This is a genomic window from Pedobacter ginsengiterrae (assembly GCF_039537385.1).
GTDB classification, from domain to species: domain Bacteria; phylum Bacteroidota; class Bacteroidia; order Sphingobacteriales; family Sphingobacteriaceae; genus Pedobacter; species Pedobacter ginsengiterrae.
In genome coordinates this window covers 1-57,671 of record NZ_BAABAK010000020.1, presented here as the reverse complement: position 1 = coordinate 57,671, position 57,671 = coordinate 1, and the positions used below count along the sequence as shown (strand labels likewise).

The 57,671-nt window shown below is 35.7% G+C and carries 57 protein-coding genes (1 of these 57 running past the window's edge); 19 read left to right on the top strand and 38 right to left on the bottom strand.

Features of this window, described 5'->3' with window-relative positions; genetic code table 11:
- Positions 1-411, bottom strand: partial view of an alpha/beta hydrolase gene (locus ABD692_RS18880; RefSeq protein WP_316764330.1) — the 5' portion only. It extends 399 nt beyond the left edge of the window; only the first 411 of its 810 coding nucleotides appear in the window; it begins with the start codon at positions 409-411; its stop codon lies off the left edge, out of view.
- Between the two features lie 172 nt (positions 412-583).
- Here ABD692_RS18880 and ABD692_RS18875 point away from each other — a divergent pair, with 172 nt between their 5' ends.
- The 10 genes from ABD692_RS18875 to ABD692_RS18830 all read left to right on the top strand — a co-directional run bounded on the left by ABD692_RS18875 (position 584) and on the right by ABD692_RS18830 (position 11,882).
- Complete coding sequence (locus ABD692_RS18875; RefSeq protein WP_344769469.1) at positions 584-1,291, top strand: esterase family protein; 708 nt, start codon at positions 584-586, stop codon at positions 1,289-1,291.
- Positions 1,292-1,379: 88 nt separating this feature from the next.
- The gene (locus ABD692_RS18870; RefSeq protein WP_344769467.1) at positions 1,380-2,429 is read left to right on the top strand and encodes an ATP-grasp domain-containing protein; all 1,050 of its coding nucleotides are present in this window, start codon (positions 1,380-1,382) and stop codon (positions 2,427-2,429) included.
- Between the two features lie 25 nt (positions 2,430-2,454).
- Positions 2,455-3,555 (top strand): carboxylate-amine ligase, encoded by a 1,101-nt coding sequence (locus ABD692_RS18865; protein ID WP_316764338.1) that lies wholly within the window; start codon positions 2,455-2,457, stop codon positions 3,553-3,555.
- A gap of 7 nt (positions 3,556-3,562) precedes the next feature.
- A complete protein-coding gene (locus ABD692_RS18860; RefSeq protein WP_344769465.1) occupies positions 3,563-4,390 on the top strand; it encodes a type 1 glutamine amidotransferase in 828 nt (275 codons plus the stop codon).
- A 140-nt stretch (positions 4,391-4,530) separates the two neighbouring features.
- Entirely contained in the window at positions 4,531-5,718 is a 1,188-nt protein-coding gene (locus ABD692_RS18855) for a hypothetical protein (RefSeq protein ID WP_344769463.1), read from the top strand.
- 104 nt (positions 5,719-5,822) lie between these two features.
- Positions 5,823-5,981 (top strand): FeoB-associated Cys-rich membrane protein, encoded by a 159-nt coding sequence (locus ABD692_RS18850; RefSeq protein WP_230142220.1) that lies wholly within the window; start codon positions 5,823-5,825, stop codon positions 5,979-5,981.
- A gap of 11 nt (positions 5,982-5,992) precedes the next feature.
- Positions 5,993-6,580 carry a Crp/Fnr family transcriptional regulator gene (locus ABD692_RS18845; RefSeq protein WP_344769459.1) on the top strand — a complete coding sequence of 196 codons (588 nt, stop codon included), beginning with the start codon at positions 5,993-5,995 and terminating at the stop codon, positions 6,578-6,580.
- A gap of 200 nt (positions 6,581-6,780) precedes the next feature.
- On the top strand, positions 6,781-7,311 hold the full coding sequence (locus ABD692_RS18840) for a YceI family protein (RefSeq protein ID WP_316764354.1): 531 nt from the start codon (positions 6,781-6,783) through the stop codon (positions 7,309-7,311).
- Positions 7,312-7,382: 71 nt separating this feature from the next.
- Positions 7,383-8,258 carry a pirin family protein gene (locus tag ABD692_RS18835; RefSeq protein ID WP_344769456.1) on the top strand — a complete coding sequence of 292 codons (876 nt, stop codon included), beginning with the start codon at positions 7,383-7,385 and terminating at the stop codon, positions 8,256-8,258.
- Between the two features lie 219 nt (positions 8,259-8,477).
- Positions 8,478-11,882, top strand: coding sequence for a trifunctional glycoside hydrolase family 18/polysaccharide deacetylase/glycosyltransferase family 2 protein (locus ABD692_RS18830; protein WP_344769454.1), 3,405 nt, complete (start codon positions 8,478-8,480; stop codon positions 11,880-11,882).
- A gap of 274 nt (positions 11,883-12,156) precedes the next feature.
- On the opposite strand, the gene ispF is transcribed toward ABD692_RS18830, so the two are convergent.
- From ispF to ABD692_RS18815, 3 genes are all read right to left on the bottom strand, one after another.
- The gene (gene ispF / locus ABD692_RS18825; protein ID WP_344769452.1) at positions 12,157-12,636 is read right to left on the bottom strand and encodes a 2-C-methyl-D-erythritol 2,4-cyclodiphosphate synthase; all 480 of its coding nucleotides are present in this window, start codon (positions 12,634-12,636) and stop codon (positions 12,157-12,159) included.
- A gap of 60 nt (positions 12,637-12,696) precedes the next feature.
- The gene (gene porV, locus ABD692_RS18820) at positions 12,697-13,884 is read right to left on the bottom strand and encodes a type IX secretion system outer membrane channel protein PorV (RefSeq protein WP_316764363.1); all 1,188 of its coding nucleotides are present in this window, start codon (positions 13,882-13,884) and stop codon (positions 12,697-12,699) included.
- 177 nt (positions 13,885-14,061) lie between these two features.
- Positions 14,062-16,644, bottom strand: coding sequence for an AsmA-like C-terminal region-containing protein (locus ABD692_RS18815; protein WP_344769450.1), 2,583 nt, complete (start codon positions 16,642-16,644; stop codon positions 14,062-14,064).
- A 249-nt stretch (positions 16,645-16,893) separates the two neighbouring features.
- On the opposite strand from ABD692_RS18815, the gene ABD692_RS18810 reads away from it, so the two are divergent.
- Entirely contained in the window at positions 16,894-18,546 is a 1,653-nt protein-coding gene (locus ABD692_RS18810; RefSeq protein ID WP_316764368.1) for an SUMF1/EgtB/PvdO family nonheme iron enzyme, read from the top strand.
- Positions 18,547-18,605: 59 nt separating this feature from the next.
- Here ABD692_RS18810 and ABD692_RS18805 read toward each other — a convergent pair whose 3' ends face one another.
- From ABD692_RS18805 to ABD692_RS18665, 29 genes are all read right to left on the bottom strand, one after another.
- Positions 18,606-19,106 (bottom strand): acyl-CoA carboxylase biotin carboxyl carrier protein subunit, encoded by a 501-nt coding sequence (locus ABD692_RS18805; protein ID WP_344769448.1) that lies wholly within the window; start codon positions 19,104-19,106, stop codon positions 18,606-18,608.
- 2 nt (positions 19,107-19,108) lie between these two features.
- Positions 19,109-19,834 carry a DUF4159 domain-containing protein gene (locus tag ABD692_RS18800; RefSeq protein WP_344769446.1) on the bottom strand — a complete coding sequence of 242 codons (726 nt, stop codon included), beginning with the start codon at positions 19,832-19,834 and terminating at the stop codon, positions 19,109-19,111.
- On the bottom strand, positions 19,831-20,535 hold the full coding sequence (locus ABD692_RS18795; RefSeq protein ID WP_344769444.1) for a 16S rRNA (uracil(1498)-N(3))-methyltransferase: 705 nt from the start codon (positions 20,533-20,535) through the stop codon (positions 19,831-19,833). The genes ABD692_RS18800 and ABD692_RS18795 overlap by 4 nt, the downstream gene beginning before the upstream one ends.
- Before the next feature lie 8 nt (positions 20,536-20,543).
- Entirely contained in the window at positions 20,544-21,899 is a 1,356-nt protein-coding gene (locus tag ABD692_RS18790) for a hemolysin family protein (RefSeq protein WP_410478699.1), read from the bottom strand.
- 71 nt (positions 21,900-21,970) lie between these two features.
- Positions 21,971-22,522, bottom strand: a complete 552-nt coding sequence (locus ABD692_RS18785) for an inorganic diphosphatase (RefSeq protein WP_316764380.1) — start codon at positions 22,520-22,522, stop codon at positions 21,971-21,973.
- A gap of 1 nt (position 22,523) precedes the next feature.
- Entirely contained in the window at positions 22,524-23,180 is a 657-nt protein-coding gene (locus ABD692_RS18780; RefSeq protein ID WP_344769441.1) for a DedA family protein, read from the bottom strand.
- A 47-nt stretch (positions 23,181-23,227) separates the two neighbouring features.
- A complete protein-coding gene (locus ABD692_RS18775) occupies positions 23,228-24,601 on the bottom strand; it encodes an NADH-quinone oxidoreductase subunit N (RefSeq protein WP_344769439.1) in 1,374 nt (457 codons plus the stop codon).
- A gap of 3 nt (positions 24,602-24,604) precedes the next feature.
- Positions 24,605-26,071, bottom strand: coding sequence for a complex I subunit 4 family protein (locus ABD692_RS18770; RefSeq protein WP_344769437.1), 1,467 nt, complete (start codon positions 26,069-26,071; stop codon positions 24,605-24,607).
- A 22-nt stretch (positions 26,072-26,093) separates the two neighbouring features.
- Entirely contained in the window at positions 26,094-27,995 is a 1,902-nt protein-coding gene (gene nuoL, locus ABD692_RS18765) for an NADH-quinone oxidoreductase subunit L (protein ID WP_425567357.1), read from the bottom strand.
- A 13-nt stretch (positions 27,996-28,008) separates the two neighbouring features.
- On the bottom strand, positions 28,009-28,338 hold the full coding sequence (nuoK, locus tag ABD692_RS18760) for an NADH-quinone oxidoreductase subunit NuoK (protein WP_010601897.1): 330 nt from the start codon (positions 28,336-28,338) through the stop codon (positions 28,009-28,011).
- Positions 28,338-28,841, bottom strand: coding sequence for an NADH-quinone oxidoreductase subunit J family protein (locus tag ABD692_RS18755; protein ID WP_344769434.1), 504 nt, complete (start codon positions 28,839-28,841; stop codon positions 28,338-28,340). Before ABD692_RS18755 ends, nuoK begins: the two co-directional genes overlap by 1 nt.
- Before the next feature lie 189 nt (positions 28,842-29,030).
- Complete coding sequence (locus ABD692_RS18750) at positions 29,031-29,534, bottom strand: NuoI/complex I 23 kDa subunit family protein (protein ID WP_123205668.1); 504 nt, start codon at positions 29,532-29,534, stop codon at positions 29,031-29,033.
- 2 nt (positions 29,535-29,536) lie between these two features.
- A complete protein-coding gene (nuoH, locus tag ABD692_RS18745; RefSeq protein ID WP_316764398.1) occupies positions 29,537-30,574 on the bottom strand; it encodes an NADH-quinone oxidoreductase subunit NuoH in 1,038 nt (345 codons plus the stop codon).
- Positions 30,574-31,584: an NADH-quinone oxidoreductase subunit G gene (locus ABD692_RS18740; RefSeq protein ID WP_344769430.1), complete on the bottom strand. Its 1,011-nt coding sequence runs from the start codon at positions 31,582-31,584 to the stop codon at positions 30,574-30,576. Before ABD692_RS18740 ends, nuoH begins: the two co-directional genes overlap by 1 nt.
- Before the next feature lie 209 nt (positions 31,585-31,793).
- Complete coding sequence (gene nuoF, locus ABD692_RS18735) at positions 31,794-33,161, bottom strand: NADH-quinone oxidoreductase subunit NuoF (protein WP_344769428.1); 1,368 nt, start codon at positions 33,159-33,161, stop codon at positions 31,794-31,796.
- An 81-nt stretch (positions 33,162-33,242) separates the two neighbouring features.
- Positions 33,243-33,755: an NADH-quinone oxidoreductase subunit NuoE family protein gene (locus ABD692_RS18730; protein WP_344769426.1), complete on the bottom strand. Its 513-nt coding sequence runs from the start codon at positions 33,753-33,755 to the stop codon at positions 33,243-33,245.
- Entirely contained in the window at positions 33,748-34,962 is a 1,215-nt protein-coding gene (locus tag ABD692_RS18725) for an NADH-quinone oxidoreductase subunit D (RefSeq protein ID WP_316764411.1), read from the bottom strand. The genes ABD692_RS18730 and ABD692_RS18725 overlap by 8 nt, the downstream gene beginning before the upstream one ends.
- A gap of 91 nt (positions 34,963-35,053) precedes the next feature.
- A complete protein-coding gene (locus tag ABD692_RS18720; protein ID WP_316764413.1) occupies positions 35,054-35,554 on the bottom strand; it encodes an NADH-quinone oxidoreductase subunit C in 501 nt (166 codons plus the stop codon).
- Entirely contained in the window at positions 35,554-36,096 is a 543-nt protein-coding gene (locus ABD692_RS18715) for an NADH-quinone oxidoreductase subunit B (RefSeq protein ID WP_039472971.1), read from the bottom strand. Before ABD692_RS18715 ends, ABD692_RS18720 begins: the two co-directional genes overlap by 1 nt.
- A 208-nt stretch (positions 36,097-36,304) precedes the next feature.
- On the bottom strand, positions 36,305-36,676 hold the full coding sequence (locus ABD692_RS18710) for an NADH-quinone oxidoreductase subunit A (protein WP_316764416.1): 372 nt from the start codon (positions 36,674-36,676) through the stop codon (positions 36,305-36,307).
- Between the two features lie 84 nt (positions 36,677-36,760).
- Positions 36,761-38,476, bottom strand: coding sequence for a tetratricopeptide repeat protein (locus tag ABD692_RS18705; RefSeq protein WP_344769422.1), 1,716 nt, complete (start codon positions 38,474-38,476; stop codon positions 36,761-36,763).
- A 118-nt stretch (positions 38,477-38,594) separates the two neighbouring features.
- Entirely contained in the window at positions 38,595-39,488 is an 894-nt protein-coding gene (locus ABD692_RS18700; protein WP_316764422.1) for a PstS family phosphate ABC transporter substrate-binding protein, read from the bottom strand.
- A gap of 229 nt (positions 39,489-39,717) precedes the next feature.
- Positions 39,718-40,533: an energy transducer TonB gene (locus ABD692_RS18695; protein WP_316764425.1), complete on the bottom strand. Its 816-nt coding sequence runs from the start codon at positions 40,531-40,533 to the stop codon at positions 39,718-39,720.
- Positions 40,534-40,551: 18 nt separating this feature from the next.
- The gene (locus ABD692_RS18690) at positions 40,552-41,058 is read right to left on the bottom strand and encodes an ExbD/TolR family protein (RefSeq protein WP_316764428.1); all 507 of its coding nucleotides are present in this window, start codon (positions 41,056-41,058) and stop codon (positions 40,552-40,554) included.
- Positions 41,059-41,061: 3 nt separating this feature from the next.
- On the bottom strand, positions 41,062-41,679 hold the full coding sequence (locus tag ABD692_RS18685) for a biopolymer transporter ExbD (RefSeq protein ID WP_316764431.1): 618 nt from the start codon (positions 41,677-41,679) through the stop codon (positions 41,062-41,064).
- Positions 41,680-41,758: 79 nt separating this feature from the next.
- Positions 41,759-42,589: a MotA/TolQ/ExbB proton channel family protein gene (locus ABD692_RS18680; RefSeq protein WP_316764434.1), complete on the bottom strand. Its 831-nt coding sequence runs from the start codon at positions 42,587-42,589 to the stop codon at positions 41,759-41,761.
- Between the two features lie 310 nt (positions 42,590-42,899).
- Complete coding sequence (gene pckA / locus ABD692_RS18675; RefSeq protein WP_344769419.1) at positions 42,900-44,483, bottom strand: phosphoenolpyruvate carboxykinase (ATP); 1,584 nt, start codon at positions 44,481-44,483, stop codon at positions 42,900-42,902.
- 177 nt (positions 44,484-44,660) lie between these two features.
- Complete coding sequence (locus ABD692_RS18670) at positions 44,661-45,011, bottom strand: translation initiation factor (protein WP_344769417.1); 351 nt, start codon at positions 45,009-45,011, stop codon at positions 44,661-44,663.
- Positions 45,012-45,022: 11 nt separating this feature from the next.
- A complete protein-coding gene (locus ABD692_RS18665) occupies positions 45,023-45,925 on the bottom strand; it encodes a diacylglycerol/lipid kinase family protein (RefSeq protein ID WP_344769415.1) in 903 nt (300 codons plus the stop codon).
- Positions 45,926-46,129: 204 nt separating this feature from the next.
- Between ABD692_RS18665 and metK the strand changes: the two genes are divergently transcribed.
- The gene (metK, locus tag ABD692_RS18660; protein WP_316764446.1) at positions 46,130-47,380 is read left to right on the top strand and encodes a methionine adenosyltransferase; all 1,251 of its coding nucleotides are present in this window, start codon (positions 46,130-46,132) and stop codon (positions 47,378-47,380) included.
- Positions 47,381-47,574: 194 nt separating this feature from the next.
- On the opposite strand, the gene ABD692_RS18655 is transcribed toward metK, so the two are convergent.
- Together ABD692_RS18655 and ABD692_RS18650 are read right to left on the bottom strand one after the other, a co-directional pair.
- The gene (locus ABD692_RS18655; RefSeq protein WP_344769412.1) at positions 47,575-48,099 is read right to left on the bottom strand and encodes an ExbD/TolR family protein; all 525 of its coding nucleotides are present in this window, start codon (positions 48,097-48,099) and stop codon (positions 47,575-47,577) included.
- A gap of 99 nt (positions 48,100-48,198) precedes the next feature.
- Positions 48,199-48,729: a superoxide dismutase family protein gene (locus ABD692_RS18650; protein ID WP_344769411.1), complete on the bottom strand. Its 531-nt coding sequence runs from the start codon at positions 48,727-48,729 to the stop codon at positions 48,199-48,201.
- Between the two features lie 118 nt (positions 48,730-48,847).
- Here ABD692_RS18650 and ABD692_RS18645 point away from each other — a divergent pair, with 118 nt between their 5' ends.
- Entirely contained in the window at positions 48,848-49,192 is a 345-nt protein-coding gene (locus ABD692_RS18645) for a hypothetical protein (protein ID WP_316754545.1), read from the top strand.
- A 61-nt stretch (positions 49,193-49,253) separates the two neighbouring features.
- Here ABD692_RS18645 and ABD692_RS18640 read toward each other — a convergent pair whose 3' ends face one another.
- Complete coding sequence (locus tag ABD692_RS18640) at positions 49,254-50,453, bottom strand: redoxin domain-containing protein (RefSeq protein ID WP_316754547.1); 1,200 nt, start codon at positions 50,451-50,453, stop codon at positions 49,254-49,256.
- Positions 50,454-50,577: 124 nt separating this feature from the next.
- Between ABD692_RS18640 and ABD692_RS18635 the strand changes: the two genes are divergently transcribed.
- Genes ABD692_RS18635 through ABD692_RS18625 form a run of 3 tightly spaced genes read left to right on the top strand, consistent with a single transcriptional unit; the run spans position 50,578 to position 53,197 of the window.
- Positions 50,578-52,089 (top strand): sensor histidine kinase, encoded by a 1,512-nt coding sequence (locus ABD692_RS18635; protein WP_344769409.1) that lies wholly within the window; start codon positions 50,578-50,580, stop codon positions 52,087-52,089.
- Entirely contained in the window at positions 52,086-52,772 is a 687-nt protein-coding gene (locus ABD692_RS18630) for a response regulator transcription factor (RefSeq protein ID WP_344769407.1), read from the top strand. Before ABD692_RS18635 ends, ABD692_RS18630 begins: the two co-directional genes overlap by 4 nt.
- A gap of 41 nt (positions 52,773-52,813) precedes the next feature.
- Positions 52,814-53,197 carry a transmembrane 220 family protein gene (locus ABD692_RS18625; protein WP_344769405.1) on the top strand — a complete coding sequence of 128 codons (384 nt, stop codon included), beginning with the start codon at positions 52,814-52,816 and terminating at the stop codon, positions 53,195-53,197.
- A gap of 2 nt (positions 53,198-53,199) precedes the next feature.
- Here ABD692_RS18625 and ABD692_RS18620 read toward each other — a convergent pair whose 3' ends face one another.
- The gene (locus ABD692_RS18620) at positions 53,200-53,403 is read right to left on the bottom strand and encodes a hypothetical protein (protein ID WP_316754556.1); all 204 of its coding nucleotides are present in this window, start codon (positions 53,401-53,403) and stop codon (positions 53,200-53,202) included.
- A 209-nt stretch (positions 53,404-53,612) separates the two neighbouring features.
- Here ABD692_RS18620 and ABD692_RS18615 point away from each other — a divergent pair, with 209 nt between their 5' ends.
- From ABD692_RS18615 to ABD692_RS18605, 3 genes are all read left to right on the top strand, one after another.
- The gene (locus tag ABD692_RS18615; RefSeq protein WP_344769403.1) at positions 53,613-55,325 is read left to right on the top strand and encodes an FAD/NAD(P)-binding protein; all 1,713 of its coding nucleotides are present in this window, start codon (positions 53,613-53,615) and stop codon (positions 55,323-55,325) included.
- A 25-nt stretch (positions 55,326-55,350) separates the two neighbouring features.
- Positions 55,351-55,947 (top strand): DUF1543 domain-containing protein, encoded by a 597-nt coding sequence (locus ABD692_RS18610; protein ID WP_344769401.1) that lies wholly within the window; start codon positions 55,351-55,353, stop codon positions 55,945-55,947.
- A gap of 183 nt (positions 55,948-56,130) precedes the next feature.
- On the top strand, positions 56,131-56,358 hold the full coding sequence (locus ABD692_RS18605) for a hypothetical protein (protein ID WP_316754562.1): 228 nt from the start codon (positions 56,131-56,133) through the stop codon (positions 56,356-56,358).
- 91 nt (positions 56,359-56,449) lie between these two features.
- Here ABD692_RS18605 and efp read toward each other — a convergent pair whose 3' ends face one another.
- Complete coding sequence (efp, locus tag ABD692_RS18600) at positions 56,450-57,010, bottom strand: elongation factor P (RefSeq protein ID WP_344769398.1); 561 nt, start codon at positions 57,008-57,010, stop codon at positions 56,450-56,452.
- Positions 57,011-57,671: the final 661 nt, after the last annotated feature.

Sequence of the window (57,671 nt, the reverse complement as noted above, 5' to 3'; positions counted from 1 at the left end):
AGAAAAACCTGCAAAAGCAACCTTCCCTGTAATCGGCATCGCAATTTTCTTTTTAACAAAAGGCAAAAGTTCTTTTATAACAAAATCATTGTACAAACGGGCTTTAGCTCCACGCCCTTTAAAATCGGGCACGCCTGCTACTCCATATTCCATTAACCTTTCTGTCGAAGCTTTTATTGCCACAACAATTAATCTATGATTTCTTTTATTGTGATGAGCTTCTTCTAAAATTTTTGAAAAATCCATTTTGGCCACATCCTGACCATCATTTAATAAAAGAAGTTCTATTTTTTCGTTGCCTAAAATACCTTCAGGTACGTATATATCTATTTCAACCTCACGCTTTAAGTTAGCGGAAGGAATTTTAAAATTAATGGTATTAACTTTTACTGATAAAATTGTAGTGTACATATGCTTCAAATCCCCTAACACTTGGCAAATCGCCAGAATTCGGCACAAAGTTACAAATCTTGATAAACTATTAATTATCAAAGCTTAACTTTTACACTTTGTGTATCATTTCATCTACGAAATATTCTTTTTACAGATTTTAATTTATAACTTAAATCATTCAATTTTCTATATGGTTAAAGAAGAACATAAAAAGTGGTACAGTCCAAACTTGAGTGCTGAAATCGACATGCTCATCTTTGGTCACAGCGGCATCCCTATCCTGCTGTTCCCAACGAGTATGGGGCGATATTTCGAAAACAAAGACTTTAAATTAATAGACTCTGTAGAGGGTTTCATTAATGAAGGTAAGATTAAGGTTTATTGTCCTGATGGTATTGACAAGTTAAGTTGGTACAACAAAAGCATACATCCCGCAGACAGAGTAAAAAATCATATCTGGTATGATAAGTATCTTCTGGAGGAAGTAGTGCCTTTAGCCAGACATGAAACAGGCCAAAGCAAAATTATAACCGCTGGTTGTAGTTTTGGAGGCTATCATGCTGCAAATTTTGCATTTCGACATCCATGGCTCGTTAGTCATATGTTTAGCATGAGCGGTGCCTTTGATATCACTGGCCAATTGGATGGATTTTATAATGATGATGTTTACTTCAACAATCCAGTTGATAATCTTATGAACAACAGTAATCCAGAATTGCATTACATGAAAATTGTTTTAGGCACTACAGATCGAGATATGTGCAGACCTGACAACGAAAATTTATCGAAAATCTTAACTCAGAAAGGAATCAATCATTGGCTGGATATTAGACAAAATGCAGATCACGACTGGCCAATATGGAGAGAAATGTTTCCGAACTACATTGCTCAGCTTTAAAAAAAGAAAACACTAAATAAATTAACCGCTTTGGTTTTCAAACAATTAACCCGTTAAGCAGTTAAACAATTAAACTAAAATAGTACCAATGAAGAAAATAGGGATTTTATTTGGACAGGAACGCTCTTTTCCTGAAGCCGTAATCGAAAGAATCAATCAGAAAGCAGAAAAAGGCATTACTGCCGAAGCTGTTAAAATCGACAAAATATTTCAAAATGCTCCGCTTGGATATTCGGTAATTATCGACCGTATTTCTCAAGATGTACCTTTCTACAGAGCATCGCTAAAAAATGCTGCAATTACTGGAACTGCGGTAATCAACAATCCATTTTGGTGGAGTGCCGATGAAAAGTTTTTCAACAATGCTTTGGCAGAACAAATTGGAGTTCCGGTACCTAAAACTGCTTTAATTCCATCAAGACAACATCCAACAGGAACAACCGGAGAATCTTTCTCAAACTTGGCTATGCCTTTAGATTGGGATGCTATTTTTGAATACACAGGTTTTCCAGCTTATATGAAACCTTATGACGGAGGTGGATGGAGAGACGTTTATAAACTTCATGATAAAGAAGATTTCTTTGATAAACACAGCGGAACTGAACAATTGGTGATGCTTTTACAAGAAGAAATTATTTTTGACCAGTATTTTAGATGTTACTGCATTGGCGGCAAACATGTTCGTATTATGCAATACGATCCACGCAATCCGCATCATTTACGTTATGCAGTTGATGGCAAAAGTCCAGACCCAAAATTGCTAAAAACGGTTGAGGAATACACACTGAAATTGTGTAATTATTTAGGCTACGATTTTAATACTGTAGAATTTGCTGTTCGCGATGGAGTGCCTATCGCTATCGATTTCTGTAACCCTGCTCCCGATGCCGATATTAAAAGTGTAGGACAAGAGAATTTTGACTGGGTTGTTGAAACTACAGCAAACTATGCTATCGAAAGAGCTAAAGCGCAAAAAGATGGTCAGGATAATTTAACATGGGGCGAATACATAAAATCTTCGGTAGGCGGTAAACCATTAATTGCCAAAACCCAACCAAAAGCTGCAGCGCCAAAAACTGCAAAACCAGCTACAGAAAAAGCACCAGCAAAACCAAAGAAAACCGCAGCTAAAAAATAAGGGATTTTGATTAATGAGCACTAGGATGAATGAATTTACGCTTGGAATAGAGGAAGAGTACATGGTAGTTGATCCCGTTACCAGGGAACTTACCTCGCATGACCAAAAAATTGTTGAAGCTGCACAAAAAATACATAAAGACCAGGTAAAGGCAGAAATGCACCAAGCCGTTGTAGAAGTTGGAACTGGTATTTGCAGAACAACTGAAGAAGCACGAAAAGAAATTTCGCAGCTTCGATATACAGTATCGCAACTAGCTGGTGAACAAGGCTTACGTATTGGTGCCGCTGGCACGCACCCATTTTCGCATTGGGAAAAACAATTAATTACAGAACATCCCCGTTATAATGAAATTGTAAACGAACTGCAGGAAGCTGCACGTTCGAATTTAATTTTTGGCTTACACGTTCACGTTGGTTTTCAATCACGCGAATTAGCCATTCACATTGCAAACCAGGTAAGGTATTTCTTGCCACACGTATTTGCTTTATCAACCAATTCTCCTTTTTGGGAAGCGAGAAATACAGGTTACAAATCCTTCAGAACAAAAGTCTTTGATAAATTTCCACGGACTGGAATTCCTGACATTTTTAACAGTATTGAAGATTATGATAATTATGTAAAACTGCTGATCAAAACCAATTGCATGGATAATGCAAAGAAAATTTGGTGGGATATCAGAGTACATCCGTTTTTCGACACTGTTGAATTCCGCATTTGCGATTGTCCGATGTTAATCGACGAAACCATGGCGTTTACAGCTTTATTTCAGGCTTTATGTGCCAAACTGTACAAACTTCGTTTGCAAAATATGGAGTTTATCAGTTACTCGAGAGCATTAATTAATGAAAACAAATGGCGTGCTGCCCGTTACGGAATTGACGGCAACTTAATCGATTTCGGCAAAGAAATGGAAGTAAATTGTCGGAATTTAGTTTTAGAATTACTCGACTTTGTTGATGATGTTGTAGATGATTTAGGCTGCAGAAACGATTTGAATTATGTTCACAAAATACTTGAACATGGTACTGGTGCAGACAGACAGTTGGCCGTTTACGAACAAACTGGTAACTTTGAGTCGGTAGTAGATTATATTACTACTCAAACACTTATAGGCGCAAAGTAATTTTACAATGGATAAAAGAGACTTAAAGGTCGCCGTTATTGATATGAATAACGGCGCACCTAATCAGGGTATGCGGGGAATTAAGGAAATTTTATCCCGATTTAAAATTGAAAATGACATAAACCTTTCTTTCGATGTTTTCGATTTAAGGCAAAATGGAGAAATACCCGATATTAGCTACGATGCATATATTTCAAGCGGGGGGCCAGGAAGCCCGATTGAAAGCAAAGGCGAAAAATGGGAAAATGATTTTTTTAATCTTTTAGATCAAATAGAATCTTTTAATGCATCGAATGATGAACAGAAGAAATATGCTTTTCTAATCTGTCATTCTTTTCAGCTGGCTTGCCGTAAATATGAATTAGGAAATGTTACCGAAAGACGATCAAATGCCTTTGGTATTTTCCCAATAACCTTAACGGAAGATGGCGAAAAAGATGAGATTTTTAGCGGCATTACAAATCCATTTTTCTCGGTTGATAGTAGAGATTGGCAGGTTATAGAACCAGATTTTAATGCTTTCGATAAAAAAGGAGCAAAATTGCTCGCTATTGAGAAAGAAAGAAAACATGTTGATTTGGAACGCTGCATGATGTCAATCCGCTTTACTGACGAAATAATAGGTACTCAATTTCACCCAGAGGCAGATCCAGTTGGGATGAAAATGTACTTACTTCAAGACGAGAAAAAGAAAGCCATTACCGATTTACATGGGGAACAAAAATATTTAGATATGCTGAATAGTTTAGATGATCCAGCCAGAATTGTGTTAACGCAAAGTGTTATCCTTCCTAATTTTTTAAATAAAGCAATAGGAAATTTGCAAGAGGCCTAAAGCTGGAAAATCAATTTTATTTATTTTTCGGCGGTCGTAATTTCAAGGCACGAAGTAATCTTTAAACACTCGCTAATCAACTCAGAGCATTAAGATTACTTCGTGTCTTGCAATTACGCTATTACTAAAAGAATAACATTATGATACCTGCAAAACGTCAAAAATATAATCAACAATTTACTGAAGAGAAATATAAAAATTTCTTAGAAAAACTGCAAGATGGTTACTGTGAGATACCTTTCCGCGTAGCCGAAACACCTATATTTATTCCAAAAGCTTTAAAGGCAAAGCTAATTGCAGCAGGCGAAGAAATTATAAGCTTAATTAAGCAACCCGATTTCAAGGAATTAACAAAAAATTCAATCCCCAAAAACTGGAATGTTCCAAACGAAAACGAACAGCCACATTTCTTAACTTTCGATTTCGGTATATGTAAAAATGAAGCCGGAGAATTAACACCAATGTTAATTGAAATGCAGGGCTTCCCTTCACTATATGGCTTTCAGTCGCACTTAGCAAATTCCTTCAGGCAAGTTTTTGAAATCGATAATTCAGTTAATCACTTTCTAAATGATTTCGATGAAAAACAATATATCCAACTCCTTAAAGATGTAATACTTGGCAATCATCAACCAAGCGAAGTAGCCTTAATGGATGTTGATGCACCAAACCAAAAAACAGCTATCGATTTTTTTGTAACACAAAAAATGCTCGGCATTAAAATACTGGCATTGGAAGACATCAAGAAAATTGGTAATCAGTTATTTTATGAGGAAAATGGTAAACAAATTCAATTAAAACGAATTTATAACCGATTAATATTTGATGAGGTTGCCGATAATACAGAAATATTTAAAAACAGTTTCGACCCACGAGAAGAGCTCGATGTAGAATGGGTAACTCATCCGAATTGGTTCTACAGAATAAGTAAATATACTATGCCTTTTTTAAATAGTGAGTTTGTACCAGAAACCCGTTTTCTAAACCAAATAGAAAGTATTCCTGCTGATTTAGAAAATTATGTACTAAAGCCACTATTCTCTTTTGCTGGAATGGGCGTTATTATAGACGTAACTAAAAATGATATTATCAACATTAAAGACCCTGAAAACTGGATTCTACAAAGGAAAGTTACCTATGAACCTGTTGTAGAGGCACTCGATGGTGGTGTGAAAGCAGAGATCAGAATGATGTATTTATGGCCTGATAATGGAGAACCTCAGCTTTGCATTAATTTAGCACGACTAAGTAGAGGAAAAATGATTGGTGTACGTTACAACGCGGATTTTGATTGGGTTGGCGGAACTGTTGGCTTTATGGAAGATTAATATTATCATTATGCGCTTGTCGAACAATACATCCATTCTACAAGCTCATAACCTTTTTACATTTAACTGAAACCACAACCGCAAAAGCTGTTTATATTTGTATTATGAATATTCAAACGATATTAGTCTTTTTACTTTTTGCGGTAGCATTGGTATATGTTGGCCGTTTGGTTTTTAAATCTCTTCAGGTTAAAAAAGATGGGTGTGGCGGCAATTGCAAATGTGGTGTAGATTTTTCTGATATTAAACCTGTAAAAAAATAATTGCTGTTTTTATGATTGATCAGTTTAAAAGCTATCTCAAAGAAAAAATAGAAATAACTGATGAACAATTCGACAGCATTTCTTCTGTTTTAAAAGTTAAAAAATTCGATAAAAACGAAATTGTACAATATACTGGAGATCTTAATAAACATGGCTTTTTTGTTTGTAAAGGATTACTTCGGGCATATTCCATCGATTCGAAGGGTAAAGAGCATATTCTCCAATTTGCTCCCGAAAACTGGTTAGTTTCTGATAGAAATAACATGAATAATGAACCATCAATATTTTTTATTGATGCAATTGAAACTACGGAAGTAATCGTAATGCCAAATAATTTTATGGAACAAGCCGCCATTCAGGTTCCATGTTTACAACCTATGCATGCAAAATTACTAAATAATTCTATCCGCTTTATGCAGAAAAGAATTAATATGCTTTTAAGCGCAACAGCCGAAGAAAGATACCTAGACTTCATCAAGCTTTACCCTAACCTTACTTTACGCGTGCCTCAGTGGATGATTGCTTCTTACTTAGGCATAACGCCAGAGTCTTTAAGCCGAGTGAGAAAAGAACTGGCAAATAAACATTTCCGCCCCTAAACAGGATTTGTTGAATTAAAGATTTTCATAATTGCTTCTATTGTTTTAAAATGATTTAAAAGCTTCGAATTATGTCTTATAATCCTGAAAATCAAATTAATCTCGAAAATCCTGTGATTACTTATCATACATCAATTTTTCTAAAAACTTCTCGCCGTACTTTTGTTATGTAAATATTAAACATATCAAAAACAAAACATATGGCAACTACTAAATGGACATTAGATCCAACCCACAGCGAATTACAATTTAAAGTAAAACACTTGATGATTACTACTGTAACAGGTAGTTTAAAATCGTTTTCGGCTGAATTAACATCTGAAGGCGATGAATTTGAAAATTCAGACATTGCTTTCAAAGGAGATATTGCATCAATTGATACTGGAAATACAGATCGTGACAATCACTTAAAAAGTGGCGATTTCTTTGACGCTGAAAAATTTGCACACATCGAATTTAAATCTACATCGGTAGAAAAAGATGGCAGCGATTATATTGTTAAAGGTGATTTAACCATTAAAGGCGAAACTAAACCAGTAAAATTAACAGCTGAGTTTGGTGGTATTGCAACCGATCCATGGGGAAATACTAAGGCAGGTTTCACTTTAAGCGGAAAAATTAATCGCTCTGATTTTGGTTTAACCTGGAATGCAGCATTAGAAACTGGTGGTGTAATGGTTAGCGAAGAAGTTCGTTTATTGGGCGAGTTGCAGTTTGTAAAACAAGCTTAAATAATGGCGTTTTGCGGTAAGCATTTTATGGTTTATCGCAAAATGCTAAATTATAGGAAAGGGTTCCAATAATGGAAACAAAAACAAAAGAAGTAGCAAATGTATTAAAAGCACCAGCACCTCATATGGTCGGCGATGGCTTCAGAGTACATAATTTTTTCCCAAGCGGTTATGAAATCGATATGAATCCGTTCTTCCTCATGGATTATGGTTCAAAAATCGAATTTTCAGCACGGAAAGAGCCGCGTGGCGTTGGTGTTCATCCTCATCGTGGCTTTGAAACGGTAACAATTGCTTATCATGGCGCTGTAGCGCATCACGATAGTTCGGGCAACAGTGGCATTATATTCCCAGGCGACGTACAATGGATGACAGCTGCAAGTGGAATTTTGCATAAAGAATACCATGAAGAGGCATATAGTTTAACAGGTGGTCCGTTTCAAATGGTTCAGCTTTGGATTAATTTGCCTGCCAAAGATAAAATGAGCAAACCCAAATATCAAGCCGTTAAACAAGCTGATATGGCGAAATTTATTTTACCAGATAATGGTGGCAATATTGAAATAATTGCAGGTAGTTATCAAGGCATTACTGGCAATGCGAGTACATTTACACCAATAGAGTTATACAATGCAAGGATAAATAAAGGTGGGAAAGCCAGTTTTAATTTTGCTTCAAATTTTAACACGGGCTTTATGATCGTTGAAGGCTCTGTTAAAATAAATGGGACAGAACTTGCCCAGGTTGATAGCTTTATCCATTTCAAAAAAGAGGGTGAAGAAGTTAGCCTTGAAGCATTAGAAAACAGTGTGATTTTAATTTTAAGTGGTCAACCTATCGATGAACCTATTTTTCAATACGGCCCATTTTTAATGAATACAGAGGCCGAAATAGACCAAGCCATTTCAGATTATAACCAAGGTAAATTCGGGTATTTAGAAGAATAAAACAGGTTTATAGTTTATATTTTTAGCCGCTATGTTTTAATAAAATATAGCGGCTTTTTTCGTAATTTGGATTTAAACCCGCTCAAAAAAATTATACTCCCTTTTTCTATAGAGAGCAAACTTGCAATATTAAGGATATTAAGCTATTACCCCTAGATTTTTTCATACAATCTTCATATTCCTTCATCATATTTGTTACTTAAATCAGACCTGAAAAAAATGTCCGGAAAACAAATATTTCAAACTGAGAACAAACGCCGCTGGAATACCTTTACCTGGGTAAGCCGCTCATTTTTCTTAGTTTTTATTGGCGCCATAATTTGTGTTGCCTTTACCCTCTCTTCTGTTCAATACCCAAGTTTACCATTCATAAATACCAATGGGCCGCTAACAGAAAAACAATTAGAAAAATTAAAAAAATCTCAGCAATACAAAGATTTTAAGATCGAAAAATCTAAACTGCAAAAGATTAAAAAAGATCGTGAGCTTAGAATTTTAACCCGTCATGGTAATGAAAAACGAATTAACATGGCTTTCTATGTAAGCTGGGCTGGAACTGTTGGCAAATCATTACCCGATTTAAAAAGAAACATAGGCCATTTGGATATGGTTGCTACTGAATCCTTTTTCTTAAATGGAGATTCGATTGTAGATAAAGCGGACACGGCAGCACTTCGTGTAATTCACGAAGGAAGAAAATCGGCAATTGCAGTCGTTTCCAATTTCAACAAAGATCATTGGGACGGTCCCGCCGTTAAAAGATTATTAAATGATATGCCAGCTCAGCAAAAGCTGATTTACAATTTAATAGAAATTACCAAAAAATACCGCTACAAAGGTATAAACATAGATTTTGAAGAACTTAACCTGGAAAATCGTGATGGATTTAATGCCTTCATGAAAAATCTTTACACGCAGTTTCACGCAGAAAAACTAATTGTTTCGCAGGATATCTCTCCAGAGAACGACGATTATAGTCCAGAAGTTTTGCAGCATTATAACGATTACATCGTTTTAATGGCTTACGATCAGCATTCGGAAGATAGTAATGCAGGCGACATCTCGCATCAGGAGTGGGTGGAAGAAAAACTGGATGACATTTGCGGCAAAATGGATGCGAGTAAAGTAATTTTGGCATTAGCCTGCTATGGTTACGATTGGCCCGATAAAAGTGTTGGAACACCCGTTACTTACGAAACCGCAATGACCACTGCCGTAAATTACAAAAGCAAAATTAATTACGATCCAGCTTCTGCAAATTTAAATTTTAGCTATAAAGACGGCAGTGGTATCAATCACAAAGTTTACTTTACAGATGCTGCAACCAATTTTAATTTAATTCGCAAAGCCGATGATTGGGGAGTTGCTGGTATTGCTTTATGGCGATTAGGTGCTGAAGATAAACGCTTATGGCAATTCATCTCTCACGATTTAAGTTTAGATTCTTTAAAGAAACACCCAGTTGATTTGCGAAAAATATCGACCTTAACAATGGGTGGCATTGCGTACATCGGCGATGGTGAAATTCTTGATTTAATATCTACACCAAACCCTGGAGCAGTTCAGTTTACCCTGAATACGGATGATTTTACGATTAAAAACCAAGTTTATACCCGCTTACCAACGCAATATGTAATTAAGCGATTTGGAGAAGCCGATAAAAAAATAGTTTTAACTTTCGATGACGGCCCTGATCCAGTTTATACGCCCCAAGTTCTAAGTATTCTTAAAAAGGAAAATGTACCCGCCTGTTTCTTTGTTGTGGGTATCATGGCCGAAAAAAACATGGAATTGTTAAAGCAGGAGTATGATGACGGTTACGAGATTGGCAATCACACTTTCTTTCATCCAGATATGTCGGCTATTGGACCCCGCCGTGTTAAATTCGAATTAAATGCTACTCGTCGTTTAATTGAAGCCGTTACAGGCCATAGTACGATATTATTTCGTGCACCATTTAATGCCGATGCCGAGCCACAAAACACTTCAGAAATTTTACCTGTTGCGCAAAGTCGTAAAGAAAATTATATAAACATAGGTGAGTTAATCGATCCAGAAGATTGGGAACCAGGCAAAACAGCCGATCAGATTTTTAACGAAGTAGTAAAGCAACAAGACAACGGAAATATCTTGCTATTGCATGATGCAGGAGGGAATCGCGAAGCTACAGTTGCTGCATTGCCTAGAATTATCAAATACTTTAAGCAAAAAGGCTACACTTTTACTACAGTAGGCGACTTAATGGGCAAAAAAAGGTCAGAATTAATGCCCGCTGTAAAATCAAGTGCAAATAGCGGTTTCTTAGGTTCTGGAAATTATTTCTTTATTAATTTCTTCTATTATGGAAATATGATTTTGAATGTAATCTTTAGCGTTGCAATTGTTCTGGCCATATTAAGAACAATTTTTATTGCCTATTTAGCGATCAGACAGCGAAAAAGATCAAGAAAAAATGCTTATAAAAGATTAAAAAACCCTACAGAAAAGGTTAGTATAATTATTCCCGCTTATAATGAAGAAATAACTGCCGTTCATACAATAAATAGTTTATTAAAAACCACCTATCCAAATTTTGAATTAATTTTTGTAGATGATGGTTCGAAAGATAAAACCTTCGAAATTATTAACGAAGCCTTTGCAAACCATCCGCAGGTTAAGGTATTTAGAAAAGAAAACGGAGGGAAAGCATCTGCATTAAATTACGGTATAACAAAAGCCAGCGCCGATTACATCATTTGTATTGATGCAGATACTCAATTAAAAACAGATGCGGTTACCGAGCTGATGCGTTACTTCTACAGCCCCAAAATTGCTGCTGTAGCTGGCACAGTTAAGGTCGGAAATGCAAACAACATCATTACAAAATGGCAATCAATTGAATATATTACCGCCCAGAATATGGATCGGAGAGCATTTGACTTGCTTAACACCATCACTGTAGTTCCAGGCGCTATTGGCGCTTTCCGTAAAGATGTTGTGTTAGAAGTTGGGGCGTTTACAATCGATACGCTTGCCGAAGATTGCGACCTAACCATGCGCATTTTAAAAGCTGGTTACAAAGTAAAAAACTGCGATAGCGCCATTGCTTACACCGAAGCACCAGAAACCGTAAATATGTTATTAAAACAACGTTTCCGCTGGAGTTTTGGAGTTATGCAGAGTTTTTGGAAAAACCGCAAGACTTTATTAAACAGAAAGTATGGCTATTTCGGAATGGTTGGAATGCCTAACATTCTCATTTATCAAATCATACTTCCGCTATTTTCACCACTAGCCGATTTGTTTATGCTTATATCGTTAATTAGCGGTTTATTTTCGCTTAGCGCCATAAACAACCTAACACTTACTGGCTTTTCTGGAATTTTAAGTCTTCATAACGGTTTCGGACAAGTACTTTTCTATTACATCATATTCATTTTAGTCGACATGATTTTTGCCGCAATTGCATTTAAAATGGAGAATGAAAAATTTAAAAACCTGTTATACATATTTCCTCAGCGGTTTTTCTGGAGGCAACTTATGTATCTGGTTTTATTCCGTTCTTTCCGTAAGGCAATAAAAGGCGAATTGGAAACCTGGGGAACACTAAAAAGAACTGGAAACGTAAAAGAATCGGCTTCTTAAAGGATTTGGAAACGATTGTTGTTTACATTTGGCGGCCGATAGTCCTGCCATTCGCTGTAGCCACGATAAAAAAAATCGTGGCTGCCGCCGCTATTGTCAGGTTTATAAACAATGGTTTTGCGCCATGCAAACCGCCAAAATGAAATGCTGAAACAATTTTATAGCCCTCGTTGCAGCGTTACCCTGCAGCGAGGAAGCATGACGAAGCGAAGCGTATAAGCGAAAAAGAGGAAGAAATGTAAATTTATACGCAGGCCATGCGCTTCAAATATTATTAAGTCTTTTCTATTAAACAAACCGCATAAGCAACCACACCTTCTTCTCGGCCAATAAAGCCCATGGTTTCGTTAGTGGTAGCCTTTATCGAAATGTCTTCAGTAGAAATTCCTATTGCATTGGCAATATTTTCTTGCATGGCAGAAATATGAGGATTAATTTTTGGTGCCTCAAGGCAAAGCATCGCATCGATATTGCCAACCTGCCAGTTTTTTTCGGCTAAAAGTTTAACAGTTTCTTTAAGCAAAATCATACTGCTAATTCCTTTCCATCTATCATCTGTATTTTTAAAATGAAAACCAATATCCCTTAAATTAGCAGCACCCAAAAGCGCATCGCAAATTGCATGCAATAAAACATCTGCATCCGAATGCCCAAAAGCACCTTTATGATGATCGAGCGTTACACCGCCAACTACAAAAGGATGTTTATCTTTTAACTGGTGCACATCAAACCCAAAGCCTACCCTTATTTTCATATCAAAAAAATATTATTTAGAATTACTGGCACGAAATTGCCAAAATAATTTGAATCGGTTTTACTTAAATGTCTTTTTATCGCCGAAGTTAAATAAAAGGCTAAAACGTAAGGTATTTGCCAAAGGACTCGACTGAGCATTTGCAATCAAATAAGCAAAGTCGATATTAAAAACGTTGTATTTTAAGCCTGCACCTAAAGTGAAGTATCTGCTATCGCCTTTCTGTGGACTTTGGTAATTATACCCTCCACGAACAGCAAATTGCTGATTGTACCAATATTCAAATCCTGTAGATATACCAACTTCTTTTAATTCTTCACTAAAACCACCAGGAGCATCGGTAAACGAACCAAATATGCCTGCAGGAACTGAACGATTCGGATCTTTTCCACTTATAATATTGTTATTTGAATCGTAAATAGGTTGGGTTGGAACTAGGAGTTTATTTAAATCTAAAGCAAAAGTGAATGTACTAAAATCATCTATAACAATTGTAGATGCACCACCGAGTTTAAAATTGGTTGGAAGAAAATAACTTTGTCCTCCATCAGAATAACTCATTTTTGTACCGATATTCGAAATATTAGCACCTGCCGATAAGATTGCATCTTTACCAAACATGGTTGTAGAGGTTTTGTATAAACCTGCAATATCAATACTTACCGCATTACCTCCACGAACTATTCCGCTGGAAGAAAACTGACCAGATGCCAAATTAGAATAAATATACCTTAACGAACTTCCCAAAGAAAATTCTTTGCCAAAAGAACGTGCGAAAGTAACATCAAAAGCCAATTCATTAGGATTTGAAATACCTAAATCTTGCTGGTTAATATCGGTTAATTGAATTTGGCCTAAAGAAAAATACCTTAACGAAGCGCCAATTGTATTTCGATCATCAAGTTTATAAAAACCACTTAAATAAGCCAGGTTAATATCAGGAACAAGGCTTTTTAACCACGGACTGTAAGAAAGTGCAAAACCATAAGGCTTATCTAAAAAAGCAAGCTTAGCAGGATTTATACTAGCAGAGTTTACATCTCCAGCAATGGCTACGCCTGCATCGCCCATTGCTCCTGCTCTTGCATCGGGCGTAATTAGTAAAAACGGTACAGCTGTTACAATGTTATTAGATTCGCTTCCATTTGTTTGGGTACCTCCAATTGTAACCTGCGCATTTGCTTTACCAAATACCAAAGCTACAGATAGAGCAGAAAAAGCAAGCTTACTAATATACTTGAGATTCATTCTTAGGGATACGTATTTAAGATTTTTGGTAAGTTAATATTTTTGTAGAATATATTCATCAAACGTAAAAGCCATAATTATATTTTACAGTAAACTTACGCTTTTTGAAATTCTTACTAACTAAAACTACGACTTTTATTAGCAATTGTTTCAGATCGAAATCGTCTCTAAATTTAATTAATTCTTTTTCTTAAATAAACTATTTAATTTATCAGCAATGGCATCTTTAACCTTTTCTGTTGCCTTGGCCTTAACAGTATCGATCTTTGCTTGCGCCTTAGTTTCCAACTCTGCTCTTTTATCGGCAATCGCATTATTTACAACATCTTTTACAGCAGTTTTAGTATCACCAGCACCATATTTTAAATTAATTGTTGGTTTTAAAAACGTACCCCCTAAAACAGCATTTACCTTTATTGTTTCACTCATAGATACGTTAGTTCCAACCTTACCATTTAACTTTGCAATCATAGCATTGGCAGTTTCATTGGCTTTTACCCCTAACATAGCTCTTGGTAAATTTAACCCTAAATCGTAATCCATAGTTTGATCTAAACCATTCGAACCTTGAACATTCATCACAATTCCATCTTTTTTAATATCGAATGGAGCTACATTTAAGCGGCCATCATTGATTTTAAATTTGGTAATTAAATTATTAAGCTCAAGCTTTTTAAATTTATCAGAACTTAATGATGAAGCCAACTTATTCAACGGTTCAAAACCATCTACAACAGCTTGAATAATGTTTGTTAAGCCCTCTGCATTAATGCTCGAATAAACAGGCATCATGTGTTCGTCTAAATCGGAGTTGAATTTTAAATTTGTAGAAAAAATCCCTTTAGTGTATTTAGCAACTGGTGCAAGTAGTTTAACCGTATTAAATGCTGAGAATGCCTTTTGAATATCCATTTTTTCAATTCCAAAATCTACATCTACTTTTGGCTTCTTCGGATCTACTGTTGCGTATGAACCATTCATTTTTACCGTTCCATCAAGCATATTCATCGCCATATCTTTAAAGGTTACAGTTTTGTTTTTCACCAATAAAGTGCCATGGGCATTCGTAATATCGTAGGTATCGTATAAAACCCGACCAGCCTTTGCGGCTAAATTAAAATCTATATTACCAGGAACTTCAAAAACCGATAATTTTGAATCTGTTTTTTTTCCAGATTCTTCGGTTGTCGATTTCGGACCCATTAACTCATTTACATCAATTAAATTCGATGACATATTAAAATTACCCTGTAAAGCCTGATTCTTTTTAAAGAAGTAGCTCAGGTAATTATTTACTGAACCATTGGCGGCAAAATCGCTCTTACCAACTTTAGCAGATAAATTGCTTAATGTTATGTTTTTCGGACTAAAAACCATTTTAGCCGTTGAAACACTTACAGGCATTGGAACATTTTTCCCAGCATAATTAAAGTTGTTAGCTAATATTTGTCCTGATGCTTTAAAGGCCTCATATTGTCCTTTATCAATTGATGATTTTCTACCGGCAGCCTGCACATCGGCATCTAAAATCCCGCTTAAAGTCATATCCTTCATCGGAAATATGGCTGTTAATTGCTTCAAATCTAATTTTCCTTTTAATGCCATATCAACATATGGATCTGTAGTTGGATTTTTAAGTAGCAATCTACCATCAACAGGAACCTGACCAAATTCTAGGTGAAAAGCAGGAACGTTAACAACTGTATGATCAATAACTCCATCAGGATTAGTAATTTGAGATTTTACCTGAATGTTATTTATCGCCGAAGGCAAAAAAGGATATTTAACTTTACCATTTTCTATAGATAGATTTACATTGAAAGCAGGTAAAGATTTATCATTATAGGTGCCTTTTGCCACTCCATTCATAGCAAATTTGCCCCTTGCTTCCATATCTTTAAAGTTGGCAGCATAAATTGCAGGAATAAGCGACAGGAAATTTTTAAGCTCCGATTGTTTTGCATCGAACTTAAGGTCCATAACAATATCCTGATCGTTTGGCATTGCTAAATACCCAATTGCAGATAAAACTAATTCATTTAGTTTGATTTTATTTTCAGCGAAAGCAAATTTCATATGCTTCAAATCAATATCAATTGGTAGTTCTGCATCTAACTTCACTTTATTTAAATAAGGAATTCCGCCATACTTAACAGTCAGTTTTTCGATATCTGATTGCGTTTGAAGCGTAAATAAATCCTGAGTAAAATCTCCTTTTCCTGTATGGTTCAGGTTTTCCAAATTCATGAAAAATCCGAGCGAAGCATCATCGTAAATAATCTTGCCTTTCTCAATCGTATATTTTTGCAAAGCTATTTTGAAGGCTGTTTTAGCAGTATCACCAGAGGTAGAAGTAGAGTCGGACTTCATAATATCCCAGTTACTCTTTCCGCTTTTTAATACATGGGCAAAAATATTAGGTTCATTTAAATTTACTGATTTAATTTGATAGGTTTCGCCCTTAATAACGCTTAATAAATTAACATTTAGTTGCAATTGTTTAACATTCGCCAATGTATCTTTAGCAAAACTATCAATGCCTACTATGGTTAAATTGTTGATTTTTATCCCCAAATTGGGAAAAGAGCTAATTAAACTTAAATCCAAATCCTTAAAATCAACTTTTGCATTAACACTTTTATTTATGGCAGACTTGATTTTGGCATCAATTTCCTTTTTGAAAAATAAAGGAATAGCTATTGCAGCAGCAAAAAAGATTATGAATAAGGATAAAATTACAATCGAAACTTTTTTAAGCATAGTTTAATCTTTAATGATGAATGGTTTGAATTATGAAAATACACAATAAGCACTCCAAAATTAAACTTAAAATCTATTCTGTTAAAGCATTGCAAACTAATTCACCACCACCACAATACATTGAAGATTAATACGTTTAGCTTAAAAAAACATACACGAAACATTTATTAACACAAATTTTACGAAATCATATAAATTTCCGTAAATTTATCGGTTGAATAAGCCCTAATTCATGTTATAAAGCAACATATGAAAAAACTATTACTATATTCTTTTACTTGCATTACCCTTGTTACTGCTCTTTCTTCTTGTGGAGGCAACAAAGGCGGTGCTTCAAGTAAAACAGGAATTCCTTATGCAGACAAGAAAAACAAAACTTACAGTAGTTTTTCTGTAGCAAGCAAATACAAACGTGCACCTGGACCTGGCTTAATTCCTATTGAAGGTGGTGTTTTAGTTGTTGGCGGAAGTGCAATTGAGGTTGCAGGAGTTGAACCTAACATTTACAACTACAAAAGACAGGTTACTGTACCGTCGTTTTATATGGATGAAACCGAAGTTTCAAACACCGATTGGTTAGAATACTTACACTGGATTAGAACCAGTTATCCTGAAGACCGTGAATATTATTACAATGAATTGCCCGATACTTTAGTTTGGCGTCGTGCATTATCGTACAATGAACCTTACGTAGATAACTATTTAAGACACCCTGCATATAGAGATTACCCTGTTGTAGGTGTAAGCTGGGAACAAGCGTCACGCTTCTGCGAATGGAGAACTTCTCAGGCAAATGAATACATATTACGTCAGAAAGGTATTTTAACTGGTTATAAAGAATTAGCAGGAAATAAAACAGGTCGCGGAAACACAACCACGGCTGCTGCAACTGCAAGACCAGATAAACCATTTAATACCGAGGCTTACTTAAATGGCCAGTATGATGACAAAGGAAAGAACGCACCTAAAGATTACAATGCAAGTGCAGGTGCATCTGTTGGGGCAGCAGGTGGAAGAGGCGGCAATGCTACCCCAACTAGAAATGCAACTTTAGAAGATGGTGTAATTATGCAGCCTTATCGTTTACCAACAGAAGCGGAGTGGGAATATGCTGCTTTAGGCTTAATTGGTAATACAGAATACGAAAACGTAAGTCAAAACAAAATATATCCTTGGAACGGCTTAGGCGTGAGTTCTGCAAGTAAAAAAACAAGAGGTTTAGTGCAAGCCAACTTTAAAAGAGCACCTGGTGATTACATGGGTGTTGGTGGTTCATTAAATGATAAAGCAGATTTAACTGCTCCGGTACTTTCTTATAACCCTAACGATTTCGGACTCTATAACATGGCTGGCAACGTTAACGAATGGGTAAATGACGTTTATCGTACAGGAACATTTACTGATGCAGAAGCTTTTAATCCTTATCGTGGTAACCAATTCCAGGATAAGCAATTATCTGACGCGGCTAATGGAAAAATAGCTTTAGATAAATATGGCAAACCAATTAAAGGAAATGCTTATTCTGGTAAGAAATTAACTTGGGCAGAGAAACAAGCTTTAGCAAAAAGAGCAGATTCTATTGCTAAATCTCCAGATCCAACTGCAGCAGTAACCAATTACCAGGCTGATGAAAGAGGTTATCGCGACAAGCAAAACAAATTATTAAACGAAGAAGGTGTTTCTTTAGTTAATGATAAATCAAGAGTTTATAAAGGTGGTTCATGGAACGATATGGCTTACTGGTTAAATCCAGCTACACGTCGTTTCTTACAACAAGACGATGCTTCGGCTGAAGTTGGTTTCCGTTGTGCAATGACAATGCTTGGAGCTCCTGAAATCAGCACTGCAGGAAAAAGAAACTTCAAGCAGGCAAAACCTAAAGCTTTTAATCCTAAAAGATAACCTAACAAAAAATGCCCGATGAAAATCGGGCATTTTTTGTTATTATAGATTTGTGCAGACTATTTAAACTGAATTAATATCTGATTCTTTTCTACTTTATCACCTTGTTTAATTAAAACTTTCTTAACAATACCGTCTGTCGAAGACTTCAAAATATTTTCCATCTTCATAGCCTCAAGCACTAAAAGATTGTCGCCTTTTTTAATCTCAGCACCTTCTTTTACGATTACATTTAAAACCAATCCAGGCATAGGTGCTTTTATCTCTGCAACTTTATTTGTGGCAAGATTATCTAATCCTAGTTGTTTTAACAATTGATCAAACTGATCTTCAACCTGAATTTTATAGGTATTTCCATTTACCTTAATTATGCAAAGTTTTTCAGCTTTATTAAGTTCAACCAATTCAGTATTGTAAGATTTATGCTCATAAATTACATTGGTAGAATTTAATCCAACTTGGCTTGTATCTATAGCGATTGATTTACCGTTGATCAGTAAACCTGAATCCTGAGCATCTATATCAAAAAGGAATTTGTTGTTAACTTTTACTTTGTGCATATCTATTGAATTAAAGCATACTGAACTAAATTTGCGCCCATTTTTAGCGCTTTTGTACGAGTTTCCTGTGTATCTTCTGGATAAGTACCGAAATCTTCCCAACCGTTTCCTAAATCGCATTCAAACGTATAATAGCAAACTACTCTGCCTTTATATATTAAGGCGAAACCTTGTGGCCTTTTGTTATCATGTTCATGGATTTTTGGCAGGCCAGCTGGAAATTTAAATTTTTGATTGTATAGCTCGTGATTAGCAGGTAGCTCAACAAAACTCAATTCTGGAAACACCTTTTTCATTTGTGGTCTGATAAATTTATCTAAACCATAATTATCATCGATATGCAGAAAACCTCCGCCTATTAAATATTGCCTTAAATTTTTAACTTCCTGATCACCAAAAACCACATTTCCATGCCCAGTCATATACACAAAAGGATAGTTAAATAATTCTTTGCTGCCAACTTCAACAATACTCTCTTCAGGATAAAAATTTGTTTTAAGATTTGCGTTGCAAAAAGCAATCAAATTAGGCAAAGCCGTACGATCTGCATACCAGTCGCCACCGCCGCTATATTTTAATTTCGCCATTCGATAGGAAGGAACGGTAAACGAAGTTAAGAAAAGGATAAAAGAGCAAAGAGTAACGATGCCGAACGGTGGAAATAAGTGCTTTTTGGTTGCGTTGCTTTTACTTATAACTTTTAACTTATAACTTTCAACTCTTCTCATCGGTTTAGGTAATTGATCTCAAAACAAACAGATAGTGCAGCAGTTTCTGTACGCAATCTGTTATCTCCTAAAGTTAAAGCTTTAAAGCCTTTATTCAAAGCATTATCAACTTCATCGGAAGTGAAATCTCCTTCAGGACCAATCATAATTAAATATCGGCCATGAGGTTTAACTAAATCTGAAATGTATTTCTTGCCAGCGTTATTAATACAATGGGCAATTAATTTATCTCCTTCGAAAGGAAGTTTTAAAAATGCATCTAAAGAAATTGCTTCATTTAACTTGGGATGATAAGCTTTTATCGATTGCTTTACAGCAGATGTAATTACTTTATTTAGGCGATCTTCTTTGACCACTTTACGTTCTGATCGGTCTGAAATAATTGGTGTAATTTCATCAATCCCCAATTCTGTAGCCTTTTCTAAAAACCACTCTATACGATCAATATTTTTAGTTGGAGCTACGGCAACATGTAAATAATGATTCCGCTTTTGATAGTCCGTTTCTACATTAAGAACCTTTAGGCTTACTTTTTTTGGATTATCAGTAGCAATTTCAGCTGTGTAGAAACCACCTTTACCATCAACAAGATATATTAAAGTACCAACTGGCAAACGCAAAACGCGTATGCAATGTTTACTTTCTTCTTCGTTAAGCGTATAAGTGGGTTGGGTTATATCTGGGGTATAAAAAATATGCATAGTTGAAATTAGTGATTATCAACCATATCTCCTTCATTGATAACCAATTCTAACTTAATCGTTTCGATGTTTTGCTCTGTTTTCTTTAGAATGGTAAACAGATAACCATAAGATTCGTTGCTTTCTCCAACTTCAGGAATTCTTTCGAAAACGTGAGAAACCAAACCGCCAATGGTATCGAAATCTTCGTCTTCTGGCAAATCGTGTGGCAAATGCTCATTTACATCATAAACCGTTGCAGATGCGTTTACAATGAATTCATTGTCTGAGATTTTCTCAACTAATGGTTTTTCCTCGTCGTACTCATCCTGGATTTCACCAACAAGTTCTTCTACAATATCCTCGAGCGTTACCATACCTGCAGTACCGCCAAACTCATCCAAAACAATGGCGATTTGAATGCGATTGCTTTGAAGCTCGCTCATCAAATCGTTAATTTTCTTAGTTTCTGTAACGAAATATGGTTTACGGATAATATCATTCAAAGTCCAGTGTTGGTTACCTGCTGCAACTAAAGGCAAAATATCTTTGGCATGGATAATACCAACAATTTTGTCCATAATCTCATCGTATACAGGTAAACGCGAATAGCCTTCCTTAATAATTCTATCGATAACTTCTTCCTTTGGTGAGGTAAGCTCTATTCCCGAAATTTTAGTTCTCGGAACCATAATGTTTTTAACAACACGCTCATTAAAATCGAAAACGTTTTTAATCAGCTCATGTTCATTATTATCCAAAGCACCACTTTCCTTACCCTGATCTAATAAATATTGCAGTTCTTCTGTACTATGTAAAGATTCATGTCCAGCCGAAGTATCAATACCAAAGGGTTTAAGAATAATTGCGGCAAGACTGTTCAAAGTCCAAATGAATGGTTTAAAAACCACATAAAAAATCTGCAAAGGCACAGAGACAAATAAAGTAGTTGCAACTGGTCTTTGAATAGCAAAAGATTTCGGAGCCAATTCACCAAACACGATGTGCATGATGGTAATTAGCGAAAAAGCTACGATAGTTGATGCCGTATGAATTGTAGCATCGCTAAAGCCCCATTGCAAACTATCAAAAAGATTTTTAAAGATGGTATGCATAACGCCTTCACCAACCCAACCTAAGCCTAGTGATGCAAGCGTTATACCCAATTGTGTTGCGGCTAAATAGCCATCTAAATTATGGATAATGGTTTTGGCCATTTTCCCTACGCGACTGCCTGATTTTGCCTTAATTTCAATTTGCGATGCACGAACCTTAACAATTGCGAACTCTGCCGCAACAAAAAAACCGTTAAGCAATACTAAAAATAAGGCAAAAAATAACCGCCATCCAACTGAAGTTGTATCAGTTTCCTGCAAGGCAACCATCGCCAAATTTGATGATGGAAGGATTGCGCTTAATTTTAAATTTAAAAACAAGCAAACCGTGGGTAAATCCATTAAGCTAATTCTCTAAATGTTGTATTATAAAGTTCTATGCTTTCTTTAATTACTTTATGCGCATAACGAACACCAAGTAAATGTTCGATAGTTACATTTTTCTCTTCTAATGCTTTATAATCCTGAAAGAAACGAACAATCTCTTTCATTTGATGTGGAGGTAATTCATCCAAATCATTGATATAGTTTACAGACATATCATGTGCAGCAACTGCAATAATTTTATCATCTTGTTCGCCATTATCAACCATATGCATAACACCAACAACTTTTGCTTCAATCAATGTCATAGGGTAAACATCTACCGAACAAAGCACCAGAATATCTAACGGATCTTTATCATCGCAATAAGTTTGCGGAATAAAGCCATAGTTTGCTGGATACATTACTGATGAAAAAAGAACCCTGTCTAATTTAATCAAACCAGATTCTTTATCTATTTCATATTTGGCTTTTGAGCCTTTTGGAATTTCAATGATTGCGTTTACAACTTCTGGAACGTTTTTTCCAGGGGATACGCTATGCCAAGCGTGGGTTTCGTCTTTTGCCATTTTAATTTAAATCTTCTTTTTCCTCTTCGGGGCTTTTTACTTTACTTTTCACAAAGGTAATCAATAAAGGGATAGTTGTGATAATGATAAAGCCAATAATAATATATAGTAAGTAATCGTTAATTTCCTTTTCGAATCTTTTGCCTAGAAAATAGCCAAGTAACGTAAGCGAGCAAATCCAAAGCACTCCGCCTGCTATATTATACAAGGCAAACTTTTTAAAATCTAATTTTACAACACCAGCAAAAATCGGTGCAAAAGTTCTAACTATCGGAACAAACCTGCCCATTATGAGTGCAAAGGCACCTTGTTTGTTGTAATATTCCTCAGCAGCTTTTAAGTATCGCTTTTTGAAGAAAAAACTGTCTTTTCTGGTGTACAATACTGGCCCTGTTTTTCTACCAAACCAATAACCCGTAAAATTTCCTGAAATAGCTGCTATACATAGTCCTGCAAGAAGTACGGCAATGTTAACATCGAGTTTGCCCGTTGCTACAAACATGCCCGCTAAAAATAGTAAGTAATCTCCTGGAAGAAAAAAGCCAAAGAACAGGCCAGTTTCAGCATAGATAACGAATACAACAAGATAGAAACCGCCCTCCCTCAATAATTTTTCGGGAGAAATTAAATGCTGAAGGTTAGTCCAAAAATCGTGCATATTCAATTATTCGTAAAACTACAAATAATTCTCTAACAAGTGCATACCTATATCAGGTTTAATATAATCGCAGGATAAATACCTAAAATAAGTGTAATTGCTACTGAAATTATTAAAACAACTTTGTATTGTGCTGGTGTAGAAAGTTCAATTTCTGCACCATCTTTAAACCACATAGCAACAATAACCTTGAAATAGTAGTAAAAACCAACTAATGCATTTAGAATTGCAAACGCAACTAATAGCGTTTGATATTCGCCCATTACGTTTAAGAACATCAGATATTTACCGATGAAACCTGCAGTTAATGGAATACCAGCTAACGATAACATAGCAACGGTAAGCGCTAAAGCAACTAAAGGATTTTTCTTTCCTAAGCCATTAAAACTTTCAAAGCTATCGTTTCCTGTTTTTTGTTTAACGAGAATTAATACAGCAAAAGCAATGATTGATGCAAATGTATATGCCGCTGCATAAACTAAAACGTTGTTTTCTGAATTCGCACTTAGAACAACTAACGAAAATAATAAGTAACCTGCGTGAGAAATACTCGAGTAAGCCAGCATACGCTTAAAGTTCTTTTGAAACAATGCGGTAACGTTTCCAATAAATAGAGTTAAGCAAACAATTACAATTAAAGGGACAACCCAGAAATCATGAAGTGGTGCAAACACATCAGCGAATAACCTTAAGAAGGCAGCAAAACCAGCAGTTTTAACCACGGTACTCATGAAGGTGGTAATTAATGTTGGCGACCCCTCGTAAACATCTGGAGTCCAGAAATGAAATGGAGCAGCGCCTATTTTAAAACATAAACCAATCATCATTAAGATCACACCTGGATAAAAGATTGGTGAAATCGCCTTATTATTATCAACTAAATAAGCTTGGATTTTATCTAAGTCGAATGAACCTGATGCACCATAAATTAAAGTAATACCAAACAGCAAAAATCCTGTTGAAAAAGCACCCATTAAGAAATACTTCAACGAAGCTTCGTTAGAGGCAAAATCCTTTTTACGAATGCCGGCAAGAATATATAAACTTACTGACATGATTTCCAAACCAACAAATAACATCGCCATGTTTTTGTAAGACACCATCATAATCATCCCCGCAAGGGCGAAAAGAATTAAGGTGTAATATTCTGCTATGTTATCACTCTTCGAGTGGAAATAATTTTGTGTTAATAAGAAAATTAAAAGTGTTCCGATAATACAAACACCAGAAAATGCTAAAGCGAAATTATCGGTTTGCATCATTCCGAAGTGTACTGCATTGCCATTCCATGCAGCAGCAGTAAAACCCAGCGCAGTAAGAAGGCCAACAACAGTAAGCGGCAATAATGCTTTCTTTGCTTTAAACAAACCTGCATAAAGTACAATAAAAGCGGTTATACTAATGGTTATGATAATATTCATTGCTTATTTTACTGATGTTAATTTTTGATTTACCTGTTCTAATAAATGTTGTACAGATGCCTCTGTTAAGTGCAATAACGGTTTCGGATATACACCCAAAATAATAATCAAAGCACAAATAATATAAAGAACCAATTTTTCAGTTCCCTGAATATCGGTGAATGTAATGGTTAATTCGTTGGTTTTGCCAAGCATTACGTTCTGGTACATGCGCAACATATAAACTGCTCCGAAAATAATAGTTAAACCTGCAATTGCTGCTGCCCAAATTCCGTAATTATAAACGCCCATTAGCAATAAGAACTCTCCAATAAAACCATTCGTTCCTGGTAAAGCCACTGTGCCTAAAACAATTATTAAGAATGTAATTGCTAATTGAGGTGCCACTTTAGCGATACCGCCCAATTCTTCAATTTTATTGGTTTTTACTCTTGAGAAAATAATATCTAAAACGAAGAACAAACCAACTACATTAATACCGTGACTTAACATCTGTACCATCGCACCTTGCATACCTTGCTGATTCAATGCAAATATACCTGCCGAAATTAAGCCAACGTGAGCAATTGATGAATACGCAACTAAACGCTTAGCGTCTTTCTGTGTAAATGCGATTAGTGATGCATACACTATCCCGATGATAGAAAGCACCATTGCCAAACAAGACCAATCTTGAACACCTGTTGGTACAATTGGTAACAACCATCTGATTACACCGTAAATACCCATTTTTAACATGATGCCTGATAATAACATCGTTCCCTGAGTTGGAGCGGCTGTATAAGTATCTGGTTGCCAGGTGTGGAAAGGGAAAATTGGCATTTTAATGGCAAACGCTATAAAGAAAGCCCAGAAAATCCACCCTTGTTGTGCGCTATCTAAATTTAAAGCATAAAATGCTTGAATCTCAAAATTGTGAGCAGGATTCTGTAAGTATAGATAAATGATCCCCATCAACATAAACAATGAACCTGCGATTGTATAAACGAAGAACTTCATGTTAATGCGAATTCTATCTTTTCCACCCCAAAATGCGCAGATAAAATAAATTGGAATTAAAGCGGCTTCCCATCCGATATAGAAAAGGAAAGCATCCATCGCCGTAAACACCAATAATAATCCGCTTTGCATGAAAAATATCAATGCGAAAAAGGCTGATTGATTTTTGTATTCGCGATTAAACGTAGTTAATATAATAATTGGTACAAGTAAATTGGTTAACAAAACCAAAAGCATACTAATACCGTCTATACCTGCGTGAAAGCTAATGCCTAAATCTTTAATCCAAGGTAAATTAACCTCAAATTGTGTACTTGCATTAGCTTCAAAACGAAACAGTAACTGAATCGTTAAAAGAAGCGGAAACAATGATAATGCAACTACTGCACGCTTACTTGTTTTTTGATTTCCTAAAACAGCCGAAATCAAAGCACATGCTAATGGTAAAAATATAAGAATAAAAAGTTCCATCTATTTTGTTTTGAACGACTAATTAAATGTAATAAAATGTATAAGCAAGCAATGCGATGATACCAACTACCATCATAAATATGTAGAATCCTACGTTTCCACTTTGTAACAAACGAATGCCCTTACTTGCCTCGTTTGTACTCCAACCTAATCCATTTACAATTCCATCTATAAACTTGGTATCGATTATCCTATAGAAAAATCTTGAAAAAGCATCTAATGGTTTTGTAATGATGAAATCGTAAATCTCATCTAAATAAAATTTATTGTATGATAATTTCGCCAGTGCAGAACGTGGTGCTTCATCAGCAACGGGAACACGAGCACCTTTAACGTATCTGGTATAAGCATAAAGTAAAGCAAAAATAGCTGCTAAGACAGAAACACCCATTAAAGTAAACTCAGTTGAATGACTTAAATCTAATTCATGTTGCGAAACACCCGCTCCAGTCAACCAATGTGCTAACCATTCGTTTCCACCGAAAACGTGAGGGATGTTAATTGCTCCACCAATTGCGGCTAAAACGGCTAAAATTATTAGCGGTGTAGTCATTGCTGCTGGCGATTCATGAACATGGCTTTCTTCATGATGCGTTCCGCGATATTTTCCTGAGAAAGTAAGGAACATCATTCTGAACATATAAAAAGCGGTTAAGAATGCCGTTAATACGCCAATACCCCAAAGCACTGGGCTATATTGGAAGGCATGCGCTAAAATTTCATCTTTAGAGAAGAAACCAGAGAATGGAGGCAAACCAGCTATTGCAATGGTACCAATCATCATCGTTAAGAAAGTAATTGGAAGTTTCTTTCTCAATCCACCCATGTGGCGCATATCTTGTTCGTGATGCATAGCATGAATTACCGAACCTGCCCCTAAGAATAATAATGCTTTGAAAAATGCGTGAGTTAAAACGTGGAAGAATGAACCTGTATAAGCGCCAACGCCTAAGCCTAAAAACATATAACCTAGTTGAGATACAGTTGAATAGGCCAATACTTTTTTAATGTCTGTTTGGGTTAGCGCAATAATAGCTGCTACCAATGCTGTTGCTGCCCCAACAATTGCAATAATGTGTTGTGTAAATGGAGCAAGATCAAATAATACGCTCGAACGGGCAATCATATAAATACCAGCCGTTACCATCGTTGCCGCGTGAATTAAAGCAGAAACTGGTGTTGGCCCAGCCATCGCATCTGGCAACCATGTAAATAAAGGCAACTGTGCCGATTTACCACAAGCTCCAATAAATAACAAAATGGTAATCAAAACCAAGGTATTGTTACCTGGCAACATGTTTGCTGCCTGTGGGAATATTTTTGAAAACTCAACGCTTCCGAAGAAGTTGAACATTAAGAATACACCTAATAGGAAACCTAAATCACCAATACGATTCATTACGAAAGCCTTTTTAGCTGCCGATGCATAGGCACTATTGGTGTACCAGAAACCGATTAAAAGGTATGAGCATAAACCTACACCCTCCCAACCGATAAACATTACGATGTAGTTTGAACCCAATACTAATAAAAGCATAAAAAACACAAACAGGTTCAGATAAGAGAAGAACTTACCGAATCCTTCATCATCATGCATGTAGCTGGTCGAATATAAATGGATTAAGAAACCAATCCCCGTAATAATCAAAAGCATGATTGAGCTCAACGGATCAACCAGAAATGATAAAGGAATGTGTAATGTTCCAGCGCTAATCCAATCAAATAAAAATACTTCGTGAGATTTTTGTGTATCGCCTTGTAAACTAAAGAAAATAACTACGCTGATAAGGAAAGAGGCTAAAATTACCCCACTTCCAATGATACCAACAAGTCCTTTAGATAAAGATTTTCTGCCCAGCCCGTTAATTACAAACCCTAAAAAAGGAAGTAACGGAACTAACCAAATCAATTGTTCTATTGTCATTCTTAATATATATTTACCACTTAAGGCGATTTAAAACATTAATATCTATGGATTTTGTATTTCTGTAAACCATTACAATAATCGCTAAACCAACTGCAACCTCTGCAGCAGCAAGCGCCATAATGAAGAATACAAAAACCTGTCCTGAAGGATCGTTGCTATGCACAGAGAAAGCCGTTAAAAGCAAATTCACTGCATTTAGCATCAACTCAACCGACATAAAAATTACGATTGCATTTCTGCGGGTTAACACGCCAATTACACCAATTGTGAAAATAATTGCACATAAATAGATGTAATGATTTAGTGGTACGCCTGCCATTTGTGTAGTTAGATTTTCCATTATACTTCTACCTCATCTCTTTTAGATAATAAAACTGCTCCAACCATTGCCGCCAATAGTAATAGAGATGATAATTCGAATGGCAATAAGAATGGCCCAAAAAGCTCTTTACCCAAGTTTTCTACCAAACCTAATCCTGGATTTTTCAAAATTAAAGGACTTGTAATGGTTGCAGCTTTAAAAGAACCAACTAAGGTTACAATTAAGCAACAGCCTGCAATTACGCCCACAATTTTGATCAAAGGAGATTTTACAGGCTCGGTTTCCTTATTTAAGTTGAGGAGCATTAGTACAAATAGGAATAATACCATAATTGCACCCATATAAACAATGAAGTTTACAACAGCCAAAAACTGCGCATTCAACAATACATAATGTACTGTGAATGTGAAAAAGGTAAGGATTAAGTATAGAACGCTATGGATCGGATTTTTTGCAAAAATCACCATCAGCGAAAAGATGATACTTAATGTGGCTACGAAATAGAATACTTGTGTACTCATTAATTTGTTATTTGTTTGTACTCCTCGTCATTGCGAGGCACGAAGCAATCTTATTTATTTAACGTCTATCGCATTAGGATTGCTTCGTTCCTCGCAATGACGGATTATACTATATGTTTACTCCTTCGACAAACTCAGGATGACAATATTTTTCAATTGCCGTGGTTCGTGTCCTCACGAACCGCATTTTTATTTTTTCATCTCCAATGGAGCTTCAACCAACTTATCTTTTCCGTAAATAAAATCCTTACGTAAATAATCAGCAGGTACAATTGGTCCGTCCAGGTAAATTGCCTCTTTCGGACAAGCCTCTTCACATAATCCGCAGAAAATACAACGCAACATATTAATTTCATAAGTTGCTGCATATTTTTCTTCGCGATACAAATGCTTTTCATCATTCTTACGTTCTGCTGCAATCATAGTGATTGCTTCAGCTGGGCAAGATAATGCACACAAACCACAAGCTGTACAACGCTCTTTCCCGTTTTCATCGCGTTTAAGCGAGTGCATCCCCCTAAAGTTAGCCGAGAATTCACGCTCTACTTCTGGATATCTTATAGTAGCCTCTTTTTTGAATAAGTGACTAATGGTAATGCCCATACCTTTTGCAATAGCAGGTAAGTACATCCTTTCCATAAAGCTTAACGGCTTTTGTTCCAGTACTTTTTTCTTATTACTTAATGATTCCATAATTAAAACTTCTCAATAATCGCAATCACAATTCCAGTTATTATAATGTTGGCAATAGCCAAAGGTATTAAACCTTTCCAGCCCAAATTCATCAATTGATCATAACGGAAACGCGGGATTGTCCAACGTACCCACATGAAGAAAAAGATAAAGAAGATTATTTTCGCAAAGAAAATACCTGTACCAAAAAGTGGTGCCCATGTCGGACCTAGCCAAACCGCCATAGAATCCATTCCAGGATAATTATATCCACCAAAATATAATGTTGCCATTACTGCTGATGAAACAAACATGTTGATGTATTCAGCAAATAGATAGAAACCTAATTTCATTGAAGAATACTCGGTATGGTAACCACCGATTAACTCGGTTTCACACTCCGGTAAATCAAATGGTGCTCTGTTAGTTTCTGCAAAAGAACATACCATGAAGATTAAAAATCCTAATGGCTGGTACAATACATTCCATCTCCAACCGTGTTGCTGGTCAACAATTTCTTTCAAGCTTAATGTATTCGTCATCAAAAGCAAAGCGATGATAGACAAACCCATTGCAATTTCGTAACTGATGTTTTGTGATGCAGCACGAATGGCACTTAATAATGAATATTTGTTATTCGATGCCCAACCACCAATCATAACGCCGTAAACACCTAAAGAAACTACACCAAAAATGTATAAAACTCCAACATTAATATCAGCAACTTGCAGCGGAACCATTTTACCGCCAATTTCCATGGGGCTTCCCCAAGGAATAACGGCTGTACCAATACAGGCACAAAGTAAAGCCAAGCCTGGCCCAACAATAAATAACCATTTGTTTGATGAAGAGGGAATGATTTCCTCTTTCATAAACATTTTTACACCATCAGCCAAAGGCTGTAAAATACCAAAAGGGCCTGCTCTATCTGGACCTAAACGGTCTTGAAGATATGCAGCAACTTTACGTTCTGCATAAGTAGAATACATGGCTACGACTAAACTGATACCGAAAATTACAGCTACCAGAATAAATTTCTCTATGATAAAACCTGTATCCATTAGTATTTTACTGTTTTATGTAACTCAATTTCATTCGCTGCCTGTAATGCTACGTTTGGCATAATTACTGGCAGTGGTTTTAATGTTTCGTAATGGTTCGATGCAATTACCGAAGTATCATCAATATGAGTTGGGTGCTCGATCGTCCAATCTGAAGTTGCCTTTTTATCAAAGCGACAAGTATTACAAATAAATTCTTCAACCTCGCCAAACTGATCTTTACGTGCTGTTACACGAATAACATCTTCACCTTTGTACCAAAGCGTTACTTTACCGTTGCATTTTTCATGGTCGCAATTGCGATGTGCATCAACTGGCTTGGTAAACCAAACACGGTTTTTAAAACGAAAAGTTTTATCAGTCAAAGCACCAACTGGGCAAACATCAATTACGTTTCCTGAGAAATCGTTATCAACAGCCTGTTGGATATAAGTAGAAATTTCAGAATGGTCGCCACGGTTTAAAATACCATGAACACGTTTGTTTGTAATCTGATCAGCAGTGAAAACACAACGATAACACAGAATACAACGATTCATGTGTAATTGAATTTTATCGCCAATATCAATACGGTCAAAAGTGCGACGCTCAAACTCGTAACGAGTTTTTTGCAAGCCATGTTCGTAACCTAAATTCTGCAAATCACACTCACCAGCCTGATCGCAAACAGGGCAATCTAAAGGGTGGTTGATCAATAAAATTTCTACCACACCTGCACGTGCCTCTAAAACCTCTGGCGAAGTAATGTTCAACACTTCCATACCATCCATTACGGTTGTACGGCAAGATGCAACCAATTTTGGCATCGGGCGTGGGTCTTTTTCCGAACCTTTTGTTACCTTAACAATACAGGTACGGCATTTACCACCACTTCCTTCTAACTTAGAATAATAGCACATTGCTGGCGGAACGATATCACCTCCAATTTGCCTTGCAGCATTTAGGATAGTGGTTCCGTTATCAACCTCTACAGTTATTCCGTCTATCGTAACCTTAACTTTTTCACTCATGGTTAATGATAATCTTTTATTTTTTATGCTCATGCCGTCATTGCGAGGCACGAAGCAATCTCTTTATTAATATGTCATCGCATTAGGATTGCTTAGTTCCTCGCAATGACGTAGCGTTAAAACTCTTGCTTTCCCGCCCTGATTCGTGTCTTCACAAACCAATTCTATATTTCATGTTTCGTTTCGTGATGACACGAACCGAGGGAAAATTATTTCTCTTCCGTTACAACAACTTTTTCTATTGGCACAGCATAGTTAGCAATTCCATAATTTTGTTGCTGACTCTTAACTGGCTCTTTAATATGCCACTCAAATTCATCTCTGAAATGACGAATTGCACTTGCAACTGGCCATGCTGCTGCGTCGCCAAGCGGGCAAATCGTATTACCTTCAATTTTACGTTGAATATCCCAAAGTAAATCTACATCACTCATCGTTCCATGACCGTGTTCAATTTTGTGCAATACTTTTTCCATCCATCCTGTACCTTCACGGCAAGGCGAACATTGTCCGCAACTTTCGTGGTGGTAAAAACGAGAGAAATTCCAGGTATTGCGAACCATGCATTGATCTTCATCAAAAGCAATAAAACCACCCGAACCCATCATGGTTCCAGTAGCAAATCCACCTTCTGATAAAGATTCGTAACTCATCAAACGAGGTTCGCCATTAGCATATTTCAATGTTAGGTTAGCTGGCAAAACTGGCACAGATGAACCACCTGCAACGGTTGCTTTTAAACGTTTACCGTTAGCAATACCACCACAATATTCATCAGAATAAATAAATTCTTCAACTGGTAAACCTAATTCTATTTCGTAAACACCTGGTTTTACCAAGTTACCCGATGCTGATATTAATTTTGTACCTGTACTTCTACCAATACCAATTTTAGCATATTCATCGCCACCATCGTTAATAATTGGTACTACTGCAGCAATCGACTCTACGTTATTTACTACCGTTGGGCACCCATACAAACCTGCAATAGCTGGAAAAGGTGGTTTAATTCTCGGATTACCTCTTTTACCTTCAAGTGATTCTAATAATGCAGTTTCTTCGCCGCAAATGTAAGCACCACCACCTGGCTGAACATATAATTCTAAATCGTAACCTGTTCCTAAAATATTTTTGCCCAACCATCCTGCAGCTTTTGCCTCAGCAATTGCTTTTTCCAGAATACGAATTTGAGGCATCATTTCTCCGCGAACGTAGATGTATGAAACCTTTGCACCCAAAGCAAAACTGGCAACAATCATTCCCTCAATTAAAGCATGGGGTATGTAAGTCATCAAGTAGCGATCTTTGAAAGTTCCTGGCTCAGACTCATCAGCGTTACAAACCAAATAACGTGCAACACCTTCTGGTTTAGCCAAAAAGCTCCATTTCATCCCCGTTGGGAAACCCGCACCACCACGACCGCGTAAACCAGATTTCTTAACCTCTTCAACAATCTCTTCAGGTGTTAAAGTTTTAAGAGCTTTTTCCACAGCACGGTACCCACCTTTTTGGCGATAGACTTCAAGTGTATTGATGCCTGGTACGTTTATATGCTCAAGTAATAATTTGCGACTCATTATTTTTTAGATGTGAGATGTGAGACCTGAGATGTTAGGCAAATTGCCAATTCTCATATCTCATATCTGGTTTCTCAAATCTTATTTATTTTTCAAATCTTCAATCAGTTTATCTACACTTTCGGTAGTTAAGTTTTCATAGAAAGTGTATTCCGGGCTAATTTGCAATACCGGACCGAAACCGCAAGCTGCTAAACATTCAACTCCTCTAAAGCTGAATAAACCGTCTGCCGTAACTTCACCTTCTTTAATACCTAACTTATTTTCTAAGTGGTCTAATATTTTTTCTGCTCCAACCAGGCAGCAAGGACCAGTACGGCAAACCTCCAAAGCATATTTACCTTGTGGTTTTAAGAAGTACATAGTATAAAATGTTGCTACTTCGTAAACTTCAATCGGCTGAATATTTAAATATTCGGCAACTTGATCCATTGCTGATGTAGGTACCCAAAGATATTCTGCCTGCACCAAATGTAATAGTGGTAACAACGCTGATTTGTGCTTACCTTCAGGGTAACGACTCTTAACATCATCAAACTTGGCTAGCAATTCTGATGAAAACACTACAGGTGTTTGTTCTTCTACTTTAAGCATCTAATTCTCCTGCAATAATATTCATACTACTCATGTTGATAATGGCATCGGATAATAACATTCCCTCGCTCATTGGTGCAAACATTTGGTAATTTATAAAACTTGGTCTGCGGAAGTGTAAACGATAAGGCGTACGGCCACCATCATTAATCAGATAGAAACCTAGCTCGCCGTTTCCGCCCTCTACAGCGTGATAAACTTCTGCTTTTGGAGCATCAATTTCGCCCATCACAATTTTAAAGTGATAGATTAATGCTTCCATATTGTTGTAAACTTCTTGTTTTGGGGGAAGGTAAAAATCAGGAACATCAGCATGAAAAACACCTTTTTCTTCTGTTTTCAACTTCAAAAGCGCTTGTTCGATAATGCGTAAACTTTGCCACATTTCTTCATTACGCACCAAATACCTGTCGTATATATCACCACTTGTACCTACTGGAATTTCGAAATCGAAATCTTGGTATGAAGAATATGGATCAGCTACACGAACATCGTAATCTACTCCAGCTGCACGAAGCAACGGACCAGTCCAGCTATATTCTAAAGCAGCTTCTTTAGTTACTTCAGCAACACCAGCAGTTCTGTCGATAAAAATACGATTACGGGTTAAAAGGTTTTCAAACTCTTTCAAAGCTACTGGAAACTCCTTTAAAAATTTATTGATTTTAGCAAAAGCAATATCATTGAAATCTCTTTCAAAACCGCCTATACGACCAATATTTGTTGTTAAACGGGCACCACAAACCTCCTCAAAAATCTCATAAATGTGTTCACGAAATTGAAAAAGGTAAAGGAAAGTTGTTGTTGCTCCAGTATCCTGACCAATAATTGTGTTACAAATAATGTGATCGGCAATACGGGAAAGCTCCATGATGATTACGCGAAGATAATCTACACGCTTAGGCATTTGGATATTCAACAATTTCTCAACCGTCATATGCCATCCCATATTATTGATAGGTGAAGAACAATAGTTTAAACGGTCGGTTAATGGTGTAATTTGATAAAACGGGCGATGTTCGGCAATCTTTTCAAAAGCTCGGTGAATGTACCCAATTGTAGAAACGCCGCTAACAATACGCTCGCCATCTAATTGCAAAACGTTTTGAAAAACACCGTGTGTTGCAGGGTGCGTCGGACCTAAGTTTAAGGTTACCAACTCACTTTGCGGATCGTTATCTGTATATACCGGATGGTTATGATTCATAGACCTTAATTCCGAAAACTCGGAACTCCTTTCAAATTTGTTAATTATTTACTTATATATTCTATCCAATTCCCCTTTAGAGGCCAAGGGTTTACCTTCCAAAAAATTCGTCTTTTTTATCTACTCTGTTTGGGTCTTCCAATGGATATTGTTTCAACATCGGGTGAACACCTAAATCATCCATATTTAAAATACGGCGTAAATCTGGGTGACCTTCAAACTTAACTCCGAATAAATCATAAGTTTCACGTTCCATCCAGTTAGCTCCTTTCCAAACCGTGGTTGCCGTAGGAATAGTTGGATTTTGTTCTGAAATGAAAACCTTAATTCTGATTCTTACACGCTCAACCATGTTGTTTAAATGGTAAACTACGGCAATACCATGATCTTGACCAGGGTAATGCACAGCTGTGATATCAGTTAAGAAATTAAACTTTAATTCGTCCTTAAGATGCGAAAGCACGTTTACGATAACATCTTTATACGTTACAAAAGTTAACAAACCATAAGGTTCAGAAACAGCTGTAACCTTTTCACCAAACTTTTCAGTCAGCTTAGTATGAATATCGTTATTTAGTGTAGTTTCTTCCATTACTTAATACCGTATTGACCTAAAAGTTCCTTATAATAATCAGAGTTTCTTCTTCTGCCAGATTCGTTTTTAACCAAATCCTGAATACGCTGAAAACCATCTAAAATAGCTTCTGGTCTTGGCGGACAACCCGGCACATAAACATCTACTGGAATAACCTCATCAATACCTTGTAACACAGAATAGGTATCGAAAATACCACCGCTACTTGCACAAGCACCAACAGCCATAACCCAACGTGGCTCTGCCATTTGAATATATACTTGTTTAAGTACTGGCGCCATCTTTTTAGCAATTGTACCCATTACCATTAAAACATCGGCCTGACGGGGAGAAAAGCTCAAACGCTCTGCACCAAAACGACCTAAATCGTAATGAGAACCCATGGTTGCCATAAACTCGATTCCACAACAAGATGTTGCAAACGGTAGAGGCCATAATGAATTTGAACGTGCCAAACCAATCACTTTATCTAAAGAAGTGGCAAAATAGCCAGGTCCTTCGGTTCCTGGAGGCGCATCAACTATATTAATTTCACTCATGTTTATAAACAAAAAATGCTCATCCCTTTGCAGAATGAGCAACAAATTTACAATATTTTAAAGGCAATTAAACTAGCTTAGCTTGATTTAGAACCTTTCTAAATAAATCAAAACCCAGCAAGTAAGTGTAATTGATACACAAGTAAACTCCAGATCTCCAACTAACCTTGTAAATTGAGTATTGCTTGTGTTAAAAACAATCAATAGGCTAGTTCCAGTCTAGAACTTTCTTCTTAATTACATAAACAAAACCTAATAGAAGGGTACCCATAAAGATGAACATTTCTATCATTCCATCCATTCTAAGCTCACGGAAGTTAACAGCCCACGGATACATGAAAATAACTTCGATATCGAATAATACGAAAAGGATAGCAACAACAAAATACTTAATGGAGAAAGGTTGACGAGCATTACCTACAGATTTAACACCTGCTTCAAAAACTTCAAGCTTATCGCTGGTTTTACGTTTTGGACCTAAAAAGTGTGTAGCAACTAAAGTGGTTACTACAAAACCTAATGCAACAATTACTTGAAATATAATTGGTAAAAAATCTATTGAGGTACTTTGCGCTTGCATAATCTTTATTTTCTGATGCAAAAGTAAAAGAAAAAGGCAGAGTAACCAAACTCTGCCTTTTCTAAAATTATTTAACTGTTGTAATTACTTACCTTTTCCCTTTGGAGCAGGAGCAGCTAACTCTTTCAACTTAGCAGCAGCAAACGTTCCTGAAGGATAAACGGATACACTTTTATCAAAATATTCTTTTGCTTTTGCTTTGTCTTTATAGAAATAGAAACCACCGATAGTATCATATGCCTCAGAAAGTTTTTTAGCATTTGCACTAACTAATTCTGGTTTTTCACTGATCTTTTTGATGTATTCCTCATAAAAAGGAATCATTAAGCCTTTAGGGTCTTTATCGTCATCTAATAAACTGTTAATACGAGCTCTAGTTACATAAGCATCATAAGTATCAGGAGAAATTTGTATTACTTTTGCGATAGCGGAATCAGCCTTTACCAAAATATCCTTAGAAGGATTTTGTTTAGCGCTATATTTTGCTCCATAATCGAAATAGTTAGCCATGGCATTATAATAATAGTTATATAATGAGCCTTTTCCATTTGGATTAGCTTTTATAGCCTTCTCATAAACTTGAGCAGCTTTCCCGAATTTCTTAGCATCGTATAGGCTTTTAGCTACTTCAGATAATGCATCAGCGTTGGTAGAATCTTTAGCTACTGCTTTAGTAATATTGATTAAAGCCAAACTATCTTGACCAGCTTTTAACTGCGCCTTACCTAAATAAAGATAATCATAAGCAAGATTTTTGGTTGTATCCTTTTGTTTAGCAAAATATTCAGTCAAGTTTGTTAATGCCTGAGGATAGTTTTTATTCTCATAAGCAGACCAACCTTTTAATCTGGAAACAATGATTCCTTTAGGATCGTTTGCAGGAACTTGAATTGAAGATGCAACTTGCTCTAATGCCTGATAGTCTTTCGCATAGAATAAGAATTGCATATAACGCAACTGAGATTCTAAAGATTTATCAGTTAAATCAAGGTATTTTTTGTACAATTCAGTTGCTTTTGCAGCTTTTGGCTTATCTGTTCCAAAACTACTCCATTGTAAATAAAGCTCTCCTAACTCACGGTAAGCAGGGCCATAATTTGCATCAGCAGCAATAACTTTGTTTAATTCCTGTTCACCTTCAGCAAATGAACGAGCTTCTTTATACATTTTACCTAACTGAGTTCCAGCCCTTCTGTTTGTAGGATCGATATCTCCAACACGGAAATAAGGGCCAATGGCTTCAGAATTTTTCTTTTGTAAAGCATAAGCATCACCCAAACCAATAAAAACTTCTGCATCTTTATCTTTAGCATCAAGTTCATCAGCCTTAGTTAAATTAGCAATAGCATTTGCGAAATCTGGCTTAGATACATCTTCGCTAGGTTTATCTTGCGCTAAATAAGCTTTACCAATCGCTAAATAAGTTTTATAATCTTTTGGAGCAGCTGCTACCGCTTTATCAAAATTTGTTTTAGCAGATGTTGCATTACCAGATAATATATCTGCCTCTCCTAAACCTGCATAGTTAGATGCGCTTTTGGCATCTGCAGATATACCTTTATTGAATACTGCTCTTGCAGAATCAATATAACCTGTTTTTAAATAAACTAGGCCTAAATTGTAATAGTTATCACCATTAGACGCCTGAGAGCTTACTAAAGATTTAAGCATTGATGATGCTTTCTGATATTGCTCAGCATCAATGGCTTTTTTCGCGTCATTTAAATTTTGAGCAAAAACTGCAGAACCTATCAACACCAAACCAACATTTAAGGTTATTGCTTTCTTTAAAATTTTCATAGTTCTTTAATCTGTTTTTTTAATGGTTATAAACTTACATAATCGTATGTAAGCTTCATCTGATTATTCTTTTCTTTTAATTTTGATTGTTTCTTACAACCGGTGGTTCAATTTATTATTATTCTTTAAAATTTATTGTTCTCGGCATTAATTTATGTGGAGCAAGTTCAGATTTAAGTACGATAAGCTGTCCCCGCTGGCTTCTTAGCCATACTGCAAATCCTGTGCCTAAACCGTCACGTCCTTCACAATCGATTATATTAATATTCCTTAAAAAGGGATAAACTCCATTTATAAGATTATCTTGAGTTGGCTTGTAAAACTGATCATCCCCAGGTTTGCCTTTGTAATTTTTCAACCCTAAAGTCTTAATTTTTTCTTTTACCTTAACAAATTCTGGATTCTTTTCAGAGAGCCAGTTAACGCCCAAAATACCAATAAAATTCTTATCCTCAGCAACTAGCTTAATCACTTCGTTAGCAGTGTTTTTAGCGTAAACGTTTTTTGAAGGGAACTGATTAATATTTGCCAGTTGTTTCAAGTATTTAAATGTACTCGAATAAGTGTTATCAAACATTAATTGTTTAGCAGAACTTTTGCCTTGAAGTATATCGACAATATCCTTAACGTTAATTACACTATCAATATTACTTTGATTTGTAATTAATGCTATTCCATCTACCGCGAAACGCGATGTATTAATCTTAATATTTCTTTGGGTATAATATTTTTCTTCTTGTTTTGTTAGCATTCTGGGTAAAACGATAACCCTTACACTATCATTTAAAAACGCTGGAATTATTTTTTCTTCTGGTTTAAATGTTGTTAAAAATGTCGCCTGTGGGTAATCAATTTTAAAAACATCAATTTCTTGTTGTACTAAAGGACCAACAGTTTCATCAACCAAAATCTTTATGGTACCACTTGTACGAGTTTCTTTAATTTCATCTGTTTTTTTGCGGTTGCAAGAAAAAACAGTTAGTAAACTCAATAATATTAGGACGTTTCTCATTTAATATTAATCGCGCCTCCCAAGGCTTAATAATCGTATAAAAGCGTAAATAATAAGGAATATACCAATTGCTATTTTATAGGGTTGGCCTATATTTAGCGGAAGATTTTTCCAGAATATACAAGCCAGGCCAATGCAGCAATAAAAAACAAACATGACAAGGCCTAAAATGAGCAAAAACCGCTGTTTAGGCGATTTTTGCTTAAAAATATCAAAATTTAACATTTTGTTACTGAAGTGTAAAGTTTACCTGAATGTTGTATTTAACACGTACAGGTTTACCATTCTGAATACCAGGAACCCAACGTGGACTTGCTTTAAGTACACGAACAGCTTCCTCATTAGTACCACTACCAGGACCACGAATAACTGAAATATCAGTAAGTTCTCCATTTCTTTCTACAACGAAAGATAAGAATACTTTACCCTGAACATTGTTTTCCTGTGCCATTGGAGGATATTTAATTGCTTTACCTAAGTATTCGTAAAACTTTTTCATACCACCTGGAAAATCAGGTACTTTTTCAATACTAACAAAGTCATAAACTTTATTATCATCTACAGCAACTGCTGCTTCTTGTTTAGGTCCTTCGCCAACCGGCTCAGCAATTCTAATTTCCGCCGTAGGATCACCTTTAATATCTTTTTGTCCTGGATCTGCCTCTTTCAGTTTTTCAACTGTAGGTGGCTCCTCATTAACTTCGATATCCGGTTTTACAATCGGAGGTGGCATCTTCACCTGATCCACTTTTGGTGGTGGTGGCTCTACCGGTGGTGGCGGTGGTGTATCTGGGTTAACCGGTGGAGGTGGAGCTAAAACCACTTCTTGTGCTTTTAACTGCTCTTCCTCTGGAATCGCCCCTTTAATTAAGCTGTAGATTTTTGGTGAGAAAAACAAAATCAAGAATACAACTGAACCCCATATAAGGGCTTTTGTAGTATTCCCAGCGCTACCTTTTCTTAATTGATATGCGCCGTAAGCTTTGTTTTTATCAGCAAAAACGACTTCCAGCCATTCCTTTCTAAATATATCTAACTTCGACATGATTACTGATCTTATTAATTATAAAATACCTCTTTCTTTCATGAAAGCTTTCTCGTTATCAAGGATATTGTCATCATCAATCTGACGAGACTTCACCTTAAGAATTTCAAGCTCATCCATCATATCAACAAAGTTTTTAAAAGTAGAACCTGAAGTAGGTTTTACTAAAACTGTAAATTCTCCAGCAACACCCGAAGCGTTTGCTTTTGTTCTATTTTCGTTGATTGAATTTTCGATTTGAGAAAAAGATTCAATTGTTGGAGCACTTTTTCCAGCTTCGCCCATATACCATGCTACTTTATCGTTTTTACCTAATAAAACAGTCATCGTTTTGGTCGCTTTTAACGCTAACCTGTTCTCTGGCAAATTATCCTCCTTATCTGGTTTAGCAATATCCATCGCTTGTGGCGTAGATATTGATGTAGTTAAGATAAAGAATGTAACCAAAAGAAACATCAAATCCACCATTGGGGTCATATCGATCCTTGGTGTGGCTTTCTTCCCGCCTGTGTTTAATTCTGCCATTTCTTATTTAGTCTTTTTAGCTTCTGCGTTTGTAACTAACAAAAACTTGTTCATTTTTTGTTTCTGCAAAATATCAATCACCTTTTTCACAGTAGGGTATTCCTCTTTAGCATCACCTTTAATACTGATTCTCATATCAGCATTGTTTAGTTCTTTAGTTGCTTTACGAGCATTTAAAACCCAAGCGTTTAATTGATTGTCAGTTGAATCAGTAGGGATACCAGTTTGTACTCCTGGATTCATACGATCGCCACCTGGCATATTGATAAATTGTTTCAAACTTGCAACAGGAACACCGAATGTAGCGATAACAGAAAATCTGTTAACTTCTTCTGGGGTAAAAGCAATTTTATACTGCTCTCCCATTAATTCTAAAGTTCTTGCCCTTACTTTTTGTCCTGCTACTTCAAAGAAAACCTTTTTCTGTCCAATTGTTAAAATGGCATTATTTTCTGCAGGCACCTTAAATTCATATGTAGATGAAGGTGTTGATACAGCTAATGGTTCAGGTTGCCTTGCAGTAGCAGTTAAAATAAAGAAGGTAAGTAACAGGGCAGCAACATCGCACATAGCGGTCATGTCTGTTACGGTACTTGTTCTTTTAACTTTAATTCTAGGCATAATATTTTTTACTAGTTTTTAATAATGATGATCTTTTTTCCGGTTTTCCATAAAGCCGGTAAAAATTTTTTCAAAATTCTTATTTATGTGAACTAGCGTATGTTTGAACGATGCTAAATCCTGCTTCGTCAATTGCATAAGTTAATTTATCAATTTTAGAAGTTAAGATGTTGTACATGATAATTGCTAATGTAGATACAGCGATACCAGTCATTGTGTTAATCAATGCCTCAGAGATACCTACCGCTAATGCCGACTGATCTGGAGCTCCAGAGTTAGCTAAACCTGCGAATGCACGAATCATACCTGTTACTGTACCTAATAAACCGATTAATGTACCGATTGATACTAAAGTAGCAATGATTGTTAAGTTTTGCTCTAACATTGGCATTTCTAAAGCTGTAGCTTCTTCAACCTCTTTTTGGATAGCAACGATTGATTGCTCAACATCCATATTAGTATCTGCTTCAACTTCGCTATATTTTTTCAAACCAGATTTAATTACAGCTGCAACTGAACCTTCTTGTTTATCGCATTCTGCTTTAGCAGCTTCGATGTTACCTGCGTTTAATAAACCTTTTACTTTGATGATAAAAGTATCTAAACTAGTTTTTCCACTTGCTTTACCAATAACGATTAAACGCTCGATAGAGAAAACGATTGTTGTTAATAATAAACCGATTAGAACGGCTACGATTGGACCACCTTTGTAAGCTGTACCTGGATAGTTGTTAGGTAATGGTAAGTTGTTGTTGTCTCCTCCGATAAAGTTGTCAGAAGCTCCTAATACGAAGTTCCAGATAACAAATCCAATAACGATACAAATTGGAATCACAAATGTTGCAAATACATTTGAAGCGCTTGAAGAGCTTTCTTTTTTAACAGTTGTTGGTTTTGGTGCGTTTGCCATTTTTTTTTAATTTTTAGTTTTAGTTCTTGTTTTTAATTTTTTAGCTGTTTTTCTTTTGTAATACACACAACGTACGTTTATCTGATTTTGTTGCGAAAACAAATTTATAAATTGATTTTAAATTACAAATTAATAAATCAATAAACAATTAAATCGTTACTTAACTTTTTAGTTTGCCGTTTATAACTGTACATATAACAAAAAAATTGCCTCAGCCAGAGGCAATTCTTTCACAATGAAAACTAAAAAAAAATCGAATTGCAAATTTTTTAAGTAAAAAATGCATTTAAACCCACATTTAACACATTTTTTATACTTCTTGAGGCACTTTTGGATTATTTACCTGTTTAAACTGCTTAAAATTCTCGCTGAAAGCATTCGACAGTTCGTATGCTTTTAAAAAGTATTCTTCCTGGCTATCCCATGTTTTAGACGGGTCTAAAATTTCATCCGGTACATTAGGACAATGTAAAGGCATCATTAATTTAAATACATGATGCTGTTTATAATTTGGATGATCTAAATCTCCATTGATAGCGGCAGTAATCATCGCTCTGGTGTAGCTTAGTTTCATTCTTTTGCCAATTCCATAGGGGCCACCAGTCCAACCTGTATTAACCAACCACACATTAACTTTTTGTTCTTTCATTTTTTTACCGAGCAAATCGGCATATTTCGACGGATGTAATGGCAAAAATGCTTTACCAAAGCAAGCTGAAAAAGTTAGCTGAGGCTCTGTAATACCCGCTTCGGTACCAGCAACTTTTGCCGTATAGCCACTCATAAAATGAAACATAGCCTGTTCTACATCTAATTTAGAGATTGGTGGCAGTACGCCAAACGCATCGGCGGTTAAAAAAAATATATTTTTAGGTGTAGCCGCAACAGAAGGTATAACGGAGTTATCAATATAGTCTATCGGATAAGCAACCCTTGTATTTTCTGTCTTGTTGATATTTGCAAAATCTACATCATTTGTGCCAGGAAAAAAGTTTATATTCTCTAATAAAGAACCGAATTTTATAGCTTTATAGATCTGAGGCTCCTTTTCCAGGGTTAAATCAACACATTTTGCATAACAGCCACCTTCAAAATTGAAGATCGAACTTTCGCTCCAGCCATGCTCATCGTCGCCAATTAAAGCCCTTTTTGGATCAGCCGATAAGGTTGTTTTACCTGTACCAGACAGGCCAAAGAAAATTGCTGAATCTCCATCAACACCAACATTTGCCGAACAATGCATAGAAAGCGTGTTTCTGTACATAGGCAATAAGAAGTTCAAAACAGAAAATATACCTTTTTTAATCTCACCCGTATAACCTGTTCCCCCAACTAAAATCATTTTTTTGCTAAAATTGATAATAGAAAAATTCTCTTGCCTTGTACCATCAACTAATGGATCGGCCGAGAATCCTGGAGCTGCAATTATTGTCCATTCGGGTGTTGTACCTAAATCCTTTTCATCAGGCCGGATAAATAAATTATTAGCAAAAAGGTTCTGATAAGCCGTTTCAGTAATCACTCTTATGGAAATTGAATAATCTGGATTTGCACAAGCAGATGCATCTCTAACATAATAAACCTTATCCCTAAGATAACATGTTATTTTATTTAGAAGCGAGTTAAACTTATCAGGACTGAATTTGATATTAATATCGCCCCACCAAACGGTATTTTCCGTTACATCATCACAAACGATGAATCGGTCTTTAGGCGAACGCCCTGTAAATTTTCCTGTATCAATTGCTAATGCGCCTGATGATGCTAAAGTGCCTTCTTTATTTTCTAGGGCTTCTTTAACCAATTCGGCTGCAGACAACTGATATTTAACACCCAAACCTGCCTTCAGATTTAAATAGCTTAAATCAGGCGCTTGTAGTTCCATTTTGCTCATAACAATAAGTTAGTTAGTGGAGCAAATGTAAAGACATATCTTACAAAAAACAGAATTTTTTTATGCCTTTTTTTACATATTGTAGCTTATACACTATGATTTAATTAACTGTAAATCAACAAATTAAAACGTTTAATTTATCGTTAAAAAAATTAAAAAAATACACTAAGCAATAATTTAACCGCCTGCTTTTTTTGCCTTAAAACCTTCTTTTTGCAAAATAACCATCACCTTGTCTCTAACATCTCCCTGAATAAGAATTTCTCCATCCTTTACCGAGCCACCTACACCACATTTATTTTTAAGCATTTTACCTAGAACCTCAAGATCTTCGGTTTTACCCTTAAAGCCTGTTATTAAGGTTACTGCTTTTCCACCACGATTCTTTTTATCAAGCATTACCCTCAAATCTTGCTGTTGGTTTGGAGCTGTTACCGTATGATCAACCTCCTGTTCGTATTCAAATTCAGGATTGGTAGAATACATAATTCCACCCAAATCACTTAAACTGTTTTTTTTCTGTTTCATTATTAAAATTTCTATGGAACAATTACTTCCAAAGATAAAGGATTGATTTTAGCCTCTAATTCTTTACCCATTTTTAATGGTTCGCCATCTACATGTACTGGTCCATCTTGCGCACGGCTTATTTTGATGTTTTTACCCTTTATTATCTCAATCATATCGGAAGTTTCGGCTGTGCCTTTCAACATTACGTAACTAAGAACGGGCAATTTAAACAATGAAAAGGGCTTTATAATGCAAACATCAAGCAGGCCATCTTTAACGGATGCATTTGGTGCGATATAGACATTATTACCGTACTGAGATGAATTTGCAACTGTTATTGCAAAAGCCTTTCTTTTATATTCAACCCCATCAATGTTTAAAATGTATAATTCATCTTTATAATTAAAAACCTCTTTTAAACTTAGCTTTATATAACCCGTTAAGCCTCTCTTTTTATCTTTTGAGAAGGCAGCACTTAAATGCGCATCGAAACCCATTCCTGCCAGGTTAAAAAAACTTTTATTATTAAAATAAGCTGAATCGATTACATCGGTTTTCAATTGGTTGATTAATAATATTGCTTCTTTTAAATTTTGTGGAATATTTAAAAACCTAGCCAAGCCATTACCCGAGCCGAGTGGCAAAATACCCAGTATTTTTTTGTGTTCAAGCACTTTACTGGCCACTTCATTTATCGTTCCATCGCCGCCCGCTGCCACAATTATGTCAAAATTTTTCGCAATGGCCTCTTCTACAATTTCGGTGGCGTGCCCCACATATTCGGTTAAACGGAAGTTAGCATTGAACTTTTCCTTATCCAAATACTTATCTATAAGTGCCGGGATGCGTAATTTTGCTTTCCCACCTGATATGGGATTGATTACAAATAAGATATTGGTTTTGACTTGCAAAGCTTTTGAATGAGGATACAAAATAATCTATAATTTTTGAAATAAAGAAAATATGCTAATTTTGCAGCGTTAAAAGTGGATTGATTTGCGATGTTTCGAAATTCGAAACGGGATTGCAACCACTCAAAAAAAAGTGCTAATACCTTCCTATACACAATTGAACCTGGTTTCAGGGAACATTAGCACTTATTAAATTGTTTTAATTTCATCTTAAATATTTAATAAATGTCGTATTTATTTACATCAGAATCTGTATCTGAAGGCCACCCTGATAAAATTGCCGATCAAATTTCGGATGCATTAATTGATAACTTTTTAGCTTTCGATGCAGAATCGAAGGTAGCCTGCGAAACCTTGGTAACAACAGGACAGGTTATTTTAGCAGGAGAGGTAAAATCTAAAACTTATTTAGATGTACAGCAAATTGCTCGTGATGTAATCAAGAAAATTGGATATACCAAAAGTGAATACATGTTTGAGGCAAACTCTTGCGGTATTTTATCTGCCATTCATGAACAATCGCAGGATATTAACCAAGGTGTAGATAGAACAACGAAAGAAGAACAAGGTGCTGGAGATCAAGGTATGATGTTTGGTTATGCAACTAACGAAACTGAAAACTACATGCCTTTGGCGCTTGATTTATCTCATGCTTTATTAATAGAATTGGCAAATTTAAGAAGAGAGAATGCTGAAATTACCTATTTACGCCCCGATGCAAAATCGCAGGTAACTTTAGAATACTCTGATGATAATAAGCCACAACGAATTGATGCAATTGTAATCTCTACTCAACACGATGATTTCGATGAAGAAGCAACAATGCTGGCAAAAATAAAATCGGATTTAATTTCTATCCTTATTCCTAGAATTAAAGCAAAATATCCTCAATACGCTCATTTATTTAACGACCAGATTACTTACCACATTAACCCAACTGGAAAATTTGTAATTGGCGGACCACATGGAGATACAGGCTTAACAGGAAGAAAAATCATTGTTGATACTTACGGCGGTAAAGGTGCTCACGGTGGTGGTGCATTTTCTGGTAAAGATCCAAGTAAAGTAGATAGAAGTGCTGCTTATGCAACTCGCCATATTGCTAAAAACTTAGTTGCTGCAGGCCTTGCTGATGAAATTTTAGTGCAAGTGAGCTATGCGATCGGAGTTGCAAAACCAACCTCTATAAACGTGGTTACCTATGGTACTTCTAAAGTAGGTTTAACTGATGGCGAGATCAGTAAGAAGGTAGAATCGATTTTCGATATGCGCCCTTACTTTATCGAACAACGTTTAAAATTAAGAAACCCAATTTATAGCGAAACTGCGGCATATGGTCACATGGGTCGTAAACCAGAAAACGTTACTAAAACCTTCAGAACACCAAACGGTGAAGAAAAAACAGTTTCAGTAGAGCTTTTTACCTGGGAAAAGTTAGATTTTGTAGATAAAGTTAAAGCTGAATTCGGTATTTAATTTTAACGGTAATATTTATTGGAAAAGCCCCGGAGAAAGTCGGGGCTTTTCTAGTATATAACGATATGAGTAGATAACAAATTAAGGATTGTAACACAGTTAATTTAGGTTTGATTCGCATTTTAGTCGGGCCCAACTGTCACAAGTCCGAACTAATTCCGAAGTAAATCCGACTTAACCTAGAATGTATTATACTAAAGTTTGCTTTTAAGAAAATCGGTTTCCTTTAGAATTAAATTTTCATCATCTATAGAATAAGATTTTACATCAGCAATTTTGAGGTCATCAATTAAATCAACCAGATTCTTATAACTACAATCTTTAGTGGGCTTTACTACAACAATCATAAACTTAGCAGGGTTATTTTGATACAGCTTAGCAATCGCTAATTTATTGGCGAGAATAGTTTCTGCTATTACATTTATTGGTAATCTCCGCAGCACTGCCTGATCTGTTTCGCCCATGTAATATACAACCTGATCGTTTTTACCGAGCAAAATCGTCATCGTTCTGGATGCAGGCAACGCTATTGGAACATCATCGTGAACAGGCTTTGCAATATCTGCCGCCTTAAGTTCTGACAAAGATGTGGTGAGCATAAAGAATGTGGTGAGCAGAAACATTAAATCTACCATCGCCGTTAAATCTACTCTTGGTGCTGTTTTTTGGGTTCTTCCGTTGGCGGCCTTGCCACTTTTAGAAATTTCGATTGTTGCCATATTGTTTAGGTTTTATCAACATGATGACAACAAATTATAAATTGCATAAAAACGGCGATCAAATTTCTTCAATCGCCCGCCTTGCCTTTAGAAAAGCTGTTATTTAACGGCTTCAATTACTCCGCAGCCAACTCTGGGCCCCGAATTACCCGTAGGTTGAGTTACATAGTCGTCGGTTCCGCCGTGAACAATTATTCCTCTACCGATAATGTTTTTCAAATCGCCCTCTTTTACACTCCATCGATCTGTAGTTATAGAAATTTTTGCCTGTCCTTTATTATCGAGCATGATATTACCGATATCGCCAGAATGATAAGCTGCTGAACCCCATTTACCGTGGTTTTCCTTTGTAGGATTCCAATGCCCATGAGTATTCATACCCATATCACCGCAATCTCCATGCTCATGAAAATGAACAGCAACATTACTATCCGCCCTGGATGCAAAATTCATTTCCAGATCCATTCTTATTTTACCATCACTTAACTCGTAGAATTTTGCTGTCCCAATAGTTTTAGAGGCGTCAGCAGTTTCAGTTAAAGCCGCTGAGGCAATTTCTTTTTCTGCTTTAGTACAAGCGCTTAAAAATGCTACACTGGCAATTGCTAATGTTAGAAGATATTTTTTCATACTATAAAATTTAGTTTAGTAATTAACAGATTGACAATCATTTAGTTTTAAACAAAAACGCAAACGATCAAACCATTTCGAATACTACTTGTTTAACCTTTAATAAAAACTTATAACGATGGAACAGCCAACTGCCATGAATACTTTAAGCCAAATTTTAGAGAAATTGAGGCTGAAAGGAAAAGATAACGAGTTAAAGATGACGGATCACGGTAAAATGCAAAGTCAGACAGGGAAGATTTATAAACCAGATGATTTAGTAATTGTTAAAACTTATCGCTTCGAAGGAGATTCTGATCCAGGAGATAATTCGGTACTTTACATTACTGAAGATAAAGAAAATGAACTGGGTTACATATTAGATGCCTATGGAATTTACTCTGATCACGTAGGCCCGGCGTTTGATGATTTCTTAAAAAAAATCCCAACAGAAAATAGAGACGAGCAAGAATTATTCTCTTAGGATATTACTAACTATAACAAAGCAGAGGCACGGATTTTTCCGTGCCTCTTTGCGTTTAAAGCTATTTGTAAAAGACCAAAATCTTCATTTTCTTCTCCTTTTTAACTACATCCAGGCCAATGTCATTTATCGATTTCATAATGCCATCTTTAGTTCTCATTTCCACATTGGTTTTTATATCGTATCGTTTATCCAAACCCGTTTCATCGATCACGGGCAAAGCAAGTTCGTTTGTTAAGTAGCTTTCTGCAAAATCTGCCATTTTTGCGCCAGTAGCGTCGTAGCCTCTTCCGCTAAAACTATAGCTAAGCTCATTTTTAGCAGATTCAATGGCTTTATAACTTTTATTAACCAAAGCGTAAACGGGTATAACGCGATATTCAATTCTGGCCTTTACAGGTAAATTTAATAAAAGATTTTTCTGTAAAATACTCATCAAACTATCCTTATCTTCCTGCTTAACAAGTAAATCAAGGGAGTAAAGGGTTTCTTTATTTTCATAATTTGAAACTTCTTTTTCCGGCAATTCATAGACCAGTTGTTTTTGAGAAACAATACCAAATGCATTACTGTACAAACCTAAAATTGTTGCGTTGGTAAAACTAATCCTTCTTTTTCTGTAGGCTCCTTTATCGAGATATCTTTTACTGCCCGAAGGTTGCCCTTGCATGTAACCTCTTAACGAAAAGCTATGATTTAAAGTTGAGTCTACCGCAAAAGGATCTGCGTTACCAGATAATTTTTCCTTTTTAGTTTCTCCGCTCGATCTTATGGCTTCACCCTTGATCAGTCGATCTATCATCTGTTGATTAATGGAATCGCTTTTAACAAGTGCTACAATTTTTCCTTTAGGATTAATAATGATACTTTGCCCAACATAAGCCAGCCCAAACAATTCATAAAAAAAGCCAGATGTATCGCTTGCAAGCCATATTTTGGATGGTTTCTTTTTCAAATATGTATGTAATCTTTCTGGTGTATCATCTGATAAACCGATAACCTGAATTGTACTCAGATTGGCGAGCTGTAGTTTTGCAAGGGTATCCATTTCTGGCAAGCAGGGAGAACACCAGGTTCCCCAGATATTTAAAATATAAATTTTGTTTTGTGGCTTATTAAGCGAAACTGATTTAATAGGCGCATTAATTAAATTCTGAATCGGGATATCAGGAAATTGTTCTCCAGTTCTGGCCTGTAAACCCTGAGCCATAGTATTGATTGCTATCAAAGCAAAAAAGAGATTAAAAAATATTAGCTTCATAATTTTAAAATATTTATTCAAAATTGGAGATTGGAAATTTGAGAAAAGTTATCCAATAGGTTAATTAAGGTTATATTATGTTAACGAGCTTAATTGACACTTAAGAATTATATACATTTGAATTATGCGTAAAAAGGCCAGTTTGTTAGTTATTGTTTGCTTTGTGGCAATGACGGGTTTATTGGCATTACAAGCTTATTGGATTGTTAAATACTATAACGTTACGAAGGTAAATTTCGAAAAAGAAGTAAACCTTGCCTTTGAAGACGGAATAAAAAAGGAACTTAGTTTACGCTGTGATACGATACAAAAAATCGTCGAAAATAAAATCCTTGATACAAACGCATTCATAATTAGTGCAAAGTTTCATAAAGACGATAAAAAGTACGTTTACACAATAGCTGCCAAAGGAAATGCAAAGGATAAGTTTTCCTCTTCTTTTAGCTTAGCTAATTACAGTAAAGCACTTCCGAAAGATAAAAGAGATACCAGTGTTAGAAAACACGTTGCAGGAGCTTTGGCTCTTCTGATGAGAGACGAAGACCTTGAACAACACATCATTTACTACAGGACGCAAAAACTGGGTATATTTATGAATGAACAGGCAAAGAAATATCAATTCGATACAACCAGACTCCGCCCAGCATTTAATCTTTATCTAAAAGAACGAAATATCGAGGTACCTTACAGTTTTATAGTAAAAAAGGAAGATAGTACGAATAACAAAAGCATTTCAAATTCAAAATTAGCGAAGTCTTACCCTGTTATTACCAAAGCTTTTTCGACTTACAGGTATACCGATAACCAGCATTATGTTAGGGCAATGTTTAAAAGCCCGATTTCTTACATTCTTTCTAAAATTGGTTTAATCTTATTTTCATCATTGGCTATGATTCTCATTATCTCTGGCTGCATGATTTTTATTTTAAAAAGTCTCTTCAAAGAAAAACGCTTATCCGCGATAAAAAACGATTTCATCAGTAATATAACTCATGAATTTAAAACTCCAATCGCAACGGTTTCAGTAGCAATTGAGGCTTTAAAAAATCAAGCTGTTTTAGAGGATAAAGAAAAAACGGAAAGGTATTTGGCCTACGCAAAAAATGAAGTTGAGCGCCTGAATCTTTTGGTAGATAAAGTGATGAATTTGGCGATATATGATGAAGGAATATCAAAAATAAATAAAGAAGAGATTAATATTGACGATGCCATAAGAGATTTAATTAGCCTGCATCAATTGGCAAATGCAAAAACAATTACGATCCAATATCAAAATACAAGTAACCAAAGTCATTTGATTGCAGATAAGTTTCAATTTCAGCACGCCATCAACAACATTTTAGATAATGCAATTAAGTATTCAACCAACAATACTAGCATCAAAATTACCGTAGAAAAAAACAGAAATTACCTAATTATAAAACTTAAGGATAATGGAATTGGCATTGCTGAAAAAGAAACCTTAATGGTTTTTGATAAATTTTATCGGGTGAGTACGGGCAATAATCACCCTGTTAAAGGGCATGGATTAGGTTTAAATTATGTTAAACAGATCATGCAACAACATACAGGCTGGTATAAAATTGAAAGTAAATTAGGCATTGGGACAACATTAATTTTGGGCTGGCCGATATGAGTAAAATCCTTTTGGCAGAAGATGAGCCTGCTCTAGCTGAAATTGTTAAAGAAACCTTAGTATTAAAGGGTTTTGAAGTGATTCATGCTCAAACTGCTTCTGACACCATTTCTAAATACCACACAAGTAAACCTGATATTCTGGTTTTAGATGTTATGCTTCCAGATGGAGACGGATTTTCAATTTCAAAACAAGTTAGACAAACCGATACGCTAACGCCTATTATTTTCCTCACTTCAAAATCGCTACCCAACGATGTGGTAACCGGATTTGAAAGCGGCGGTAACGATTACCTTAAAAAACCATTCAGCATTGAAGAACTTGTTATCAGAATAAAAGCCTTATTAAGTCAAAACAGGTTGGTTTTTAAACCCGAAGAAAAAGAGAAACAAGCTATAAAAATTGGCCTTTTTCAGTTTTACTATCCTGAAGGGATTTTAGTTTTAGCAGGCATTCAAAAAGTTTTAACCAATCGCGAAGCCGAAATTTTACAGATGCTTTTGCTAAACCGAAACAATATGCTTGAGCGCAACACCATCTTAAATATTTTATGGAATAACAACGATTATTTTTCTGGCCGCAGCCTTGATGTGTTTATTACAAAACTGAGAAAATACCTAAAAGACGATCCATCGGTGTTTATCATCAGCATAAGAGGGCAAGGATATAAACTTGTTTACTAATTTATATCTTTAAGCTTTCTAAACCTTAGCCTAAACCACTTTTGAAAGCTTTTAATCTAATTTTCTGCCTTTTATTTATTCTTTCCGCAGCACTTCAATACAACGATCCCGACCCGTATATCTGGGTGCCCATATACCTTTATGGTGCATGGTTTTGTTATAAGGCCTTTACAGGGAAATATTTTCCGAAAGCATACCTGGCTGGAATTTTAGTTTTTTTAGCTTATGCACTTTTCCTTTTGTTTGATAAAACAGGTGTTCTAAGTTGGTATAAAGAACATGAAGCAGAAAATATTGTACAAAGTATGAAAGCTACCAAACCATGGATTGAAGAAACAAGAGAATTTGGCGGATTGTTAATCCTAATCATCGCGTTAGCTACAAATTATTGTGTTTTTCGAAAATCTGATGGCAAAATTTTATAAATTCAACGGCTTTTAGCTACAAATTGTTGCTCAATTTTTTTAATCCACTTGCTTTTCGAATCTACTAAGTTAAATGTATAAGTTATCAGAATAAATACTGCCATTGCGATAAGAAATGTTCCCATCATTTTATTGCTTGCTTCGATTTGCGTTTGTTTTCTACCTTGATCCATCTTTTTTAATTCTTTTCCTAGGAATAAAGGCATGAAAGAGCGCATCAATTATCCTAATTCAGAGGCTTAAAAAACGTAAACGATAGAAGATTGTTTTAAGCATTTATCAAAAAATCGATAAAGGCAGTTATAAAGTAGATGAAATTAAATTTCTATTAATTTAATGCCATAAAGCCCGATGATTAAAACTTTTCTTAAAGAGAAAGGTTATCACAGTTCAAAAGGGATCAAATCATAATATATTGAAGAAATTTAAACACTTGGCTATTTTGGGCGGCGGACCAAGCGGCCTTTTTTTGTTAAAAAGATTAGTCGAATCTAACGAGATTGATATCAGTATTGATATTTTCGAAAAAAAGAATCAGCTGGGTGCGGGCATGCCCTATAGTTCGGAAGGTGCAAATGATGAGCATATTACAAATGTTTCGGGAAATGAGATTCCAGAATTGGTTACTTCGGTAGAAGAATGGATTCAAACTGTTCCTGAAGAAACATTGCAGCATTTTCACATTAATCGAGATCATTTTAATGACTATAAAGTAATGCCTCGCTTATTTTTCGGGCAATACCTTTCTGCGCAGTTCGAATTACTCAAGACACTGGCAAAAGAAAAAGGAATTTCTTTAACCATTTATCTGAATAAAGAAGTTTCAGATATAATCGATTATCCAGAACTGAATAAAGTTGTTGTAGAATTAGTTGATAAATCCGTTTATGAATATGATCAGGTAATTATTTCTACTGGGCACCGCTGGCCTAAAAAAAACGAAGGTAAAATCTCGGGTTACTACGATTCGCCGTATCCACCATCAAAATTGAAGCTCAAAATAAATCATCCTGTTGCCATTAAAGGTTCTTCGCTTACGGCAATTGATGCCATCAGAACGTTGGCCCGAGCAAATGGCAATTTTAGCACCGACAAGAACGGGAAAGTGAATTACACTTTAAATCCAGAGCAGCAGAACTTTAAATTGGTTATGCATTCGAGAAGTGGTTTATTGCCTGCGGTCAGGTTTCATCTTGAAGATCCGCATTTACTAAAAGATGCTGTACTAAGCCCATCGGAGATTGAGAAAAACCGAGCAGTAAATGATGGTTTTTTATCGCTTGATTATCTTTTTGAGAAAAATTTTAAAAATTCATTCATAGAGAAAAGGCCAGGTTTCTATCAAAAAATTAAAGATTTAAGCATGGAGGAGTTCGTTGGCATAATGATGAATTTCAGGGAAGGTAAAGATCCATTTAAACTTTTTAAAGCCGAATATTTAGAAGCCGAAGAATCGATAGAAGAGGAAGAGTCTGTTTACTGGAAAGAAATGCTTGCCGTATTAAGTTTTGTTATGAACTATCCTGCTAAATATTTTTCTGCAGAGGATACACTTCGGTTACAGAAAACCTTAATGCCATTAATTTCGATCGTAATTGCATTTGTACCACAAAGTTCTGTTGAGGAAATGCTGGCTTTAAACGAATGTGGATTATTGGAGATTATTCCTGTTGGCGATGATAGCAGTGAAGAGCCACAGGAAGATGGTGGCGTAATTTATTATTATACCGACGAAAATAATCATCAGCAGGCAGTTCGTTTCAAAACCTTTGTAGATTGTGTTGGCCAGCCGCACTTATCTTTTAGAGAAATTCCATATAAAAGCCTTATTGATAAGAGAACAGTTAGCCCAGCAAAGATTAAATTCAGGAATAATAATGCTGCAATTTCTGCTTTAAATAATGGTGTAAAAAACATAAGCCAAACTAACAAACAAGATTATTACCTTGATGTGCCAGGGATAACCATTAATGATAATTTCCAAATAGTTGATGGCTACGGCTCTTTGAATGAGAGAATTTATATGATGGCTGTACCCTATATTGGCGGCTATAATCCCGATTATTCGGGTTTAGATTTCAGCGAAGCTGCTTCGGCAAAAATTGTAAATGCGCTTTTAAAAAACTGATTTACTTAAAACTTGTTAAAAAGTTATGCGTTTAAATTTAGATATGATAAACGAAACTCAAGAACCTACACCTAAACTTTTTATGCTGTTACTAGGGTCAAAAGCTCCAAAAAGAAATGTAGAACAGCACGATTATTTCTTCGGAATTGCACATTCTTTAAAAGAACTGGTTCCTCAAATAAAATTGTTTTGGCCAGAGGCAGGTAATAGCATTCATATAGATGGCTGGCGAGAAGTAAATACGGTAAATGGATTTGAAGTCAAGGTTATTGCACGCTCCGCATTTATTAATCCTTCAGAAAACAAACTCTTCTTTATTAATCTGGGTGGTTATCAAAGTAACAAACTCGAAGAGCAACATTATACAGTATTAACGGTTCAGAACGATAGAGCGCAGGCTGTTCAGGATGCAAAGAAAACAATATTCTTTAAATCTAATTCTATAAAAGGTGCAAACTCTCATATAGATGAGAAGTATGGAGTAGATGTAGATGATATACACAAGGTAGAAGATATTCTCGATCAAAAACAGAAGAAAAACTATCATCTTCAGATATCTGAGGCGCCTAATTTAATTGAAGATGAAATTCATTTAGGTTATTTTAAGCTGGATAAACTCTAATTCTGGTCGAACAACTTACTGAAGTTAGAGAAATTAAATTCGCACTTCCAAAAGTGATAATTTTACATACAAAAACTAGCTTTAAGAGACATTTAACAACAATTGTATATAACTAATCGATATTGTTTGCAAAAAAGTAGATAATACGTAGTATTAAATAGTCTGGAATTAATATTTTTGGGTATGAAAAAGCAAAATACCCAGTTAAAGGATTTTTTGGCTAGAGTAAAGCAATTAAGAGGTTTTGGGGATATGAACTCATATCAAGTGGTTAACGAATTTAAAACGCTCAGCAACGATAAGGATCAAAAAATCGAACATATTATTGAAGACTTTTCTAATCCAGAAACCTATTACAATGGTAAAAACAGGCTTATTAAAGAAGTAGAAGACCAGCTCGATAACGATTAGGATATTATCAAAATGCTAAAATCGTTTAAAATATAAAAAGCCATCAAAAATTAAATTTTGATGGCTTTTAAATAAAATTTCTTCGTAAAAATTATTTTACACGCTCAACATATTCTCCTGTACGTGTATCTACTTTAATTTTATCGCCTTGGTTAACGAACAATGGAACTTTAACCTCAACACCGTTTTCAAGCGTTGCAGCTTTTAAAGCATTTGTAGATGTATCACCTTTAACAGCTGGTTCCGAGTAAGTAATTTCGAATTCAGCAAAGTTTGGCAACTGACCCATAATTGCTTCGTCGCTTTCCATAGAAACAATAACACTCATACCTTCTTTTAAGAATTTAATAGACGAACCAAATAAAGTTTTCTCAACATTATATTGCTCGTAAGTATTGTTATCCATTACTACTAAATAATCGCCATCTTCGTATAGATATTGATAATCGCTGGTTTCAACGCGACAAATTTCAACTGCTTCGTCGGTATTCATACGAGCTTCAACAATTCTGCCCGATTTAATGTTACGAAACTTGCCAGTATAAAAAGCGCCGCCTTTACCTGGTGTACGGTGATTCCATTCGTCAACAGTAACTAATTCATTGTTTACACGAAGAATGTTACCCGTTTTAATTTCTGATGCTTTAGCCATATTATGTGATCCTTAATTGGATTTTATATTTTCATTTTTTGTGAGGTCAAAGGTAAAATTATTTTAGGAAAAACCATAAAGGTTTAAGCGATAAGCCTTAAAGGCTGATTATTATTTCATCTCTCTAGATGCGTTTTTTTTTAGATGCAACATTGGCTTTGTAATAATGGTTTTTGAATACTCTGCATTTAAGGTTTAGATCTAAGCACTATTGAAAACAGTACAATAAACGCTTAGTCGTAAAATGTTCTTATTAAATATAAATCATATGCTTATATTAGCTAAAACCAATTAAATTATTCATTCCCAGAATAATATAACAGCCCATTCATTTTTCAGCTTAATGATTCATGCTTGTAAAAACATAAGGAAGCGCTGTGTATGGTGTAAATGCACTTACCATCACAATAGAAGTTAGCATTAGCGCAGGTAATAAATATCTTATGGTTGGCCTGCCAGATAATGCCGTTAAAGAAAGTTTGCAAGATTAGAAAGTGCAATACATCCCTTTAATACGATAATCAAAAATTACAGCTATTGAGCCATACAATTTTATTCACTAGCCATATAGAAAGATGGAAATATAGAAGTGAATGTCTCGTCCGGAAAAGTCTTTACAGTTGGGAGCTGTTAATACTAAGTATTCTTTACAATTGTTATT

What these genes read in the sequence shown, in the direction of transcription:
- ABD692_RS18875 (WP_344769469.1), top strand. Translation starts at nt 584, where the DNA reads ATGGTTAAAGAAGAACATAAAAAGTGGTACAGTCCAAACTTGAGTGCT.
- ABD692_RS18870 (WP_344769467.1), top strand. Translation starts at nt 1,380, where the DNA reads ATGAAGAAAATAGGGATTTTATTTGGACAGGAACGCTCTTTTCCTGAA.
- ABD692_RS18865 (WP_316764338.1), top strand. Translation starts at nt 2,455, where the DNA reads ATGAATGAATTTACGCTTGGAATAGAGGAAGAGTACATGGTAGTTGAT.
- ABD692_RS18860 (WP_344769465.1), top strand. Translation starts at nt 3,563, where the DNA reads ATGGATAAAAGAGACTTAAAGGTCGCCGTTATTGATATGAATAACGGC.
- ABD692_RS18855 (WP_344769463.1), top strand. Translation starts at nt 4,531, where the DNA reads ATGATACCTGCAAAACGTCAAAAATATAATCAACAATTTACTGAAGAG.
- ABD692_RS18850 (WP_230142220.1), top strand. Translation starts at nt 5,823, where the DNA reads ATGAATATTCAAACGATATTAGTCTTTTTACTTTTTGCGGTAGCATTG.
- ABD692_RS18845 (WP_344769459.1), top strand. Translation starts at nt 5,993, where the DNA reads ATGATTGATCAGTTTAAAAGCTATCTCAAAGAAAAAATAGAAATAACT.
- ABD692_RS18840 (WP_316764354.1), top strand. Translation starts at nt 6,781, where the DNA reads ATGGCAACTACTAAATGGACATTAGATCCAACCCACAGCGAATTACAA.
- ABD692_RS18835 (WP_344769456.1), top strand. Translation starts at nt 7,383, where the DNA reads ATGGAAACAAAAACAAAAGAAGTAGCAAATGTATTAAAAGCACCAGCA.
- ABD692_RS18830 (WP_344769454.1), top strand. Translation starts at nt 8,478, where the DNA reads ATGTCCGGAAAACAAATATTTCAAACTGAGAACAAACGCCGCTGGAAT.
- ispF (WP_344769452.1), bottom strand. Translation starts at nt 12,636, where the DNA reads ATGAAAATAAGGGTAGGCTTTGGGTTTGATGTGCACCAGTTAAAAGAT.
- porV (WP_316764363.1), bottom strand. Translation starts at nt 13,884, where the DNA reads ATGAATCTCAAGTATATTAGTAAGCTTGCTTTTTCTGCTCTATCTGTA.
- ABD692_RS18815 (WP_344769450.1), bottom strand. Translation starts at nt 16,644, where the DNA reads ATGCTTAAAAAAGTTTCGATTGTAATTTTATCCTTATTCATAATCTTT.
- ABD692_RS18810 (WP_316764368.1), top strand. Translation starts at nt 16,894, where the DNA reads ATGAAAAAACTATTACTATATTCTTTTACTTGCATTACCCTTGTTACT.
- ABD692_RS18805 (WP_344769448.1), bottom strand. Translation starts at nt 19,106, where the DNA reads ATGCACAAAGTAAAAGTTAACAACAAATTCCTTTTTGATATAGATGCT.
- ABD692_RS18800 (WP_344769446.1), bottom strand. Translation starts at nt 19,834, where the DNA reads ATGAGAAGAGTTGAAAGTTATAAGTTAAAAGTTATAAGTAAAAGCAAC.
- ABD692_RS18795 (WP_344769444.1), bottom strand. Translation starts at nt 20,535, where the DNA reads ATGCATATTTTTTATACCCCAGATATAACCCAACCCACTTATACGCTT.
- ABD692_RS18790 (WP_410478699.1), bottom strand. Translation starts at nt 21,899, where the DNA reads ATGGTTGCCTTGCAGGAAACTGATACAACTTCAGTTGGATGGCGGTTA.
- ABD692_RS18785 (WP_316764380.1), bottom strand. Translation starts at nt 22,522, where the DNA reads ATGGCAAAAGACGAAACCCACGCTTGGCATAGCGTATCCCCTGGAAAA.
- ABD692_RS18780 (WP_344769441.1), bottom strand. Translation starts at nt 23,180, where the DNA reads ATGCACGATTTTTGGACTAACCTTCAGCATTTAATTTCTCCCGAAAAA.
- ABD692_RS18775 (WP_344769439.1), bottom strand. Translation starts at nt 24,601, where the DNA reads ATGAATATTATCATAACCATTAGTATAACCGCTTTTATTGTACTTTAT.
- ABD692_RS18770 (WP_344769437.1), bottom strand. Translation starts at nt 26,071, where the DNA reads ATGGAACTTTTTATTCTTATATTTTTACCATTAGCATGTGCTTTGATT.
- nuoL (WP_425567357.1), bottom strand. Translation starts at nt 27,995, where the DNA reads ATGACAATAGAACAATTGATTTGGTTAGTTCCGTTACTTCCTTTTTTA.
- nuoK (WP_010601897.1), bottom strand. Translation starts at nt 28,338, where the DNA reads ATGGAAAATCTAACTACACAAATGGCAGGCGTACCACTAAATCATTAC.
- ABD692_RS18755 (WP_344769434.1), bottom strand. Translation starts at nt 28,841, where the DNA reads ATGAGTACACAAGTATTCTATTTCGTAGCCACATTAAGTATCATCTTT.
- ABD692_RS18750 (WP_123205668.1), bottom strand. Translation starts at nt 29,534, where the DNA reads ATGGAATCATTAAGTAATAAGAAAAAAGTACTGGAACAAAAGCCGTTA.
- nuoH (WP_316764398.1), bottom strand. Translation starts at nt 30,574, where the DNA reads ATGGATACAGGTTTTATCATAGAGAAATTTATTCTGGTAGCTGTAATT.
- ABD692_RS18740 (WP_344769430.1), bottom strand. Translation starts at nt 31,584, where the DNA reads ATGAGTGAAAAAGTTAAGGTTACGATAGACGGAATAACTGTAGAGGTT.
- nuoF (WP_344769428.1), bottom strand. Translation starts at nt 33,161, where the DNA reads ATGAGTCGCAAATTATTACTTGAGCATATAAACGTACCAGGCATCAAT.
- ABD692_RS18730 (WP_344769426.1), bottom strand. Translation starts at nt 33,755, where the DNA reads ATGCTTAAAGTAGAAGAACAAACACCTGTAGTGTTTTCATCAGAATTG.
- ABD692_RS18725 (WP_316764411.1), bottom strand. Translation starts at nt 34,962, where the DNA reads ATGAATCATAACCATCCGGTATATACAGATAACGATCCGCAAAGTGAG.
- ABD692_RS18720 (WP_316764413.1), bottom strand. Translation starts at nt 35,554, where the DNA reads ATGGAAGAAACTACACTAAATAACGATATTCATACTAAGCTGACTGAA.
- ABD692_RS18715 (WP_039472971.1), bottom strand. Translation starts at nt 36,096, where the DNA reads ATGAGTGAAATTAATATAGTTGATGCGCCTCCAGGAACCGAAGGACCT.
- ABD692_RS18710 (WP_316764416.1), bottom strand. Translation starts at nt 36,676, where the DNA reads ATGCAAGCGCAAAGTACCTCAATAGATTTTTTACCAATTATATTTCAA.
- ABD692_RS18705 (WP_344769422.1), bottom strand. Translation starts at nt 38,476, where the DNA reads ATGAAAATTTTAAAGAAAGCAATAACCTTAAATGTTGGTTTGGTGTTG.
- ABD692_RS18700 (WP_316764422.1), bottom strand. Translation starts at nt 39,488, where the DNA reads ATGAGAAACGTCCTAATATTATTGAGTTTACTAACTGTTTTTTCTTGC.
- ABD692_RS18695 (WP_316764425.1), bottom strand. Translation starts at nt 40,533, where the DNA reads ATGTCGAAGTTAGATATATTTAGAAAGGAATGGCTGGAAGTCGTTTTT.
- ABD692_RS18690 (WP_316764428.1), bottom strand. Translation starts at nt 41,058, where the DNA reads ATGGCAGAATTAAACACAGGCGGGAAGAAAGCCACACCAAGGATCGAT.
- ABD692_RS18685 (WP_316764431.1), bottom strand. Translation starts at nt 41,679, where the DNA reads ATGCCTAGAATTAAAGTTAAAAGAACAAGTACCGTAACAGACATGACC.
- ABD692_RS18680 (WP_316764434.1), bottom strand. Translation starts at nt 42,589, where the DNA reads ATGGCAAACGCACCAAAACCAACAACTGTTAAAAAAGAAAGCTCTTCA.
- pckA (WP_344769419.1), bottom strand. Translation starts at nt 44,483, where the DNA reads ATGAGCAAAATGGAACTACAAGCGCCTGATTTAAGCTATTTAAATCTG.
- ABD692_RS18670 (WP_344769417.1), bottom strand. Translation starts at nt 45,011, where the DNA reads ATGAAACAGAAAAAAAACAGTTTAAGTGATTTGGGTGGAATTATGTAT.
- metK (WP_316764446.1), top strand. Translation starts at nt 46,130, where the DNA reads ATGTCGTATTTATTTACATCAGAATCTGTATCTGAAGGCCACCCTGAT.
- ABD692_RS18655 (WP_344769412.1), bottom strand. Translation starts at nt 48,099, where the DNA reads ATGGCAACAATCGAAATTTCTAAAAGTGGCAAGGCCGCCAACGGAAGA.
- ABD692_RS18650 (WP_344769411.1), bottom strand. Translation starts at nt 48,729, where the DNA reads ATGAAAAAATATCTTCTAACATTAGCAATTGCCAGTGTAGCATTTTTA.
- ABD692_RS18645 (WP_316754545.1), top strand. Translation starts at nt 48,848, where the DNA reads ATGGAACAGCCAACTGCCATGAATACTTTAAGCCAAATTTTAGAGAAA.
- ABD692_RS18640 (WP_316754547.1), bottom strand. Translation starts at nt 50,453, where the DNA reads ATGAAGCTAATATTTTTTAATCTCTTTTTTGCTTTGATAGCAATCAAT.
- ABD692_RS18635 (WP_344769409.1), top strand. Translation starts at nt 50,578, where the DNA reads ATGCGTAAAAAGGCCAGTTTGTTAGTTATTGTTTGCTTTGTGGCAATG.
- ABD692_RS18630 (WP_344769407.1), top strand. Translation starts at nt 52,086, where the DNA reads ATGAGTAAAATCCTTTTGGCAGAAGATGAGCCTGCTCTAGCTGAAATT.
- ABD692_RS18620 (WP_316754556.1), bottom strand. Translation starts at nt 53,403, where the DNA reads ATGCCTTTATTCCTAGGAAAAGAATTAAAAAAGATGGATCAAGGTAGA.
- ABD692_RS18610 (WP_344769401.1), top strand. Translation starts at nt 55,351, where the DNA reads ATGCGTTTAAATTTAGATATGATAAACGAAACTCAAGAACCTACACCT.
- ABD692_RS18605 (WP_316754562.1), top strand. Translation starts at nt 56,131, where the DNA reads ATGAAAAAGCAAAATACCCAGTTAAAGGATTTTTTGGCTAGAGTAAAG.
- efp (WP_344769398.1), bottom strand. Translation starts at nt 57,010, where the DNA reads ATGGCTAAAGCATCAGAAATTAAAACGGGTAACATTCTTCGTGTAAAC.